Below are 54,802 nucleotides of genomic sequence, written 5' to 3'. Positions count from 1 at the left end.
TCACCCGCTCGCAGGCTGTGGAGCTATTGGCGGCGGAACGGGCGGACACAGACCGGGTTCTTGCCGACAACCGCAGATGCCTTGCTCGGATTACGGAACTAGAAGCCGATGCGGGAGGCTATCGCTCGGTCATCGAACATCTGACCCAACGAGCCGAGAAGGCCGAAGCCGACAACGCGGCGCAGGCAGCGCGGATTAAGGAACTTGAGACCGAGCGAGATGAAGCTCTGGACGACGCTAAGTTTGCTGAACGTATCGCAACCAAGCGTGAGATAGACGCAAACGCCAATGTCGAAGCCCTCGAAGCCAAGCTCGCGGCTGCAAAAGACCTTATTTCACGCGCTCAGGAAATCATTCCAGACAGTTATATCAATTGGCACGATTTTGCCCGCGCCGTGCTGGGAGGGAAGCCGTCATGAGCCACCCAGACGACTTTGACTTTTATCTCGAATGCGGATGCCAAGTAATGGATCACCTGCTTGGCAAGAAGAAAATGCCGGAAGGCTATCACCTGCTGATCGACAGCGACGAAATGTACTTTTTCTGGATGGAGAAATCCACCGGACGGGAAAGTTGCATTCATTGGGACAAATGGGCCGTTTATCGTGGCGCGCATGCAGATGCCAAGAAAGCGAGGGCAGCATGACCGACCTCCTTACGCGTCTCTCCAAGCTAGACGCGCCTGACAGGGAAGTGGATGCGCAAATCTACATCCTGTTTAATATCCCGGCAGAACGCGCAGGCAGGATTGATTATTCAAATGGAATGGTTGGCTGGTGGCCGAAGGATGGGCCTTACGTCTCTGCCGTCACTGTTCCAGCCTACACCGAAAGCATAGAGGTAGTTATCGCGCAGGCGCGCCGTCTGTGGTCTGATGTGATGTATCGCGTCGGCAACGATGGCGAAGGGCCAGACCCTAGCCTTTATCTGGGTGAGATATTCATACCCGGCGAACAGAAGGACAGCTATTTCACCGGCCTTTCGCCAGTTGATGCGGTGAGCCTCTGCATCGCCCTCTTGCGCGCAAAGGAGGCATCGGATGGCTGACGCTCGAACAACCCGCCAAATTGAAGCAAACATGCTAGACTTGGATATCTTCAATCTTGTTCGCAGAATTGAGCGATTTGCAGAGGACAATGCATTTCAAATGGAAAAACACTGCTTTCTGCAAGTGGCACGTGAACTATCGTCACAACGCTTCCATGTCCAAAAATACATGCACAAGGCGGATCGCCAAGCCCTGAAAGGCGGTGGAGAGTGAAACTAACGCGCGCGCAAAAGAAGCTGTTAAACTCTCTTCAACACAGGGCCGAATTCTTCAGCCGTGGAGAAGCAGTTCCCGAAGAATTGGTGAAACTACGACTGGCAAAGTGGACCGAAACCTATATGGGCCGGGGCCTTCTATCGATCACACCTTCAGGCCGCGCCGCACTGCGGGAAAGGGAGTGAGGATGAGACACACACCCAAAATCGATCAGCCCGTTGAGGCTCTGGATTTGGTCTGGGGCATCAAGGATATAGCAAAGTTCATCGGGCGAACTGAACGGCAAGCTTTTTACATGGCAACCGAAGGAAAAATCCCGGTTAAGCAGGTTGGCGGTCGTTGGGTCGCTTCCAAACAGAAGCTTATTGATTTCTTCATGGGAGATGCCGCTTAAAGCGGCTCCCCACTTTTCATAACAGGTGTGAATTTATGTCGATCCGCAAACGCGAGTGGACAACGCCAAAGGGCGAAAAGAAAGCGGCTTGGGTTGTTGATTATGTTGATGGACAGGGTAGGCGTCGTCTGAAGACCTTTGCCAAGAAGAAAGAAGCCGATCAATTCGAAGCCACAGCAAAGGTTGAAGTACGCGACGGGGTACATGTCGCGGACAGTGCCACAGTCACAATCGAGGAGGCAGGAAAATTCTGGCTTAAATCGGGTGATGATGCTGAACTAGAGCGAACAACTGTCGATCAACGCAAACAACACCTTAACCTACACATCGTGCCGTTCGTGGGCAACGTGAAACTATCGAAGATTACAGCCCCTTGGGTTCGCTCGTTCCAAGACACCTTAAGGGAAAACGGTCGATCGCCCGCGATGATAAAGCGGGTCACAGTCAGTCTGGGGAGCATTCTGGCGGACGCCCAAGGACGCGGCCTTGTCATTCGCAATGCAGTGCACGAGCTTTCAAAGGCTCGATCTGGCACCAAGGCGTCTGAGAAGCGGGCTAAGGTCAAACTTCGTGTAGGTGTAGATATCCCGACGAACGCGGAAACCAAAGCCATCATTGATGCTGCAACAGGGCGCTATCGCCCATTGTTGATGACCATGATTTTCACCGGCATCCGATCCAGTGAGGCGCGAGGCCTAAGGTGGGAGGATGTTGATTTGACCGCTGCAACGGTCACTGTTCGGCAGAGGGCTGACAAGTATGGCATTATCGGTATGCCAAAGTCTGAAGCTGGGCAGCGTACCATTCCATTGCCACCTATTGTGGTGAACACTCTCAAGGAATGGAAGCTTGCTTGTCCGAAAAGCCATCTAGGACTTGCTTTCCCTAATGCCGCGGGGAATATCGAAAATCATCAAAACACGCTCACGCGAGGACTTTGGATTGCTGAAATAGCAGCTGGCGTATCGGTTCAATCAGGGAAAATCGATGCTGACGGCAAACCGATACCAAAAGCGAAGTATACTGGTTTCCATGCGTTGAGGCATTGGTATGCCTCCTGGTGCATCAATCGAAAAGCTGACGGCGGCTTGGAATTGACGCCCAAAGCCGTACAATCCCGAATGGGCCACAGCTCTATTCAGGTGACGTTTGATACCTATGGGCATCTGTTCCCTTCGCTGGATGAGGGGGCCGAGTTAGCAGCGGCAGAAAAAGCACTGTTCTCAATCGATGCAACATAGACGCGACATGAGCCTAAATTCGACAATGAAAACAATGTCAGCTGAAACACTCTGACTCCGTTAGTCTTGGTTCGAATCCAGGTTCCCCAGCCATTTGATTTTCCTATATGATTTTCGAAAATAGCTGAAACGTTCCAGACTTTTTACATCTCATTTTATAATCTTTATTCTTGTTATCTTTCCCATCCAGAACAGCGTTATGTCTCATTCCGGCGAATGAAAAAATAATTTTCTTAAGCCCCTTTTCTTAATGAGATTATAGCCCAAGTAGTCCATCACTGCAGCGTCCATCACGCTCCAATACCGACATCATCTATAGTTACGATCAAGGTGCCAGCAGTACCCCGCCTATAATCTCTCTGGTTTACGGGCAAGGTAGATTGCTGTGACAAAGTTCCGGCGAACATGCCCATCGAACTCGTCATCCGCGATGCGTCCAATATCACTCAAGAAGCGAAAGCGTTCCGCTTCAGCTAAACGAGAGACCGGCGAAAATGTCGCCGTCAAGTCGATGACTTGTCGGGTCGTGAGCGTGGGGTTCCACCTGATTTCCTCATATTTTGCATCTTCGAAACCCGCTGTTTTTAACTCGGCCATCCGCACTTCTTTATCGAGCGCAAAAGGCCGACTGGAACCAGCTGCGTGAGAAGGACTGCGGCTTAACTGTCTGAAATGTTCCCGGGTCCGACGCTGGAATGGGTCCATATCATCTGGATCACCGAAAACCGTCCACCACATCGCCCACCAGCCACCCGGTCGTAAAAGCCGCAGGACCTTTGCGAGCGCGCTTTCCTGTTTAAGCCAGTGAAAAGCCGTGGCGGAGACGCCAAGATCAAATTTACCGGGATGTAGTACGCAATCTTCAAATGAGGATTGCATGATGGTCAGTGATGTATCGTCATGCCTCAGCCGTTCATCCAAAACAGCCGCTAGTCGAGCATCCGGTTCAATAGCGGTAATTGTACAGCCCAAGGCAAGTAATGGCGTTGTGGCTTGTCCTGAACCCGGACCCACCTCGAAAACACTGGCGGCTTGTGACGCACCATGCTGGCGCAAAATCTCGAATATACGAGGCGGATATTCGGGCCGGGCATTGTTATAGGCTTGGCTATTCAATCCAAACGCGTTCCGGCCCGCTTTAAGTGGAATGTTGTCTGACATTGGGTTCCTCGGAAGCTTGCCAAACCTTACCAGTGCAGCATCGTTTTCTCCACATTACTACATTTGATGCAACAGCCGACCTAAAATGGGGACAGAAACGCCCATTCCGTTAGCGCCGGGTAGCATTTTATATTTCGGAGCTAAATTATTGAAGCTACAGTCAGTTACGCGCTATAGCGGAAAATCCACGCGATCTGGAAAGCAACAGGCTTGACTCTTTCATAAGACGTGAACAAAATAAGAACATCAACGGCGAGAGCCAACAGATTCCGAGATGTTTAGGAATGATGATGTCTGCTTATAAGGAGCACGGCAAATGAACGCGCTTGTACAAACACAGGGCTATGAGGACGAGATCGACCTCGTTCTCGCCTACCACAACGGCGACGTGCGGGCCGCTATCGAAGCCTTGCTGAAAGACCGCGATTTTCTCATGAAGGAAATCGAATATGCCAGTCTTGCAATGTCGATGGGCTTCGCTCGCGGCTGGAAGCCGACAGTGTTTACAAAGTGAGATTGTGTCACGAGACGTCCGGAACGCTGATCCGCGTTTTGATACAACGGGTGATAGCTGGTATTGTTTAAGTGATCGCTTGGATTTGATCGCGATCAATGCCCATTCCAACCTGCTCTGCGAAGCTCAGCCTCAGTAAAGGAAGGAGACATCATGTCGAACACGCCCCACACGCTCGGAGAGGAATTCCCCGGCCAGATTGAAGCTATTCACGCCCTCAAGGCGAAGGATGCCCGTTTTGCGCGCGTTCTGGAGGAATATGACTCAATCAATGATTGTATTCATCTGGCTGAAACCAAGATCACGCCCTTGAGCCAGGAAGAAGAAACACTTCTGCGCAAGCAGCGTCTGGCGCTGAAAGATACAATCGCAGAAGCGCTCGCCTCCGTATAAACCACAGCGTTGATGCGCCTATGATAAAACCGGCGAGTGAGGAAGATATAGGTCTCCCTTACTCGCCGGACGCCCCCGCGTCGACTGGCCAACCGCGCAAAGATGAACCTCACTGCATCGGATCAAGCGCGCCGTCGCGACTCACCGAACAGTTGAGGCTTTAAACGATTATCCGCCGAAGGAGCTGCGGATGCCCGAGATGCCACGCCCATTCGAGCGAGTCGGTCCTGTCGCGACGATCGTCGCATTTGCGTCGGGTTTAGAGAGTGTTGCCTCAGCAGTTGCCTTGGTCATCACCGGCGCTGATGCCAGAGCCCCTGTCACGAAAGCAACTGATGCTGCCGCAGCAATGAGAATGCGCTTCATTTGATCCTCCAAACTGGCAGGCACGCATGCCCGACCAATAAACCTATGACGTGATGTCAGGAGGAAATTATCGCGTGCAGCTGGCGCGGAACAATACGGCAGATGTCGTATATCGTGACCGTTTCCCTGATCGGAGTATGATCGGTGGGCTTGAGAGCTTACACAAAAATTCAGCTGAACATCAGTCTTGCCTGACGCTAAAGCGTGTCGCGTTCAATCATATTCACGCGACATGCTTTGAGCTTTTATTTTTACGTATGTCTTTATCCGAAACCGGTTCCCACTTTTGGGAGACATGCTTTAGCCCTCGAATATCGAAGAGCCAGGCGGTTCTATCCACCCGTATTGCGGCATTGCTATCAATACTTTACGCGTCAAAATTCCTGATCGCTCCGGACTGCACACCTGCATCGATAATTCGGCAATCATAAGTTGTTTTATTATGCGAACTATCAAATGCAGTGCAGTTCATATTATTCATTACTTAACAATGCCGCCTTTTCGCCCCACAAATGGTATAGCTATTTGACAATCTGAAAAAAAATGAAAATAAAATACGTGAAGCGGCCGTCGACTCTTGACGAAACTCACCGGCAAGCGTCTACTATGCTATTGTTTTCATTCACTATAAGTCCAGGCCAAAGATCATAGGGGCGAATTTTGTCAAATCTGATAAAGTTCGAATATGTTCGCAGTATTCACGCTGATTTAGGTAATTTGCTTTATTGACCGGCTATCTCAGGGAGAAACGCAATGAACCTTAGTCGTCTTTTTGTCTGCCTGGTCGTGTTTGCGACCACCGTTTCCGGCGCATTCGCCGGCTCGCTGCCCAAGCCGCAGGACAAGCCTATCCTGACTATATCAGGCAACATCCAGAACAAGAATAATGGAGACACCGCGCAGTTCGACCGCGCAGGTCTGGAAGCTCTCGGTCTCAAGACCGTGGAAACCGCCAATCCGTGGTATGACGGAAAGGTTCGCTTCGAGGGCGTCTCTATCGATCAGCTGATGAAGCTGGTCGGCGCTGAAGGCAAAACCGTTACCGCCGTCGCGCTGAACGATTACGTGACCACCATTCCGCTCGAGGATTTCAAGAAATTTAACGTCATCCTTGCTTTAAAGCGGGACGGAAAGTACATGGCCGTACGGGACAAAGGACCGTTGTTTATTATCTACCCGTATGACAGCGACCCTCAACTCCAGAATCAAACTTATTACACGCGCTCCGCCTGGCAGGTTGCCAAGCTGATCGTCGAATAGAGGCCGAGCTTGAGACGCATACTGGGTGTCATTATCTGCTGCTTTGTGGTGGCGACGGGCTATATCGCCTATGTCATCGCAGAGCGTCAGACGGCTTTGCAAAAATTTTCCCGTTATAATGACTCCTGGTCCATCGGACAGACCGTGTCCGAATATTTGCGGCTTGAGCACCGGCTGAGTGCTCTGGCGCTTGGGCTACCCGATGTCGATCGCGATGAAGTCCGGCTGCGGCTGGACTTTATGGTCGGGCGCCTTGAAATGCTGCAACAGGGCAATCTGCGCGCGTTCATTCAGGACGATCCGGGACGCCGCCAGCTTTATATGAAGCTGAGCGACATCATCCACCAGCTGGATATCAATCTCGACTCGATGAGCCCGGAAGACATGAAATCCATGCTCGTCGCGATGAGCGAGCTGGATGGGCCCCTGACGTCGCTCGCTTCCACATCGGTGGAGCATGATGTCGACCTGATCGATGCCGCGCAAAGCGACGTCAAGCAGTTGCATTTCATTTATACGGCGCTGGCCGCGGGGCTTATCCTCTGCGGTGTCGTTCTGGTCATCCTGCTTATTCGTCACAACAATCTGCTGGATCGCGCCCATGGCCGCATGCAGCGCCTGACCGCTGACTTGCGCGAGGCCACGGCAGAACTGCAATCGCAGAATTTTCGTCTCGAACATGATGCGCATCACGACGCACTGACCGGCCTTCCGAACCGCGTCCTCTTCCGTCAGGATCTGGAAACACGGCTGACGGCAGCGCTCTCCGGCGGGCCTTCAGCCGTTATCCTTCTGCTCGACCTCGACGGTTTCAAGGATGTGAACGACACGCTTGGACACGATGTCGGCGATATATTGCTGCAAGCCGTTTCGCGGCGACTGACGCGGCTGAGCCGGAAGGGCGATATTGTCTGCCGTCTTGGCGGCGACGAATTCGCCGTGTTGTCGACCGGCATGACGGAGGAAGATTCGCTTGAATTCGCCGCTCGCCTGATGGACGAGATCAGCCGCCCTTACCGGGTCGGAGAGCTGGAAATCAAGATCGGAACCTGCGTCGGCGTGGCCATATCGGAAGGCGAGCCGGACACGGAAGAAATGTTCAAACATGCCGATCTGGCGCTCTATGAAGCCAAGGCCGTGGGCCATGGCCATGTCAGCGTCTTCAAATCGGACATGCTGACGCGGCTGCGCGAAAAGAAGTCGTTCGAAGCAGATTTGCAAACCGCGCTCCAGAACAACGAAATGGAAGTCTATTACCAGCCGCAGGCAACCACGGATACACGGGAAATCTGTGGCTATGAAGCGCTGCTGCGCTGGACGCACCCCGTGCGCGGCTCGGTTTCTCCGATGGAGTTCATTCCCGTGGGCGAGAAAATCGGCACCATCATGCCGCTGGGCGAATGGGTGCTGAAGACGGCCTGTCAGGAAGCGACGCGCTGGAACAAGCCGCTGAAGATTGCCGTCAACCTTTCTCCGGTACAGTTCCGCGACAAGGATCTTGTCCAGACCGTCATGGCGGCGCTTGACGAAACCGGCCTCGACCCACGCAGGCTGGAACTGGAAATCACCGAATCCGTCCTGCTCGACAAGAATGAGCAGACGCTGGAAACCCTGCGTGGCCTGAAAGCGCTCGGCATCCAGATCGCCATGGATGATTTCGGCACGGGTTATTCGTCGCTCGGCAGCCTGAGCGGCTTCCCCTTCGACAAGATCAAGATCGACCGCTCGTTTGTCCGCGATGTGACGACTCGCAGCGATGCGCTTGCCATTGTCGAGCTGGTCACCGGCGTTGGCCGCAGCCTGCGGATGATCACCATCGCCGAGGGCATCGAGACGGAAGAGCAATATGAATGCCTCAAGGGGCTCGGTTGTGATCAGGTGCAGGGTTACCTGATCGGCAGGCCAATGCCTGCAACAGAGCTCGCTTATCTGCATACCAAAAAAGGGCGAGGAAGGACTGTTTCCGGACGCAGCTAACTGCTACCACTAATTATGTGGCAGCAATTAATGTGGTGCGAAAGTGTTGAATGTACATGGGGTCGTTGTACCCATCGAGCCGGGCGAAGTTTCGCCCGTCATCTGGCAGGCGCTGAGCAGCGGCAGCTATGAAGCCAAGGAAGCCCGTACGATCAAAAAGGCCGTGAAGGCCAGCGACCGGGTTCTGGAGCTGGGATCCGGCATTGGCATCATCACCTCCCTGATAGCACGGATCGACGATGTGGCCGTCTGGGCCTTCGAGGCCAATCCGGCAACCGCCTCGCTTGCGCGGCGCGTGCTTGATGCCAACGGCCATGACAATGTGGTCCTGTCGCAAGGTATTTTGAGCGCCGGTGAAACCGGCACCTTCCGCTTTTACGTGCGCAAGGATCTCTGGATGTCGTCCATGGACGAAAATCAGGGGCCTTATGAAAGCACAATTTCCATCACCTCGACCAATATCGACCAGTTCATCGCCAGCCATGGCATCAATGTACTGGTGATGGATATCGAAGGCGCGGAGCGCGATTTGCTCAAACTGGCCGAACTGCCGGGCGTCGAGCGCATTTTTCTGGAGCTGCACGACCATCTTTACGGTCTGGCTGGCATTCGCGATATCACCCATGCGCTGGCCGAAAAAGGCTTTGCCTATGACCCGCGCGGCTCGCAAGGTCCTTGTGTGCTGTTCGCGAAAGATGACGGCGCGCGCGAATATGAACCGGAACCCGATGCGCCTTTGATGTAAGGCCCGTTCGTTTCAACGAAAACAGCCCCGGTTTGGATCGAACCGGGGCTGTTTTCATTTTATCGCTGCTGATTGCGATCAGAAATCGCGCAGCTTGCGTGCCGTGTCCTGCAACAGCGTGAACGCCTCGAAACGGCGATCATGCCATTTTACCCGGTCGGAATCGGGATGGTTGACCTCGCCCAGTTCGGACATGGCTTCCATCGCCGTCGCGAGGTCCGGATAGGCGCCGCCCGCAACTGCGCCAAGCATGGCTGATCCAAGCAGAACCGGTTCCGGCGAGGTGGAAGCCGCAATGACGAGACCCGTCGTATCGGCCAGCACCTGACGCACGAGAGGCGAACGCGCCGCGCCGCCGCTGACAACAATGGTATCCGTCGCAATACCCTTGGCCTTTTGCGCTTCGACGATCTGGCGCGCGCCATAGCCAAGCCCGCAAAGACCGGCCAGATAAAGCGCTGTCAGGCTGTCGATGCCCGCATCGAGATCAAGCCCGGCAATGACAGCACGGGCGTCCGGGTCCGCGAATGGTGCACGATTGCCGAGAAATTCCGGCACGACATGAATGTCGCCGATGATCTCAGCCGTCTTTGCAGCACCGCCGCGTGCTTCCACTTCGGAAGCAAGACGGTCTGCAAGACCTTTGCCTTCAGCCGCAGCCTGCTTTTCCGCCTCGGCTGCGAAGGGATGCATATGGATCAGATGATCGATAGCTGCACCTGCTGCCGACTGACCGCCCTCATTGAGCCAGAGTCCTGGCACCATGGCCGAATAATATGGCCCCCAGACACCATCCACGAAAACCGGCTGTTCGGTCGTGGTCATGGTGCAGGCCGATGTGCCGAACACATAGGCCATGCGCGACAATACCTTGCCCGCATCGCCGCGCGCGCCGACGGTGCCAATACCGCCCGCATGAGCGTCGATCAGACCGGCGGCAATCGCGATGCCCGGCTTGAGGCCAAGTTCCGCCGCGGCCTGTTCGCTCAGAACACCAAGCTTCTCCCCGCCAGCGCAAACTTCCGTGCCGATGCGCACAAAACCCTCATCCGCCAGTTCGCCAAGGCCCACTTCGCGGAAATAGGCATCGTCCCAGCGATTTTCATGGCTGAGATAGGTCCATTTGCAGGTGACCGTACAGGCCGAACGCGCAAGGCTGCCGCACGACTTCCAGGTGAGAAAATCGGTAAGGTCGAAAAACTGCCAGGCGGACGCAAAACTTTCCGGCTTGTTTTCCTTCAGCCAGAGGAGCTTTGGCGTTTCCATTTCCGGCGAAATGGTGCCGCCGACATAGTCGAGCACCTTGGCTTTGGTCGCATTGATGCGCTCGGCCTGTTCGACCGCGCGATGATCCATCCAGACAATGATGTCGCGGGCCGGATCATTCGACGGGCCAACGGCGAGCGGCTTGCCGCCCTCGCCCAGCACCACGAGAGAGCAGGTCGCGTCATAGCCGATACCGGCAACGCTGGCCGGATCGATCCCAGCGGTCTTCACCGCCTCGCGCACGCTTTCGCAGACGGCCTGCCAGATATTGGCGCTCGACTGTTCAACAATGCTGCCTGCCTCGCGCCACATCGTAATGTCGCGCTTGGCCGAAGCCAGCATTGTCCCCCTGGCGTCGAACACGCCAGCACGGGCGCTCCCGGTGCCGACATCGACGCCCAAATAATAATGAGTCATGGTCTCCGACCCGTTCTTGAGCATTTCCAGCAAAAATGCGAAGCGGCTTTGCGTAGGATAATGCGTAAAAACAACAAGATAGAGCGTTTCCCCGATTCCGTTTTAACCGGAACCGCTCTTGAAGAAATTACAGATCGAGGCTCTGCGGCACGATGACGAGATCGCGAATGGTGATGTTGCGCGGACGCGTCAACATAAACATGACCGATTCCGCCACTTCCTTCGGCTCCATCAGGCTGCCATTGGCCAGTGCTTCTTCAAGCTTTGCCTTCGGCCAGTCGCTGATCAGCGCGGTCACGACCGGGCCGGGCAGAACACCGCCGACGCGGATGCCATGCGGCGCAACCTGACGGCGAACCGTATGCACGAAAGCCTGCACGGCATGTTTGGAGGCCGTGTAGATCGGCTCCCAGATCACCGGCACAACACCGGCCACCGAGCTGGTCATGATGATATCGCCTGTCTTGCGCTCCATCATATGCGGCAGCACGGCATGAACCGTGCGGAACGCCGCATTGATGTTGAGGTTCAACATGCGATCCCAGGCATCCGGGTTACCTTCCCAGAGCGGGCCGCCGATATAAGCGCCCGCATTGGCATGGAACACATCGAGCTGACCAGCCTGTTCGAGAATCTGCGGCACCATGGTGGCAACCGATTCCGGGCTGAGCAGATCAATGACCAGCGGCTTTGCCTTATCGCCAAGCTCTGCGCATTTTTCCTTCAGCGCCTTCTCGTCACGATCAACGAGAAACACAGTCATGCCTGCTTCGACCATATGCTTTGCGCATTCAAAGCCGATGCCGGAAGCCGCGCCGGTCACCGCTGCAACTTGTCCTTTGAGATCCTGGGCCATTTGGAGAATCCTTCTATTTGTTAGGCGCGACCGTGCGACTGGCGCGAGCGGCGTGCAAGAGAATCGACAATCACAGCAATTGCCAGCACGGCACCGGTGATCATATAGCGAAGCGACGACGACAGATCGAGCAAGGTCAGACCGCTGGCAATCGACTGGATGACGATGATGCCGAGCAGGGCCGACCAGGCGCTGCCGCGACCGCCAAACAGGCTGGTGCCGCCAATAACCGCTGCCGCAATGGCGTTGAGGTTGACGTCGCCCGTACCGGCCTGCTGGCTGGATGATGCCAGACGCGATGCGGCCAGAATGCCGCCCGCCGCAGCCAATACCGAACAGGTGACGAAGGCAGAGATATAGATGAAGGTCACGTTGATACCGGCACGGCGCGCGGCTTCACGATTGCCGCCAACAGCCTGCATGGCGCGGCCCCAGCGGGTGCGGGTCAGCGCATAGTTCATGGCAACCACAAGTGCTACGAACAGACCGAACATCCACGGCACGCCACGCGACTGGTTGAGATAGAATACCGCGCCACCGACAATGAGTGTGATCACGATGGCCTTGAACGCGATACCGGCAACGGACGGCGCCGAAAGCCCCGCTTCACGACGGCGCTGCGCCGAGCGGAAACCAGTGAAGAAGATCGCGAGGCCTGCAATCAGCGCCAGCGCATAGGAGAGTGGGCGCGGCATCACCAGAAGCTGGCCGAAGCTGACGAGCCAGGAGCCGTAAGGCAGGTTGATCGAGCCAGTATTGCCTAGGAGATAGAGCTGCAAACCGAGTGCGGCGAGCAGGCCCGCCAGCGTCGATACGAAGCTTGGCATGCTGAAGCGGTTATAGAGGAATGCATAGAGCAGGCCGATCAGCGCGCCCGCGCAAAGGGCTGCGACAATCGCCAGCGCCACCGGCCAGCCATTATTGACCCACAACACGCCGACGATAGCCGACGCAAGACCGCTGACGGAACCAACAGACAGATCAATTTCGCCGAGCATCAGAATGCACACGATGCCGAGCGAAATGACGCCGATGGTCGAGCAATCGAACAGCAGGTTCACAAGGTTATTGCTCGACAGGAAAACCGGGTTCAGCGTCTGGAACACGGTCCAGATAATGACGAGGCCGACAATAACGGGAAGCGAGCCGAGATCGCCCGAGCGGACGCGGTCGAAGAAGCTGCGCAGCGCGCCCGAAACGCCTTCATCATGACGCACGCGGGCATCCTGCCGGTCGAGGGGGGTATTTCCGGTTGTCTGGTTCATTATGCTTCTCCCCGGTCATGGGCGTCATCGTGCTGTGCCTGACGTCGTTCGGCACGGCGGGAAACAGAATTGCTGGTTGCGCCGGTGATGGCGGCAACCAGTTCCTCGTTCGATGAATCCGGATAGAAAACACCGTTATTGCGACCGAGACGCAGCACCACGATGCGGTCTGCGACAGCGCGCACATCTTCCATATTATGGCTGATCATCAGCACGCCGAGACCGCGATCACGCACGCGCTCGATCAGATCAAGCACTTCCGCCGTCTGCGCAACACCAAGTGCGGCGGTCGGTTCGTCGAGCATGATCAGCTTTGGATCGAGCAGCAGCGAGCGCGAGATCGCGACGGTCTGCCGCTGGCCGCCCGAAAGCGAGGCGACCGGCTCGCGGACGCTCGGGATACGGGCAGAAAGCTCATTCAAAAGCTTCCAAGCCTTGATTTCCATCGACACTTCATCGAGACGGTAGGGGCTAAGCTCCCGGCCAAGAAAAATATTGGCCACGACATCGAGATTTTCGCACAGCGCCAGATCCTGAAAGACCGTCGCTATGCCAAGGTCGAGCGCAACGCCCGGCGAGGACAGCACAACCTTCTCGCCATTGAATTCGATCGTACCCGAACTCGGCTGGTGCACACCTGCGAGCGTCTTGATGAGCGTGGATTTTCCGGCGCCATTGTCGCCAACCAGCGCCACCACTTCACCCGGATAGACTTCCAGATCGATATCTGTCAGCGCAGAAACCGCGCCGAAATTCTTGGAAATGCCGCTGAGGCGCAGCACGGGCTGCGACGATGACGTCGCCGCTTTGTTTTCCTGGGACATTTTTCACTTTCCCCGACATATCGCACGATATGCCTTTGCGCACGAAACACAGCACATCCCGAAAAATGTGAAACGGCTTTCGGACAAGATGTGCGTAAAAAAGGACGCCCGACCGGAAAACCGGCCGGGCGGATCGTTGCTTAGTTCGTGATACCGAGCTTCTTGCAGCCATCGGCATAGCGATCAACGCACAGCGTTGCTGCTGGAACAACGTTCTTGTCGATGATTTCGGCCTTGAGGTTTTCAGCCGTCACAACCGCCGGGACGAAAAGCTTCGAAGGCGTGTTGTAGAGCGTCGTTTCAGCCTTCGGCGTTTCGCCGTTCAGCAACTGGGCGGCAATGCGCGCAGCTTCCGAAGCAACGATTTCAGACGGCTTGTTGATGGTGTTGAACTGGTCACCCGAAATGATCAGCTGAAGCGCCGCAATCGTCGCGTCATTGCCGGTGATCGGCGGCAGCGGATCGATGCCAGCAGCCTTCATGGCAGCAATCGCACCGCCTGCGGTGCCGTCATTGGCAGCCACAATGCCGACGATCTGGTCGTTGAAGCGGGTGATCTGGCCACTCGCCCACTGCTGAGCCTTGCTTGGCGCCCATTCCGGCGTGTCATACTCGGCCAGCGTCTTGTAACCGCTGTCCTTCAGACCGGCATGAATGCCTTTCTTGATGAGACCGGCAGCCGCATCGGTCGGCGAACCGTTGATCTGGAGAACACCGCCCTTGTCGGTCGGCACGTTCTTGGCCTTCAGGTCCTTGATGAGCGATTCAGCAATCGACTTGCCAATGGCTTCATTATCGAACGAGACGTAGAAATCCGACGTCGCATCCGGGATCGGACGGTCATAGGCGATGACCTTGATATCCTGCGACTGGGCCAGCTTCACGAGCGAAGCGGCTGCTGCCGTGTCGACAGCATCAAGAACGATCACCTTGGCACCCTGCGAAATGACCGAATTGAACTGCTGCTGCTGCTTGGTCGCATCGCCATCGGCGTTGAGATAAAGCACCTTGCAGCTTTCGCAGAGCTTCTTCATTTCTGCTGCAAAACCTGGGAAATCGCGCTCTTCATAGCGCGTGGATGCCTGATCCGGCATCAAAAAGCCGACCACCGCGTCCTTGACTTCCGCATGAGCCGTCGTAGCGGCCATCATCAGCACGCCAGCCAGCGCGCCTGTCATCTTCGATACCTTCATGACTCTCCTCCTAGTGATTGTCTGTTTTTCTGGCATCCGACCGGGAATTTCGCCTGCAAGAGACGGCTTTACATGCGCTGAAGCCAACGGCTCGCTCGCCGGACATCCTCGAAAATTCAATCCGTTTTCGAAAGGATGTGCGTGAGCACGGATATCTAGAGCGCCGATCCGATTCAAACAGATCGAAACGCGCTCCAAGCAGCCGTTTTCAGAAATTCACGCGCTTCGCATTGCCTCCACCTGCCAGCACCGCCATCTCCCGTCAGGCGGCGGCATCTCGTCCCCGGCCTCTTCCCGGTTGGAGATGCTGTAACTTTGCACAACAATTTGCACAATCGATTGTGCAAGCTGATAATGCGCCAGCCCCCAAAATCTGTCAACACGATTCAGCGGTGTATGCGATGACGATGTCGGAGTGCTTGTAACAAAACGAGCTTGGAAAAATGCAGCGCGGTTCCGTTCAGAGCTGCGCCAGCAGCATGTATTTATTTGATATCTTTCAGACTATCCACCGGCAGCGCGATAGCCGAACGCGGCGCAATTAATCTGGGCATAACCAGATGCAGCTCCGGTTCCGTGACGTGCTTTTCCATCAGATCGAAGGCTTTGGCGATCATGCCTTCAACGTCCTGCTGGATTGAAATCACCGGAAACGACAGGAAAGATGCAAAGGGATCATAGTCGTAACAACCGACCACGAGATCGTTGAGCTGCTCATGCGGATGCTCGACCATATAGCGCAGCAGACCCTCAAGATTGATTGAGGAATTGACGAACAGACCACGCGGCAACCGACCATGATGCTTGCGATAGTCATCGAGCGCTCGCAGCGTATTCGACGGCGAATAGCCGGTGTGGAAAACGCAATTTTCCGGATCGGAACCCAGCACGGCCTGCTTGGTATGATGAAAACCGCGAATACGCTGGCGGGTGGATTCGTCGTTGCGTCCGCCGAACAGACAAAGCTCCATCGGCTGCAAAGGTTCGCGATCTGCAAAATGCGCGATGATCGCTTCCGTCAGCATGCTGCCACCGGCAAAATTGTCGGTGGTCACCGATGGAGCCTTCGCTCCCGGCAGATCGATATTCACATGCGGGATCGCCGCCTGCTCGCATAATTCATGCAGGCTGTCCGGGTCCGTTGCGCCACAGATAAACAATTCATCGATGGAATAGGAAATCAGCGTTTCCGCCGTTTCGCGTTCTTCGTCCGGGTCGCGCCCCGCGCTGACCACGACTGGGCAGAGGCCCCGCGCGCGGACATGCGCTTCGAATGTCTGCGCCATGGAAGAGAAAAAGCGGTTGTCGTGCAAAGGCAGCAGCAGCCCGACAAGGCCGGAGCGGGAATGACGCAACCCCTGTGCCTGACGATTGGCGGTGTATTGGTGCTGCTCGGCAAGATTGAGGATAGACTCCGCCGTCGCCTGACTGATCCTGCGCTTGCGCCACGTACCATTGAGCACGGCACTGACCGTGGAAGGCGAGCTTCCCGACAGAACAGAAAGGTCGTAAATCGTCGCCTTCTTCTTGTCGCGGCGCATTCTGTCTCCCTCATTTCGCAATATAGAAATATCGATGATCAGCGGAAACTGGAACAGGTTTCTCTGCTTGCTGATACTGGACCCACAGAGTTGACGTTCAGCGGTTCATCCGGCTTTACCCGATGCGACAGCAATCATGTTTCGCGATAACCCGGTCAATCGCGTCGATAAACTTCACGCATGGCGCAGTTTTTAGCATCGCATTCCTTAAGCGAGCAATCTGGTCAGCTACAATATTCCCTGAACACATTGCGCTGCTCCAAGCGTCCGGTTGCGCAGATCGGGCGCCGGGTTGCCATGCCAAACACTGGAAGAAGGGTCTCTCATGTCCACCAATGGAAAGCCGCTCGATTTTCTCTGGTTCATCCCGTCTTCGGGTGACGGCACCTATCTGGGGACCGACGCGCTGAGCCGCCCTTCCGACCCCGCCTATTTCAAGGAGATCGCGCAGGCAGCGGACCGTCTCGGCTATTCCGGCGTTCTCATCCCGACAGGGGTCGCTTGTGAAGAATCCTTCGTTCTGGCCGCTAATCTTGCCGCCTATACGGAAAAACTGAAGTTTCTCGTAGCGATCCGTCCCGGCGTCGCCTCGCCTGCTTATTATGCCCGCCTCGCCTCAACACTCGATCGCGTGTCTCACGGCAGGCTTCTTCTCAATATCGTCGTTGGCGGCAGCCAGCAGGAACTGGCTGGCGACGGCATTTTTCTGCCGCATGACGAGCGTTACGACCATGCCGACGAATTCTTTCAGGTCTTCAACGATCTGATCGAAACCGGCCACGGCAATCTCGACGGCAAATACATCAAAGCCCACGATGCAGCTCTTGGCCTGCCGCCGGTGCAAGCCCGCCCGCCTATCTATTTCGGCGGTTCTTCACAGGCCGGTATCGATTTTTCCGTTGGTCTCGTCGACAAATATCTGACCTGGGGCGAACCCCCGGCACAGGTCGGCGAAAAGATCGCCGCCGTTCGCAAAGCGGCCCAGGCAAAAGGTCGTGACGACCAGATATCCTTCGGCATTCGTCTTCACTTCATCGTTCGCGAAACGGATGATGAAGCGTGGGAAGCCGCCGACCGTCTCATTTCGCATCTCGACGATGAAACCATCGCCGCAGCCCAGCAGGTCTTCCTGAAAAACTCCGATTCTGTCGGTCAGGCCCGCATGGTCGCGTTGCACAATGGCCGCCGCGACAAGCTGGAAGTATCGCCCAATCTCTGGGCGGGCATCGGCCTCGTCCGCTCCGGCGCCGGGACCGCACTGGTCGGGTCGCCGCAAACCGTCGCCGCCCGCCTGCGCGAATATCAGGCACTGGGCATCGATACGGTGATCGCCTCCGGCTATCCGCATCTGGAAGAAGCCTATCGCGTTTCTGAACTCCTGTTTCCTGAACTGGGACTGGAAGGACCGCGCAACCAGATCCGCTCGTCCTTCGGCAAAAAACAGGTCTTTGGCGGCGGCGGACATGGGGGTAATGTAAAGGTCGCTTCCGGCTCGTGAGATCTGAAATGCTGACGAAAGCCCATACCGGCACCGTCGCCATTATCGGCGGCGGTTTTACAGGCGCAGCAGTCGCGCTGCATCTGGCGCGACATCCGCACGTCGCTGGCTGGCGGATCGTGGTTATTGAACCACGCGAGAAGCTTGGGCGTGGCCTGGCCTATGATACGTTGGAACCCGTGCATCGCATCAACGTGCCTGCCGACCGGATGTCCATCCTGCCTGACGAGCCGCAAGATTTCAGCAACTGGCTCGCAGAAACCGGGATACTGGAAAGCGATCCGGATGCTTTCAGTCTGGACGGCGCGCCCTTCCCGGCCCGTACAGTCTTCGGGCTTTATGCATCGTCGAGACTGGAGCCTCTGATTGAGGCCGGCCGCGTGGAACATCGCCGCACCCGCGCCGTACATGCGACCAAGGATAACGGCTTCTGGACAATCGAAACCGAAGATGGCGAGCCTGTTGTTGCTGATGTCGTTGTATTGGCGGTTAGCCATCCAGCTCCATCCCTGCCGGCTGTGCTGGAGCCGGTCAAGGAGCATTCGGGGCTGATTGCCGACGCAACGCGCCCCGGCGCGCTGGATAATGTCCAGTCAGACGACCGCGTGCTGGTGGTGGGCAACGGGCTGACGGCAGCCGACGTCATCGCCACGCTGAAAGCACATGGCCATAAGGGGCAGATCGTTTCGATTTCCCGGCGCGGCCTCCGTTCTCGCGGCCATCCCCGCACCACCCATGATCCTTATGGCGACTTCATCGCCCAACCGTCGCTCAGCGCTTCAAAATTGTTGCATCGGGTCCGCAAAACCATTGAGGCTGCTCAAGCCGAAGGGTTGAGCTGGCATCCGGTTCTCGATGCGGTTCGCCTTCAGGGACAGGACATTTGGCAGGCTTTGCCCGTTTCAGAACGCCGACGCATCGCGCGGCATGTTCGCCCGTTCTGGGACGTGCATCGCTTCCGCATTGCCCCACAGGTGGAAAACGCTCTGGATCACGCTATCGCCGATAGCAGCCTGTCTATCCGTGCGGCCTCGGTACGCAGCGCGGCTGCCGATGGCGACATTTTGCGTATCGGCCTCAAGGACCGTCGCACAAGCGAACTCGATATTCGCGACGTGGACAAGGTCGTCGTCACCACCGGCCCCGGCCATGGTGGCATTCTCGGATCGCAGCCGTTGCTTTCAACGCTTGCCGAAGCAGGACATCTGGCTCTTTGCCCGACCGGACTCGGTCTGCTCTGTGACCGGCAGAGTCATGCAATCTCTCCATCGGGCTTCGCCGATGAAACACTGCTGATCGCTGGACCACTGGCACGAGGAACCTTCGGCGAGCTGATGGGGTTGCCGCAGGTCAGTGAACATGCCGTTCTCGTTGCCGGGATCATTGTCACGTTGATTGCTGAACGCGACCGTGCCCTTGAAAAGGCCGCGGTCTGATCTTTCAGGATTTGGCTGGCTGTATGCGGGCCAGGTGATCGTGAATATGCTGGTGCAGGTTGGAAGCCGACATGGGGTCATGCCCCGGCACCTGTTTCAGCTCGCGCAAATCCTGCGGCGAAACATCATAGCGATCCTTGAACAACCGGGTGAACTGCGCCCGGTCCGAGAAACCACATTTATAAGCGATTTCTTTCAGTGTTTCCGCCTTGCCTTTGCTATGGATGAGGTAGCGGTAAGCCAGGTCCAGACGCTTTTGGCGGATCAATTTGGTAATGCCGTCATCCTGCTCGAATTGCCGGTACAGATGCGAGTGTGAGAGTTTGAAATGCGCCATGATGGTCTTGGGGCTCAAACGCTGGTCGCGAATATTCAGATCGATATAGTCCATCACTCTTTGCCGCATTGATTGATCAATGGCGCTCGATTGCGCGGGAGACAGCGCCACGCCATTCACGGCCGCCACCAGCAACAGGACAAGCGCTTCCTTGATCCCCGGGATTTCATTTTCCTGAATGAAGTCGAGTGCACCATCCAGACTCAAAATGAAGTCGAACAGCACCTGATTGATGTTCAAGTTCCGCGGCAGAATCAGTCCATGAAGATCCTTTGACGGAAACCATTTATTCAGTTCAAAACGCGGTATGGCCAGTGTTACCCGCGAACCAGCTTCCTTTCGACTATCCAGCACTTTGGTAAGGTCCATGAAAAACATGTCACCGGGCTGAACATAAACATTCGTACCGTCGAAATCGCCGGTATATTCCCCTGACAGGACAAGCTGGAGCAGGCAGATATCCAGATCGGTGCGCGCAATCATCTCCGGCGTCCGTCGGCAAATCTGCTCATTGAACGTCGTGTCGCCCAGAACCATGCTGTCGAAAAGCCGCGAGCGGATTGTCCCGATCAGTTCAGTCCCGACATTCTCGTCCGCAGGAGAAACTTCATATATGAGTTTCGATACTTCCTGCCAGAAAGCATTGCGAGATCTTTCATCCACCATATCGGTTGATAGAAAAAATTCCGGCACAGTTTACCAGCCATTCTTCGAGCCACTCACAAATATTGAGGGCAATTATTACTTCATAAAAACGGCCGGAGAGCGCCAGGCAATCGTTCCAAATGACAGGCTCCAACCGTATTCATGAATTTCTCACGAAAAAACCAATCAGAATAAAGCAAAGAGAACCAGCAACAGGAACCTCCGCTTTTATAGTTCTATATAAATACAAAAATTTTTCGATTTCGATTTCCAAATAAAATCTAATATCTTTCGGCGTGTATTAGATGAAGATAATTTTTAATATAATATGGGACAAATACGTATTGCCGTCCCTCAGTTTTTACATATAGCTCATAGTTGAGGAGAATATATATACATGTTTCATTATGAAACAGGTAGAACCTTACAGATATGTAGAGACTAATTTCTTCCAAAGGCGGCTTCTTAACAATCGGAAAAGCTCACACTTTTCGGAATCTGGATTCCTGCCACTCTCATGCTGGCCACCCAATCCTTTCAGATACAGGATCTCGCGAATGGACCACGATCAGTCAAGCCGGTTTAGCTTTTCACGGCGTTCGTTCTTAAAGGCGGCAGGGGCTTCTGCAGCTGCCGCCATTGTTCCGGAAATGGCCTTTGCAGAGGGCAAAACTTTTCCAGCCGGTATCAAGTGGGGCGCCGCATCTGCGGCAGCGCAAGTGGAAAGCCGGGCAGGTCGTGGCCGCAGTAACTGGGACGTTTTCGCGGATATCTCCGGAAGAATTCGTGACGGCTCCTCCAATGTAACGAACACGCAATTCGAAACGCTCTATGCAGAGGAACTCAACCTGTTGTCAAAAGCGGGGTTGAATGCCTTTCGCTTTTCCTTCCACTGGTCGCGCATCCAGCCTGAAGGACCGGGAGCCCCGAGCATCGCAGCACTGGATATGTATGATCGTATGGTTGACGAAATGCTGAGGCTCGGCCTCGATCCTATGGTGACCATTGTGAATTTTGAGAACCCTCTGTGGGCAGGTGATTTTCGCAATCGTGACATCATACAATATGCAGCCGATTACACGGAAATCATCACGCGCAAATTTGGTGACCGCATCAAGCTCTGGATCGCCATGAACGAGCCCGGCACCGTTTCCACCTTTGGCTACGGATCGGGGCGGTTCGCGCCGGGCTACATATCCTTGAGAGCGATGGGGGATGCAATCCACCATCAAAATGTTGCGCAGGGCCATATTATCTCCACCGCCCGTGCAAACCTGCCGAAAGACGCCAAAGTCGGCACCACGCTCAATCTCCAGACCGTCCGCTCAAAGTCGAACTTCCCAGAGGACGAAAAGATCGTCCGTACCATGGATGCCTACTGGAACACAGCCTATCTCGATCCGCTGTTCGGCCAGGAATATCCGCAAGAGGTACGTGCGCTGGTCGCCCCAGTCATCCGACCAGGGGACATGGAAATCATTGCCGCCAAGCCGGATTTCCTTGGTGTAAATTATTACTCACGCTTTTTTGTCAAAGCCGAGCCGCACACGCCACTTGGTTTCGTGCAGGACACTCCTCCGGATAATCTCAAACTCACCAAATATCTGCCCTACGAGCCAGATGGCTTTTCAGAAACGCTGCTACGTGTCCACAACGGTTACGGTGCCCCTGACATTTACGTCACCGAATTTGGTTTCCCTGTCGACGAACCTAATACTGCCGTTAACGGCGTTGTCGAAGACACAACGCGGATAGAATTCATCAAGGGCTATGTCGAAGAAGCCTATAAGGCGATGCAGAAGGGTGTCAATCTGAAGGGACTGGTCTACTGGTCTTCGACGGACAACTGGGAATGGAACGAAGGATTTGCAAAGAACTTCGGCCTGATAAAAGTTGACCCCAAAACACAGAAGAGGTGGCCGAAGCGCAGCCTCGAATATCTCGGAAAATGCAGCAAAACAAACAGCATCGTTTGAACGCACTACCGATCGGTTTTCTCTGAAAGCAAATTATTGGGTTCTCATCCATCATACCGGTGCTTGACACGCTGATACAGACTTCAAAGTCAACGTGTGGGCACCGGTGTTGATGTTCTGACGTGCAGAGATTTTGGGGGAAGCGAATGGCTCGTGGGTGGTATTTTCTCGTTGCCGGAACAATTCTTGCTACATTTTTGACTGTCGAAGCACGGGCCGAAAACGTCAGCGACAGGATTGAGTTGCAGCATGGATGGCGTCTTATCCAGGATGAGGACGCCAAGGCAGCGCAGGTGGATGTTCCGAATACGCCGCTGGGCGATAAGGGCTATGCCATTCAGACCATGCCATCCACAGTTCTGAATACACTCAGCAAGGCCGGTGTCTATAAGGACATCTACTATGGCGACAATCTTGCCAAGGTGGACAATACGCTCTGGAAGCACCAGTGGTGGTACCAGACCAAGCTAAATATTCCAGAAGGCCATGACCATTATACGCTGATTTTCAACGGACTGAATTATCGCGGTGAAATCTGGTTGAATGGCCAGAAAATTGCGGGGTCTGACGCGGTTGTCGGTATGAGCCGCAAGTACGAATTTGACGTCACGCGATATGTTCATCCGGGCATGGATAATCTGTTAGCGGTCAAGATTACGCCCGAGCAACGTACGCCCAGTCTTACTTTGGGTGATACGCCGGGATCGGGTAAGCATGAAGGCGTCGACCTGACCGATACCTGGATGGATTGGATCAATCTCAAGTATTTTGGTGATCCTTCAACCAAGACCTCCTTCGTTCCCGATAAGGGTGCTGGGATCTGGCGCAAGGTCTATCTGACCTATGGCGGTGACGTTGCTCTGCGTGCCCCCTATGTCAAAGCCGACTTGAAGGTGCCGGATCTTCAAACAGCCAAGCTCGATGTCTATGCCAATCTCGTCAATCGCTCTTCCAAACCCGTCGCAGGCGTGCTGAGCGGCGAAATCACCCGCGAAGGCAAACCCAGCATTCGTCTTGAAAAGACTGTTACCCTCAACGGAAACGAAACCCGAGAAGAAAGCTTCACGCCTGAGCAAATAAAGGCTTTGACAATCGACAAGCCCGATGTCTGGTGGCCATATATATGGGGCAAGCCAAACCTTTACAATTTGAAGCTCACCTTTCGCATCGGTGACAAGGTTTCCGGCGCCACGACGACCGATTTCGGCATACGCAAGATTACGCAGCACCGCGACAAAACTCAGCTATTTCCGAAGTTCAAAAGCTCCGGTAGTTTCTACATCAAGGTCAACGGTCGCGATTATCTGATCCGCGGCGCGGCCTACACCCCCGACCTGTTGTTCGACAACAATCCGCAGCGGGATCGCGACATCATCCGCTATGCGAAAGACCTTGGCATCAACATGCTGCGCTGGGAAGGCAAGTTCGCCGATGATGATATGCTCGAACTGGCCGATAAGGAAGGCATTCCCGTCATGCGCGGCCTCATGTGTTGTGGGGCATGGGAGCTATGGAGTCATTGGGATAAGGAAGACTATGCCGTTGCTTCCGCCACCGTCCGGGACATGATCCTGGACTACCGTTCGCATGCTTCGGCGTTTATCTGGGCGAACGGCAGCGACGGTCTTCCGCCGGTGGATGTCCTTGGAAAGTACCAAAGCATCTTGAACGAATTGCACTGGCAGAACGCCGTTGTCGATACCGTATCCGCACGTAATGCTCACTGGAGTGGTATCCACATGGCGGCCCCCTATTCCTGGCGCTCGCCCGCCTTCTGGTTCAAGGGTAGTATTGTTGGCGCGATGGGCTCTATCGCCGAAGCCGGCAATGACGAGACTGTGCTGCCTCTGGAGAGCCTGAAGAAATTCCTGCCAGCAGACAAGCTCTGGCCGATCAATGATTTCTGGTATATGCGCGCCGGTTCCGCGCCCGGCAATAGAACGCTGGATAGCGCCAAGGCCGCCGTTGAAAATCGATATGGTCCGTCGAACAGTGTCGAAGATTTTGCACGCAAGGCGCAGCTCACCATCTATGAAAATGTCCGTGCGCAGAATGAAGCCTATGGCGCACTTGGTGGCGACACCCACAAGATGACGATCTTCTGGATGCTGAATAGCCACTGGCCATCCTTCTTTGGTCATCTCTTCGACTATTATATGAAGCAAGGTGGCGGATATTTCGGCGCCAAAAAAGCCCTGCAACCGCTAAGCGTGGTTTTTGACGGCTATGCAACGGGCGACCACTCCAAAGCCAACATCTACCTCGTCAATCAGACACTGGAAGATCAGAAAAACCTGATCGTCTCAGCGCGCCTATATGACATCAACGGTAAGCTCCAACACGAAAAGAACGTGACCGTCAAAGAGGCCAGACCCACAACGTCCACAATCGCTATGACGCTGCCCCGTTATGAAGACATGGGCACGGTCTATTTCGTCCGGCTGCAAATCCGCAATGACAAGAATGACGTGTTCGCAGAGAACACGTATTGGCAGTCGGCTAAGGACGACATTCCCGAGGACATGGATCCGAACAACATGATGGATGCCATGATCCTGAAGCAGAAACAGTGGGCCGACCTTACCCCGCTCAACACAATGCCGAAGGTGGAGCTCCAGACAGAACTCAGGGAAATCGAGCCGCAAGGGGACTTGCGACGGTTCCGGATTTCGCTGACCAATCCAACCGATCACGTCGCTTTCTTTGTGCGAGCCCAGCTACAGAAGGACAGTAATTCCGGTGAGATTCTGCCGATCACCTATGACGATAATTACGTCACGATCTATCCCCGAGAGACCCACGAAATCATCGCAGAAGTCACCAAGACACAGATTGAAGGGCTGAACCCGATGGTCGCAATCGAAGGCTACAACCTCCACTGATTGCCGCTGAGACAAACATACCGCCAAACATCTAGACTGGAGCAGGCTCATGAAATCAGTGATCGGACACATCAAGCCCCTTCTTTGTTTCATTCCAATGGTGTTGCTCTGTTTCAGTGCGCAAGCAGCCGAAAACGGGCTCGGCTTCTATCTGTTGGGGTCGAAAGGCCCTCTCGCGGCAATCCTGCCTGCACCGGGCGTCTATCTGCAGAATGACACATATTTTTACCGAGCAAGTGCTGGTGCGTCCGCACCTCTGCCGCTTGGCGGGGTCGTTGGCTTCGGTGTCAATGCCAAAGCCGTGGTCGATCTCCCGACCTTCATATGGTCCACGCCCTACGAGTTATTGGGAAGTCGGCTGGCCTTCGGTCTGACCACCCCCTTCGGTCATCAAAATGTCGATGCCGATCTGGTGTATGGTCCCTATTCCGGCGACATCGATAATGGCGTCACCAAGATCGGTGATCCTATTGTCACCACAACAATTGGCTGGAGTGATGGTGACTTCCATTGGAGTCTCAATGGAATGGTCAATATCCCTATTGGCGACTATGAGAGAAACTCGCTCGCCAACATTGCCTTCCATCGTTGGGCTGGAGATATGTCTGCCGCTGGTACATGGTTCGATCCGGCGCGCGGCCTCGATATATCGGGCGTTGTAGGCTTTACCCTCAATGGAGAAAATCCCGAAACAGATTACCGCACGGGGACTGAATTCCACATCGAAGGCGCTATCTCGCAATATCTCTCGAAACAATTTTCGTTGGGCGCCATCGGTTACTATTACCAACAGATCAGCGATGACAGTGGCAGCGGCGCGATACTCGGCGGCTATCGCGGACGTGTTGCGGCGCTCGGTGTAACCGCCAGCTACAACTTCGAACTCGACAAGACGCCTGTGCAGGCACGCGTGAAGCTCTTACGTGAGTTCCATACTGAAAACCGGGTCGAAGGTACTTCAGCATTCCTGACGCTGTCGGTCCCACTTTATGTCAGTAAATGATGGACACCTTTATTCCATGGTTAAGTGTGGCGAACTGAAAGAAGCAGACCGGCACGGTTGATCGCCGTTTTCAGTACAGCGGCCCCCACGGAAGTATACGCGGAACTGCCTTTATGAACCCGCTTCAAAGAACAGCGACTCATTCAGATAAAATTTAATATTAGTAAATTTTAATTTTGATAATACTTAATTATACAAAGTACTACGATGATAATTTTTGATATTACAAATATCATTCATATGGATTACCTTTATAAGAGATTCTATTCGCAAAGAAAGAGCCGCCATGTTAACGCGCTCCAAAGTACAATTTAAAATTGCGCTCTCGTGGCGACCCCAAACGGGCAGCTCTGCCTAAGATGTACCCTCCGACACTATTCTGACCCCATGGGGTCAACGCCGAATCGTTCAACAATGATGCGAGCCTTCTGAAAACAACCCGATCAGTCCCAAACAGGCGGCAAGCACTCCGGGTGGAGATGCGCGACCTAAAGACAATTGGCCTGATCGCTCCTTGAAATATGCAGGATAATTTGATGCGCACATACCGATTGCACAAGCTGGCAGCTTTTCTTTCTGCGAGCACGGCGCTGCTCGGACTAACCCATACAGCAAACGCGGCAGACATCTATTATACCGGTCCAGCAACAGGTGGTCTCTGGGGAACAGTATCCAACTGGAGTAGCGGCACTCTGCCAACAGCTACTGACACCGTCGTCATAAAGCCAGGCACACAAAGCATAACAGTAAACTCTGGACAGAATTATTCTATTGGTAAGATAAGCGTCCCCGATGGCGCCGTCCTGAACGTCAACGGCATCGGTGGAACTGGTAATGTGGGGAGCCTGACGATTTATGGCGTCAATGGCGTTGGCTTTCAATATTCTAGCAGCAGTGTGGCGGCTGGTGGGCCGAGAGCGTTCCAGTTGGCAAATGATGTTGAATTTATTGTCGATAATCCCAACGGCAGCACAGTAACCATCGCCAATTTGGGTTCTATTGGCCTCAATGACAAAACACTCACTTTCAATACGGTCAACGCAAACAATACGATGAGTGTAGGGGGGGCGGTGTCAGGGAGTGGTGGCATCGTAAAAACTGGTGACGGCCTGCTTTGGACGGCTGTGAGCAGCCATACTTACACGGGAAAAACCGACATTCAATCAGGCACGTTGGCCCTCCGTTCATCAGCAAGCCTGAACACATCCAGTCTCATCAATGTAGATGGAACATTTGATATTAGTGGACTGGGCGCCACTACTACATCCACATCGATCCAAACCCTGACCGGCGCAGGCGGGGTCTGGCTTGGCGCTAAGACGCTCAATTTCACAAACGCAAGAACGATTTTCGCTGGTAGTATCAGCGGTACGGGCGGCATTACGGTGAGCGCTGGCAATCTCGCGCTGTCGGGCACAAACAGCTATAGCGGCGCCACGACGATTGCAGCGGGCGCTCGACTTCAGCTTGGCGCGGGCGGCGCGACGGGCAGTCTGGCCAGTCAGCAAATCATCAATGGTGGTGAACTGGCATTCAATCGAAACGATGCACTCAATTTCAGCACCGATATTTCAGGAAACGGCGGCTTATCGCAGATTGGCACGGGTACCACCACTCTATCGGGCACCAATACCTATAGCGGCAACACCAATATCGATGCTGGAACCCTGAAAGCCGGTTCGGCAAAAGTATTCAGCACGACATCGGCATTTGCGATATCGTCGGCAGCAACGCTCGACCTCAATAGTATGGATCAAACGCTGGCCGCCCTTACCAATGCAGGCAACGTCAACTTCGGTACATCGACGGACAATATTCTCCACATCGCCGGCAATTATACCGGCAACAACGGTATGCTGACGATCAATGCAGTGCTCGGAGACGATACATCGGAAACCAACAAGATCGTTATCGATGGCGATACGTCGGGTACCACTCTCCTTCACGTCAATAATCGCGGTGGAACAGGTGACGCGACCACGTCCGGCATTGAGGTGATAACAGTCGGCGGCAGCTCCGACGGCGACTTCATACTGGATGCGCAATATCGCACGGGTGGCAAGCCAGTCATCGTGATCGGCGCGTATGAATACGGCCTGTATAAAGGTAACGCCCAGGGTCAGGACACCAATGACTGGTATCTGATCTCCAAGAAAACCCCAGACGACCCCAAGCCAGAACCAACCCCCACCCCAAATCCAAATCCAAATCCAAATCCGGAAAACCCCAATACAGACCCCGAACCAAAACCGGAGGCCAAGTTGCAAGCTGGCGCGCCGGTCTATGAGGCCTATACGCAGCATCTGCTCGGCATGAACGAGGTCTCTACGCTGCGCCAGCGCACCGGCAATCGTGTATGGGTGGGACAGACGGCAGAGCCTGGCAAAGCAACCTCAATGGGTAATGGTGTCTGGGGCCGCATCGAAGGCGTGCACAATCGCCTCGAACCAGATCGCACGACGACCGGCACACAAACTCACCAGAACATCTTCAAGATGCAGGCCGGTATCGATGGCGAATTTCTGGAGAATGAACAGGGCAGCCTGATCGGCGGCATCTTTGGTCAGTATATGCATGGCAAGACCAGAACATCGTCACGCGACTTTGTATCCGGCGACATTTCGACCGACGGTTACGGTCTCGGCGGGACGCTGACATGGTATGGCGAAAACGGCTTCTATGCCGACGCACTGACACAGGCCACCTGGTACGACAGCGACCTGACCACATCAGCCGAAGGTGCCGCCGCACTCGCCACGGGAAGCCGCGCTTTTGGCTATGCGGTCTCTCTGGAAAGCGGCCAACAGTTGTCCATCAACGACCGCTGGTCCGTCGCGCCGCAAGGGCAACTGGTCTATTCGTCAGTGGATGCCGACAACTTCATCGACGGTTTCGGCAGCGCCGTCCGGTTTGATCGCGGCGAAAGCCTGCAAGGCCGTCTCGGCCTCAATCTCGATTACGCATCCTCCTGGCAAAACGCCAAGGGGACAACCGACCGCGCCAATCTCTATGGCATCGCTAACCTTTATTACGAATTCCGCGACGGAACCCGTGCCGATCTGGCAGGTGTCCGTCTGGCGAGCCGTCAGGACCGTCTGTGGGGTGGGCTCGGCGTCGGCGGCACCTATAGCTTCGACAATGAACGCTATTCCCTGTTCGGCGAGGGGCTGATCAACACCAGCCTGAACAATTTCGGCAACGGCTACGCGCTGAAAGGCAATGTCGGCTTCCGCGTCCACTGGTAACCGCATAACAGAGCGGCTTCGCGATCACGAGGCCACTCTCAATTTTGTTACAGTCCGGATTGAACCAAATCGCCAGAGCCGCGTTTATTAAGCATTCGTTAACCATAACGGAGGCTGTCATGCTCTGGTACTACAGACTGGAAAGCAGTTTTGCCGCCGCATTCGTGATCGCTGCGGCAGTCACACTCTGGTTGATGTGAGGCGGAGGCCTTTACCGTCCACTTTATCCATCATCACAACAACGGAGGACCACCCTATGCAGTGGCTCCATTGGATTGCGTTTGGAATGATTGCCGCCATGCCTGTTGTCGTGTTCGGCATTACCTATCTTGAAGTCGGTCGCAAATGATCTTTGTTAAGCTGGCAAGGCAAAATCTGTCTTCGGGCAGGTGATGCCTTGCATGCATAATGTCGTTCTCTTTCATGAGACGCAGAACCACAATTTCGGATGACTTCTGTGTATGCAGCCCTTATGCACAGGAGAACGATTTTTGCTGGTTTTGCTGCATGAAAGGACATCACGATGAGCGACGCCATCCTGATTACGGTCGATGAACTGTTCGAACTCGTGAAGGACACCCTCCGCAACGCCAAATTCAGCGACGCCCATGCAAGCGCGATCGCGCGCACCATCGTGGCGGCAGAGCGCGACGGCTGCAAATCGCATGGCATTTACCGCATCGAAGGCTGCCTGCGCACCGTCAAAAGCGGCAAGGTAGTCACCGACGCCGTGCCGGTGCTGACCGTGGACGACAGCGCAGTTGTGCGCGTCGAAGCCCATGGCGGCTTTGCCAATCTCGCTTTCGAAACCGGCAAACCCGCGCTGATTGAACGGGCGCGCAAGCTCGGTTTGGCCGCTCTCGTCATCAATGATTGCACCCATTTCGCCGCCCTGTGGCCGGAAGTGGAAGCGCTGGCCGATGAAGGCCTCGCCGCCATGGCCATGTGCCCGAGCTATGCGACCGTTGCGCCTGCGGGTGGCACCAAGCCGCTTCTCGGGACCAACCCGTTTGCTTTCGGCTGGCCGCGCCCGGGCGAAAACCCCTATGTGTTCGATTTTGCAACCAGCGTTGCCGCGCGCGGCGAACTGGAGCTTTACCGCCGCGCTGGCAAGCAATTGCCGGAAGGCTGGGCTGTCGATGCCGACGGCAAACCGACCACCGATCCGGAAGCCGCCCTTGCAGGCGCGATGCTGCCCTTCGGCCAGCACAAGGGTTCTGCCATCTCGACCATGATCGAACTGCTGGCTGGTTCCATGATCGGCGACTTCAGCAGCCCGGAGGCTCTCGCCTATCTTGGCACCACGACGATTGCGCCGCGCCATGGCGAGCTAGTCCTCGCATTCGACCCGACGCGCATGGCTGGCGGACGCCTCAATCCAATCCAGCACGGCGAAATTCTGCTTGAAGCCATCGCCGGTCAGGGCGCCCGTCTTCCGTCGCAGCGCCGTTTCGCCGCCCGCCGTGAATCGCTCTCAAAGGGCATTTCACTCACCCAGTCGGAAATGGATCACCTCGAAATGCTGCGTCAGAAAGGCCTCGACGCCATCGCCTAATTTCGAATTTCAGCCAAACAAAAACCCCGCCATTTGGCGGGGTTTTTTATTTGCGGATCTACAACATTCAGGCTGCGTATTTCGCGACAACGCCGCCCTGCTTGATCCAGGCTGCATACCAGGTCTGGAACAGTTTCAGCTGTGCTTCGCAATAACCGCGCTGGGCATCGGAAAGCTTGTCCGTTTCATTGAAATGCAGTTCGTATTCCGGGTTTCCGGTGACGACCATCATATGCTTGTAGAACAGAACAAGGTCTGGGCCTTCATCGAAGGATGACAGCACGCCGAGCGCGGCTTCCAGTTCAAGCGCAGCGACGCGGGCTTCAACATCGCCGGCAGCGGCAGCCTTCGACAGCGAAACCAGATGCTGAACTTCCTTCGGCAGCACATTGCCGATACCGGTGATCGCACCCTTGGCGCCGCAATTGACGAAGCCGTGGAACACGCCGGTGTCGACGCCAACCATCAGGGTCACATCATCATCGGCGCTGGTGATGTTTTCAGCAGCATAGCGCATGGCTTCCGCACCACCGAATTCCTTGAAACCGATCAGGTTCGGATGCTCGGCGCGCAGCGCGAAGAAAAGATCGGCGCGGGTTGCAAAGCCATAATAAGGGCTGTTGTAAATCACAGCCGGAAGATCGGGCGCAGCCGCCAGAATGGCCTTGAAATGCGCCTTCTGAGCCGAGATCGACGAGCCGCGCGACAGAACACGCGGGATAACCATCAGGCCCTTCGCGCCAACTTTCTGGGCGTGGGCAGCATGAGCGGCAGCCGAGGCGGTGTTGACGGCGCCGGTGCCGACGACCACAGGCACACCAGCCTTCGCAAGCGCCTCAACGCCAACCATGCGCTGTTCGTCGGTGAGAAGCGGCCAGTCACCCATCGAGCCGCAATAAACGACAGCAGACATGCCAGCGGCGATCAGTTCCTTGCCCTTGCGCACCAGCGCATCGAAATCCGGCGAGCGGTCTGGCTTGCATGGCGTCATGAGTGCGGGGATGCAGCCGGAAAAAATATCAGAAGTCATGGTCCTGTCCTTGAATCTCTTCAACGCGTTTTTCAATCAACCAGTGTCTACAACCGGCTTCAGCAAGCCTTGTATGAAAACAAATATACACAATGTATTTTTCTTGTCGACTAAAATTTCAATTGCAACTACGATCTAATCACCATCACAAAGGATAGCGCGCGCGAAAGCATGCCTCCCCGCTCTTCCCGCCCTGCCCCTTTCAATAAAAGGACACGCCATGAGCAAAGCACCATCCAGCCAATCGGCGAACCAATCAGCCGACCGCAAGAAGGGCTCGGGCGTCAAGATGGTCTATGATGTGCTGCGCGATGAAATCATCGATCTTTCGCTCGCGCCTGGCAGCCCCATTGACGAGAACCAGCTGGCGGAACGCTTTGCCATGTCCCGCACGCCAATCCGCGAAGCGCTGGTCAGGCTTGCCAGCGACGGCTTTGTGACGACACTGCCCAACCGCTCGACGGTGGTATCCAATATCGACTTTTTAAGCCTGCCCGCCTTTTTCGACGCGATCACGCTGATGTATCGCGTCACGACGCGGCTTGCTGCGCGTCACCGCACCAAAGCCGACCTCAAGATCATTCGCGCCCATCAGGAAGATTTTGCCAAGGCCGTACGCGCCCAGAATGCACTGGACATGATCTCGACCAATCGCGATTTTCACGCGGCGATTGCCGAAGCCGGGCGCAACCCGTTCTATACGAGTTTTTTCGCGCGCCTTCTCGATGAAGGTCGCCGCCTGCTGCGCCTTTATTATTCGTCCTTCTCGGACCAGTTGCCGGAACAATATGTGACGGAACACGAGGACATGATCCGCGCCATCGAGGAGCAGGATGTCGAAACCGCCGACCTGCTGGGCAAGGCCCATGGTGACCAGATCGTGCAACAGATACGCAAGCTGATCGCCGAGGATCGGCGTGACATCATGGATCTCTGATTAACCGCCATTCACCAGCGCGAGCACAAGCTGCTGCACATTGCCGCCATTGCCCATCTCGACACGGTCGAAATCACGGCCATGCGCGCGCTGCACGGCAACCAGATCGGTGATTTCCTTGATCAGCACCTTGCGGATTTTCTGACATTTCGGGTCATTGGGCACAGAAAGCCCGACCGTTCGGCGCACGATTTCGCGCGTCATGTCCTTGGCGCTGTCGCCATGCACCAGCTCATGCTTGCGAATGCCTTCAATGAAAACGTCCCAGTTTTCGCGCACCGGCGACGGCAGCTTTTCCGACGGTTTCGGCAGCGTGTAGGTGATTTTCAGCTTCGGTTTTGCAGCCAGGATCGTGCAGGCATTGTTGCTGTGATCGAATTTGCGATCCCAGGTCAGCACATAGGTCGTATGGGCGATCACCCGTCCGATCCCGATCTTCGGTCCGCGCTGGCCGATGGATCGATAGAGATCAATGCCGGTCTGTCCTGTAATGGCGTAAGGCTTGACCTCTTCAATCGCCTTCCAGTCGTCCTCTGCATGGGCAGGAAAGGCCGCGAGAAATGCAAGAATTGCCAGTCCAACGATTTTCTTCACGACCACTCCGTCACTAAAACACAGGCTGCAACTTACAGGACCCAATTGCATTCCAGAAGCCATGCATTTCGTTTCAGGAACCTATTGTCCACAGTGACGCAAATCGAAGGAGATTGACTCCCGCCAGCCGTCATCGTTTGATCGCACCATGCATGGGGGTTCTGCGGGGTGGCATTTTGCCAGAGCAAGGAAAAACCATCTCATTGAACATAGAAACTGGAGTTGCGTTGTGCTCAAATCCACCAGACGGGGAATAATTCATCTTGCCTTTGCTCTTGCCGCCACGACGGCCATGGGCACTTTCGCCACGGCGGCGGAAGCCAAGGACAAGATCCTGCTCATCATCAATGGCGCGCTCGGCGACAAATCGTTCTTTGATTCCGCCGCCAAGGGCATGAAGATGATCAAGGATAAATATGGCGACGATGTCGAGACCAAGATCCTCGAAATCGGCGACGATCCGACCAAGTGGGAGCCGGTCTTCCTCGACGCTTCCGAACAGGATTGGGATCTGATCATCGGCGGCACCTACCAGATGTCGGAAACCGTCGGCTCGGTTGCAAAGCAGTATCCGGACAAGAAATACGTTCTCTACGATGCCAGCGTTCCTTACGAGGAAGGCGGCTATGACAACGTCTATTCGATCCAGTACAAGCAGAATGAAGGCTCCTATCTCGGCGGCATGCTGGCAGCCTCGCTGCTGAAAGACGGCAAGCTCGGCGATACGGGCAAGAATCTGGGCTTCCTCGGCGGCATGGACATCCCCGTCATCAACGACTTCCTCGCCGGTTATATCGCCGGTGCGCAGTCGGTCACGCCGGATGTGAAGATCGCCATTTCCTATGCCGGTTCCTTCATGGATGCCGCCAAGGGCAAGGAACTCGGCCTCGCACAATATCGCTCCAATGTGGCGCTCGGCTTTGTGGTTGCGTCGCAGACCGGCCTCGGCCAGCTTTCGGCGGCCAAGGAAACCGGCAAATATGTTCTCGGCGTCGATTCCGATCAGGAAGCGATCTTCAAGGACAGCGACCCGGCCATTGCCAAGCAGGTTGTCAGCTCCGTTCTCAAGAATGTCGATGTCAGCCTTTTGCAGGCCTATGACCGCTTCAAGGCGGGCGACCTGCCTTTCGGCAAGGCGGAAGCGCTCGGCCTGAAGGAAGGCGCGGTCGGCATCGTGACAGACGACAACATGGCCAGCATGGCCAGCCAGGAAACCAAGGATGCCATCAAGAAGGCTTCCGACGAGATTTCCGAAGGCAAGATCACGGTTCCGACCGGTTTTGGCCTCAGCACCGAAGATCTCAATGCGATGCGCAACAAGGTTCGTCCCTGATCGTGTCAAATCCAGCTGAAAAACATGAAGGCGGCGATGCAATCGTCGCCTTCCACGATGTGAGCAAGGTCTATCCGAACGGCACCGTCGCGCTGCGCGACGTGTCGTTTTCGATCCGCGCCGGATCGATCCATGCCATTTGCGGTGAAAACGGCGCGGGAAAATCGACGCTCATGAAAATCCTGTTCGGCATCGAGAATGCCACGGCGGGAGAAATCGTCATCGATGGCCAGCATATTGCGTCCTGGTCGCCGGAAGATGCCGCGGCACAAGGCATCGGCATGGTGCATCAGCATTTCTCGCTGGTGCCGACGCTGACCGTGACGGAAAACATCATTCTCGGTCATGAGCCGGTGAAGGCCGGACTGATCGACCGTGTTGCCGCGCGCAAAATGGTCGATGACCTGATGCAGCAATATGATCTGCATGCCGACCCGGATGCGATCACGGGCGCGCTGTCCGTGGCTGCACAGCAGAAGGTCGAAATTTTGAAGGCGCTGGCGCGCCGCACCCGATTGCTGATCCTCGACGAGCCAACTGCCGTTCTCTCTCCGCCGGAGATTGAGGAATTGATGCGACGGCTGAAAAGCCTGCGCGACGACGGCATCACCATTCTTTTCATTTCGCACAAGCTGAACGAAGTGCGCGAGCTGGCGGAAAGCGTCACCGTGCTGCGCGCTGGCGCCGTTAGCGGCACGGAAAAGCTTGCCGATGTGCCGGACGACGCCATCATGCAGATGGTCATGGGCCATGCGGTCGACATTCCAAAACGCGCCCACAAGACCGGCCCGACCAGAACGGTCCTCGCCATGAATGGCGTGACGACCAAAGCGCCCGATCCTGCCGACCGCATCAACGATATCAACCTCACCATTGGCGCAGGCGAAATCGTCGGTGTTGCAGGTGTGGACGGCAGCGGCCAGCGCGGCCTCGTCTCCGTCCTGTCTGGTCTTGCCGAGGCTGCGACCGGCAGCATCAGCCTCAACGACGCGAATATGCTGCGCGCCGACACGGCGAGCTGGCGCAAAAAGGGCCTCGCCTATCTTCCCGCCGACCGCTTTTCGCAAGGCGGCGCGCCCGGCCTGTCGCTGGCGGAAAATGCAATCGCCGGAACCGATCACAATCCCGATACAGATAGAGGTCCTTTCCTGCGCTGGAACGCGATCAAGACGCGCGTGCAGGATATGATCAAGCGCTATTCGGTGCGGGCAGGCGCGATTACGGAGCGGCTCGATTCGCTTTCCGGCGGCAATGCGCAAAAACTGATTGCCGCACGTGAACTGGCAACCAATCCGAAATTTCTCATCGCCGATCAGCCAACACGCGGCATCGACGTTTCGGCGGCGGCTTTCCTGCATCGCCGCATTGACGAAGTGGCGCAAGGCGGCTGCGCGGTGCTGCTGGTCAGCGCCGATCTCGACGAATTGCTGCGCCTCAGCGACCGGGTTGTCGTGCTCTTCAACGGGCGCATCGTCGCTCATCTGGAAAACGGGCCCGACATCACGCCTGCGACGCTCGGCCCCTACATGCTCGGAACCAAGGTGGCTGCCTGATGCATAGAATTCTGGCTTCCCTCGTTCCCTTCTTCCTGACCGTGCTGGTCATCGCCGTCATCATGGCCGTGCTGCTGGTGCCGCTGGCGCTGATGCAGGACGACCCGGCGGCGATCCTGAAGACGTTTTTCCTCGGCCCCTTCGGCAGTATCCGCCACATGGGCAATATGGTGGAAGCAGCGACGCCGATCATGCTGACCGGCCTTGCCATCACCATCATGTTCCGCTCCGGCCTGTTCAATCTCGGTGCAGAAAGCGGCTTCTTTCTGGGCGCGCTCGGCGCGGTGACCGGCGCTGTGCTGATCCCGTCGCTCGGCTGGTTCTCGCTGCCTGTCGCCATTCTGTGCGGCGCGGTTGCGGGCAGCTTTGCCTGCACCATTCCGGCGGCACTGCGCTTGCGCTTTGGCGCATCGGAAATGGTGACGTCGCTGGTGCTGAACTACGCCTTTCTGTTTCTCGGCTTGTTCGTGCTCAATTACGTCATTCGCGACCCGGCTGCGGGCGGCATGATGTCGTTGAAAATTCCGCCCGAGGCGAAGCTTGACCGGCTGCTGGCGGGCACACGCCTCAACAGCGGCTCGATCATCGCCATTCTCGCCTGTATCGCAGGCGGTATCTGGCTCTACTGGACGCGTTCCGGCCTCAACATCCGCATTGCAGGCTCCAGCCCCGGCTTCGCCAATCATCTCGGCCTGCCGCTCAAGGGCATCATCATGCGGGCGCAGATCGTCGGCGGTCTGGTTGCGGGCATGGCAGGTGCGCTGGAAGTGCTGGGCCTGCATGCGCGCTTTTCTTGGCTCGATCTGCCGGGTTATGGCTGGACCGGTCTGGTCGTCGCCATTCTGGCGCGCGAAAATCCGTTCCTTCTGGTCCCGGCAGCCTTGTTCCTCGGTTTCGTTCAGGTCGGCGGCGATCTTCTCGCCCGCAACATGAATATCCCGACCGAAGTGGTGGGGCTGGTAACGGCGGCCATCATGGTGGGTTCGACGGCAAGCGTCATCCATAATCACCCGACCGTGCTGCGCGTGATCCGCAACTTGCGTAACCGCAAAGACGAACAGGCCCAGGAACGACAGATTGGAGAACACGCATGAGCACCGTTCTCGCCCAAATTCTCGATCCGTCCTTCATCGGCACGATCCTGCGCGTTTCGACGCCGCTTCTGCTGGCGGCGCTCGGCGTAATGATTTCCGACCGCGCCGGTGTTCTGAATATCGGCATGGAAGGCATGATGCTTGTGGCGGCGCTCATCGCCGTTCTGGCCAGTGCGGCAACAGGAAGTCCGGCCATCGGCCTTTTGGCCGCGTTGATTGCAGGCGCGCTTCTCGGATGGATCATGTCGGTTTCGGTCAACCGTCTCGGCACAGATCTCATCATGACCGGCATTGCGCTTAACATCGCGGCGGCAGCGGCAACAACACTCGGCCTTTATCTTGCCACTGGCGACAAAGGCATGTCGGGCGCGCTGAAAAGCGGCGCGCTGCCTAGCCTGCCAGTGCCTTTCATCGGCAATATCCATGTGCTGACCTTTGCTGCCCTTCTGGCCGTCCCGGCGGTCAGCCTGCTGATGATGCGCACCCGCTTCGGCCTGCATCTGCGCGCCACCGGTGTTGATCCCAAATCGGCACGGGCGGCGGGCATTCATGTCGGGCGTGTGCAGATGCAGGCACTGGTGCTTTCCGGCATTTTCGGTGGTGCGGCGGGTGCCTATCTCTCGCTTGGCTATGTGACCTGGTTTGCCCAGAACATGACCGCCGGTCGCGGCTTCATCGCGATTGCAGCCGAAGTGATGGGACAGGGAACTGCCTGGGGCACGCTTGCAGCAAGCCTTGTGCTGGCTGCTGCGGAATCGCTCGCCATCACGCTGCAAAGTCTCGGACTGCCATTCGAACTGATGCAGATGATCCCCTATCTCGTTCCGGTGGTCGTGCTGACGATCCATGCCGCCCGCAAGCAGCGGCGCGCACGGCAATTGAAGAACTCCTGAAATGCATGAAAATGAGAAGAACATGAAGGCTTGGGAACTGACCCGCGACCTGCTGCGCGACACCAAACCCGTGGTGCGCACCGCGGAAGAACAGACATGGGATGCGAGCGCCGTCATGAAGGCGCAGGACGATCTCATGGCCATGTTCTGGAAAAGCAATGTGCCCGGTTCGGCTGCACCTGAATGCCTGATGGCAGGCGCGCTGCAGTCACTCGAAAACAAGGGCTATGTGCTGGAGCCTTATGCAGAACTTCTGCGCGACGGGCTGACGGCGCTTGAGCGCGGCGATTTCGAAACGCTTTACCGCATCGACATGCGCCTGCGCGTGCTGATGCGGGCGGCACAGCCTGACCCGAACCATATCTCGCAGAAGACAGTGCGATACACCGCATGGGAGCAGTTCGACGCAGCCGTTCAATGGCCGGAGGATGTACTCTATGCTGTGCAATCCGACGATTTCCGCGACCGCACCGCAGCCGCATGGATGGCGCAGCTTGTGGGCGCGGCAGCTGGAACCGCACTCGAAGGCTACACGGCTGAAAACATCATGGAAGTGTTCGGCCCGATCCGCGATTATGTGCGCGAACCGAACACCTATAATGACGACATCACGTTTGAAATCGCCTTTCTGGAAGCCTTTGGCGATAAGGGTTCCGCCGTCACCAGCCGCGATATTGCCGAACGCTGGACTTCACTGATCCCGCTTGGCTGGTCGGCGGAAGCCATAGCGCTTTCCAATATGCGCCGTGGCATGACGCCGCCGGAAACCGGCACGTCCGACAATCCGTTTGATGAATGGATCGGCGCGCAGATGCGCGGCACTATTTGCGGCATGGTTGTGCCCGGTCGCGCCCGCGAAGCCGCACGGCTTGCCTGGATGGACGCGGAGATTTCCCATGCCGGTAACGGCATTCTGGGTGAGGTGTTCAACGCCGTCATGGCGGCCCGCGCTTTTGCCGTAAAAGACACACGCGAACTGCTTGTCTCGACGATAAAGCTGTTCTCAACCGAAACGGAATATGGCGCGGTTCTGGCCTTCGCGCTCGATGCCTGCCATTCCGCAGCCAGTTGGCAGGATGCATGGGCGAAATGCGATGCAGAATATGCCGAGTATAACTGGATTCACGTCTATCCGAATGCGGCGGCACAGGTCATCGCATTGTGGTTCGGCGAAGGCGATTTCGACCGCACGCTCGAAATCGTGTGCGGCATTGGTCATGACGTCGACTGCAACGCTGCGCAGATCCTGAGCATGATCGCCATCCAGCACGGCCCTCGTATCATCGCAGAGCGTTGGTCGAAGCCGCTGCTGGCCGACGACATCGTCACCTATATGCGCCGCCCGGCGAAAATCTCTTTCGAAGCGCTTGTCGACCAGACGGTCGATGCAGCGCGCAACGCAGTTTAAATCTTTTCACGCTTTTCCGAACGCAAAACCGCTTCACACTTTTGCTGGAAAAGCTTTAACGCAGGAAACCTATCATGGCCCGTAAAATCATTATCGATACCGATCCCGGTCAGGACGATGCCGTCGCCATTCTGCTGGCCTTGGCAAGCCCGGAACTGGACATTCTCGGCATTACCGCCGTCGCAGGTAACGGGCCGCTGGCCCGCACGGAAATCAACGCGCGCACCATCTGCGAAGTGGCAAAGAAGCCGGATACCAAGGTGTTTGCAGGCTCCATCCGCCCGCTGGTGCGCCCGCTTGTGACCGCCGAAAACGTGCATGGCAAAACCGGCCTCGACGGTTATGACCTGCCCAAGCCGACCATGCCGCTGCAAGCGCAGCACGGCGTTGACTTCATCATCGAAACGCTGATGAAGGAAGAACCGGGCACCGTCACGCTTTGCCCGCTTGGACCGCTCACCAACATTGCCTCCGCGCTGATCCGCGAACCGAAGATCGCCGAGCGCGTCAAGGAAATCGTGCTGATGGGCGGCGGCTATTTCGAAGGCGGCAACATCACGCCTTCGGCTGAGTTCAACATCTATGTCGATCCGCATGCCGCAGCGGTTGTGTTCAAATCCGGCATCCAGATCACCATGTTGCCGCTCGATGTCACCCACAAGGTGCTGACCACTGAGAAGCGCATTGCCGCCATTCGCGGTCTCGGCACCCATGTCGGCGAAGTAGTCGCAGCATGGCTCGAATTCTTCGAGCGCTATGACGAAGCGAAATACGGCACCGATGGCGGCCCGCTGCATGATCCGAATGTCATCGCCTATCTGCTGAAGCCGGAGCTTTATTCCGGTCGTCATTGCAATGTGGAAATCGAGATCAATTCGGAACTGACCATCGGCGAAACGGTTGTCGACTGGTGGGAAGTGACCGACCGCCCGAAGAACGCATTCTTCATCAAGGATGTCGATGCGGATGGTTTCTTCGCCCTTCTGACGGAACGTCTGGCGACGCTCTGATCCCTCGTTAAAATGAAATAAGCCGCGCTGGTACAGCCAGCGCGGCTTATTTATTTGCAACGAAAACTTAGGCGCTGGCGATCAGTGCGTCCACTTCGCTTGCAGTCGGCGCAGCCGCGCCTGCACCTGCCCGTGTGACCGCAATCGCACCCGAGGCGGACGCAAAGCGCACGCAGTCATGCAGCGATTTTCCTGCCGCATAAGCGACCGCGAAACCGCCATTGAAACTGTCGCCTGCCGCGACCGTATCTACGACCTTGACCTTGAACGGCTCGAAATGCCTGACCTCGTCTGCGGTTACCAGCAGCCCCCCGCGACTGCCAAGTTTGAGGATGACGGTTTTGGGGCCGCGTTCCAGAAGGTTGCGGGCTGCCGCTTCTGCCGAGGCCAGATCGGTCGGCTCAATACCGGTGATTTCTGCGGCCTCGGTCTCGTTCGGCGAGATGATGTCGCAAAGCGCAATCAGATCCGCCATGCGGCTGGCATCGCCAACCGGAGCCGGGTCGAACAGCACCTGACCGCCTGAAGCACGCACGGCTTTCGCAACCGCCAGATTGGCCTCGTGCGGCACTTCGCGCTGCAACAACGTGATCTTCGCTTTGGCAATGTCAGCGGCATGGGCGTCGATATCGGTTGCCGACCAATGCGCATTGGCCCCCGCGCAAACGGCAATCGTGTTCTGGCCCGCCTCATCGACCTGAATGATCGCCATGCCTGTCTCGACACCGCTGGTCACGCGCACGCCGTTGGTGTTGAGACCGAATTCCTGCATCTGCTTGACGGCAAGATCGCCGAAGGCGTCATTGCCGACTGCGCCGACGAAGCGCACATCGCCGCCGAGCTTGGCGACAGCCACAGCCTGATTGGCACCCTTACCACCGAGACCGATCCCGTAGCCCGATGCATTCACCGTCTGCCCCGGACGCGGCAACGCCGCCATTCGCGCACTGACATCCACATTCACACTGCCGAAAATGAAAATCCTCAACGGCTTCCTCCATAGAAGTTTTGCTGCACCATAGTGCATTTCCAACAAAAGTGCGAAGCGGTTTTGTGTCGGATAACACGCAAAAACAAAGAGATAGAGCCGTTTCAGCAAAAACTGCCGCCCCAGCAATCGAACCATCCACAGTCACGCACCTGTCATCGCCCAGGGGTAGCCTTCGCGGGCCCCAAGACACGAGCCAATTCTGGCAGGAGACTGACATGATAACCCGTCGTAATGTTCTGATGGCGAGTGCCGTCGGCACGCTGGCTATACCATTTGCCGGCTTCGCCATCACCAGCGCAAGCGCCCAATCGGGCCCGCTGTTTCGCTTCGGCGTCGTTGCTGACCCACAATACGCGCCAGTCGTGCCAAACTTGCAGATGAACCGCTATTATTCCAACAGCCTATGGAAGCTTTCAGAGGCTATCGAAGCCTTCAACAAGGAAGACCTGCAATTTGTGGTGACACTGGGCGATATTATTGATCGTCACTGGGAGAGCTTCAACCATGTCCTGCCGCTTTACGACAAGCTTGATCACGACCATTTCTTTCTGCTTGGAAACCACGATTTTGGTGTTGCGTCCGAATATCTGACTTCCGTTATCCGCACCGTCGGCATGCAGGACGCTTATTACGATTTTACCGGCGGCGGCTATCGCTTCATCGTTCTGGATGGCAACGATGTCAGCCTTTTCGCTCCGCCAAAAAACGATCCGCGTCGCGAAATCGCAGCCCAGCGGCTGGAAGCTCTAAAGGCTAAAAATGCGCCCAACGCCCAGAGCTGGAACGGCTCACTCAGTGACCAACAATTTGCATGGCTGGGCGACACCATGAAAAAGGCGCAGACCGCCGGTGAGAAAGTGATCGTTATGGGACACTATCCGGTCTTTCCGGCCAACGAGCACAATATGTGGGACTCCGAACGGGTCGTGGAGCTTCTCACCGGCTTCGACAATTTCGTTGCCTATTTCAATGGTCATAACCATGCCGGCAATTACGGTGAGGTGAACGGCAAGCACTTCCTCAACTTCAAGGGCATGGTCGATACCCCTGCGGAAACGGCCTATTCCGTGGTGGAAGTCCATGCGGACCCTTAAAATCTGACCATCCGTTGATGTACCCCCCCCAAAAAAAAGCCGCGAGATTATCTCGCGGCTTTTCTTCAATCACGGATCAACCGACTTATTCGGCTTTCAGGAATTCGCCGACTTCCAGCAGCACGAACTCATTGTCATCGACCTTGTCGAGCGAACGGCCTGCCGAGAACGGCAGATTATTGTCGTTGCCGACGATGATATGGGTATCGTCCACGCGGTCGACATTCTCGATCGTCACGAACGGCATGTCGTAAATAGCGTCATGGCCACCCTGACGGCGCTTGTTGTCCGGGTCTGCAATCGTCAGCAGATCGATATAGCCGATCTTGCGCACTTCCTTGCCGACATTGCTGTCATCGAAAGAAATCTTGTAGATGCGCTTGACCTTGGACGGCACATCGAAGCAATCCGGCTGCGGCTTCTTCGGATCGGCGCAGGCCTTTTCAGCAACGCCTGCACCATTATCACGCTCGATGACAAGCCCCGTGCTGGCGTCCAGCATGTTGAAGTCGCCAATCGCTTCGCCACCATCGGCAAGAGGATAGAGCCACGAACGGCCCGTCCACTTCTTGTCGGCGATGCTGAACTCGATGATGCGCAGACCAGTCTTGCCGCTTTCGGTCTTTTCCGGTGCGCCATCGACGAAAAGCGGACCTTCGAGAAGACCGTAGAGCTTCGAGCCGTCTTTCGACATGGCAAGGCCTTCAAAGCCGCCAGAACGCTTCAGATTGTAAACCGGAAGCTTGAGGCTCGGATTGGCAGGCAAAGCGAGCTTTGGATTATCCGGCGAGACGACTTGCGTTTCACCGACCTGCGTTGAAAACACGTCGGTCAGCTTACCGTCAGTATCAAACTTCAGCAGGAACGGACCGAATTCCTCGCCCACCCAGAAGCCATCCGCCACGGGCTGGATCGATTCCACGTCGAAATCCGCGCCAGTCAGGTATCGTTTTTCCGCGCCTTCCATGACAATCGGGAATGGTGCTTTCTTGTCCGGGTCGCTGAGGAACAGAGTCTTCAAGCGCTCGACCTTACCGTTGTCCCAGTCGAACTTGACATTGTGCAGCATCAGCATGGCGTCGGGCGAATTGAACTTCGTGCCGAAACCATTGTCCGACAGCGTCCAGAAGCTGCCGTCTTCCATGGTCTTGATGCCCGAAAAGCCCTGCACAGGCTGGCCGTCGAATGGCAGTGAAAGACCGGTCTTGCGCACGCCATCCTTGCCTTCAATCGTACCGATGCCTTCCGCGCGCTTGCGGTCCGCGGTCGTGAACTTGCCGGAAGTCTTCAAATGCTCTGCCGCATCGTCCGGTGCTGCAATGACCGTGTTGGCTGGCAGGATTGCATGGGCCTTCAGCGTGGCCGGAAATGCTTTTTCCTCCGCAGACGCCGGAACAATGGTGAAAGCCAGAAGGCTGGCGAGAATGGTTGACGTGCCGAAATACCGATGCATGGAATGTCCCCGTTCCGAGTTAGAGCACGTCCCGAAAAGTGCGAAGCGGCTTTCGGATGAGGCGTGCTAAAAAGTAAAAAGCGAGAGCGGTTAAGTCGATTTTACCCTCACGGAAACCGCTTAAGCCTGCGGCATAGGTAAGCACGCTTCGTGACACGTGCTTGACTGTCCAATGAAGCTTTGAAGACTGCCACTGACAAAGCGCGGGAAAACCGAACTTCGGTGATTTGGAATATTTTTCCTCTATTCTGCGGACAACTATGACGCTAGTTTCCTTTGTGGTTGTGTGAGGGAAAAAATGACCGACAATTCGTCCGTTCGTCGCAATATTCTTATCCTGACGATGGCGCAGGCGCTCGGCGCGTCCAGTCCGCCTATCGTCATCTCGCTCGGCGGCCTTGTCGGGCAGAAATTGTCGTCCGATCCGGCCCTCGTCACTCTGCCCGTCAGCCTGTTCAATCTGGGACTGGCACTCGGCACTTTGCCCGCCGCGTTCCTGATGCGGCAGCTCGGACGGCGCAATGCCTATATGATTGGCGCGCTTGTCGGCGCGACGGCGGGGCTTGTCGCAGCCGTTGGCATCTTCTCCGCATCATTCCTGATCTTCTGCCTTGGCACGCTGACAGCAGGTCTCTATGCCGCCTATGTGCAGAGCTATCGCTTCGCCGCCGCAGACACCGCCAGCGGCGGTATGAAGGCCAAGGCAATTTCCTATGTGATGGTTGGCGGACTCATCGCCGCAATCGTCGGACCGCAGCTGGTGATCTGGACCCGCGACACGATTCCCGACGCCATGTTCGCTGGCAGTTTCCTCAGCCAGGCGGTGCTGGGCCTCATCGCATTGCCGGTACTGTCCCTGCTGCGCGCGCCCAAGACTGTCAAAGCGGCCAATGCCAGCAATGACACCGGAAGACCTCTGATCGAAATTCTAAAAATGCCGCGCTTCATCCTGTCGGTGGCGGCAGGCGTCTGCTCCTATGCCCTGATGACATTCGTGATGACGGCGGCACCTATCGCCATGGTCGGCCACGGTCATTCGGTCGATCACGCAGCGCTTGGCATTCAATGGCATGTGCTCGCCATGTTCGGACCAAGCTTTTTCACCGGCAAGCTGATTGCCCGCTACAGCAAGGAAAAGATCACAGCACTCGGTCTGGTCCTGATCGCCGGGGCAGCTGCCGTTGCACTCGGCGGCTTCGATGTCGGTCATTTCTGGATGGCGCTGATCCTGCTTGGCATCGGCTGGAATTTCGGCTTCATCGGCGCCACGGCGATGGTCACCGACTGCCACACGCCAGCCGAGCGCGGCAAGGCGCAGGGCGCCAATGATTTCATCATGTTCGGCACGGTTGCCTGTGCATCGTTCTTTGCAGGATCGCTGCTGCATGCTTCCGGATGGGAAACCATCAACTGGCTGGTTTTCCCAACTGTTGCACTGGTGCTCGTGCCGCTTATCCTGCGCCTGAAGCCGAAGGTCGTGACACAATAGCCAGCTTTACAAATAAGCACGCTATCGTGACTTGGACTTAGTTTCGCCAGAAGCTATCTGTTTTACTGAAGAGCACCGATCCGATTCCGTTGGGTCGGTGCTCTGTCTTTCTTTTCTGAAGCTATGATGCAACGCCGTATATTCAGGTTCTTGAGTGCCGGACGAACCGCTGGAACGAGACAATGATCAACGATCTGACCGACGAAATGTTCTGGCTGTTCACCATCGGTGTCTGCATTCTGTTCATTATCCGCCTGCTGTCGCCGCCACCGGCGATGCGCAGCAAAACATCCGGTCAGCCGCTGCCGCGCCCACGCTGGCGCTCGCGTCGCCGCGCTTTCCGTGAGCGCTGGATGGCGCGCAGCAAAGCCGAACGGCCTTAAAAGGCGGAAGACGTCTCAACGCATAAAGATGAGCGCCATGCCGACGACGGCAAAAGCCGCGCCAAGCCACGCGCCCGCGGCTGGGCGCTCGCCCGTCCTGAGCCAGAGCAGCGGCAAGATGATGACAGGGGTTGTGGCCGATATGGTCGAGACAATGCCCGCTTTGCCGCCCGACAAGGCGAAAAGCAGCAAAGTCATGCCGATGCCGAGCGACAGAAAACCGGTCAGCGCCGTCATCGCCCCAACCCGCCAGTTGAGCGGATTACGCGGCTTCACGGCAGCGAAGGGCAACTGCATCAGAATAGACAGACATATCGCGGCAGTGCCAACGCGCAACATGGACCCGACAAACGGGTCAATGCCCGTTTCCATCACCGGACGCGCAATGATCGAGCCGATTGCCTGACCGAGCGCGGACAACAAGCCAAGGCCGATGCCCGCCCATAGCGATCCCTTGATCGTTTCCCATGGATGCAGCTGCGTTGCGCGCTTGCCGAAGAAAATCGCCAGCGACACCCCGAAAACTGTGATGACAATGCCGAGCACAGCGGTCAGCGACAGGGTTTCGCCCAGCACCAGCCAGCCGAGCAGTGCCGTCATTGGCGCATTCATGGCGAAGAGAATGCCGGAGCGTCGCGGCCCAAGCCTGTTCAGCGTAATGAAGAGCAGAGTATCGCCCAGGAAAATGCCGATGAAACCGGAAAGCATCAGGGGCAAGACAACATCGCCGCTTAGCTGCTGCCATTTTCCAGTCGCGATGACATAGATGGCAAGCAGGCTCGTGACAAACACCTGCCGCACGCGATTGAAGGCAAGCGCCCCCAGATGACCGGCTGGCCAGGCGGAGATGAGGCCCGTCAGTGCCCAGCACGTTGCTGCGCCAGCGGCAGCCAGCTCATAGATCGGCATGTTATTCCTGCAATTTTCCCAAATCCGGCATTTGATGCGCCACTCCTCCGGCGCGCCAAACACTATGCCGCTTTCTATCGGGGCAGGAAAATGCCGTCTATTTCATTCTCGTGAACTGGCTATCACGGAAATCGAACGGTCCGTCACTGGTTAGAACCGGTAGGTCACGCCCAGAACAGGACCGTTGAGGCGTGAATCGAACACATAGCCGTCACGGTCGTAATCGACATGCAGCGCCTTATAACCTGCCGAAACCGACAGGTGATCTGTGAGCACATAATTGACCGTTCCAAGCACCGACCAGGTCAATTCAGAACCTGCGCCAAATCCGCCAATATCCGCCTGCGCCTGCAAGGAAAGCTTGTCCGTCAGACGCAAAAGCGCCCGCGTGCCCACCAACGGATCGACCCAGTTGAAGCTTTCGCCATAGCTGCGCGACAGGCCGAGTGCGCTGACCGTCACATCGTTGGAAATGTGCCAGAAGCGGATGCCGCCCAGCGCATCAAGGGTGAATTTCGGTGTGTCGACAACGCGATAGCCGGCTTGCAGCGTGGCCATGAACTGCTTGCTGTCCACATCGCCCTTGACGACAGTGCCCGATGGAATGGCGATCGGCAGCGGCGGCAGGTTGCCATAGGCATGGCTTTCTGTGGTATCGACATACATCATGTCGCCCGAGACGACGAAACGGTCGTAGCGGCCCCAGACATTGACGAAGCCGCTGAAATTGAGATCGCTCAACACATCGGAAAAGGACTTTTCGACGCCGATGGTCGGTGCGCGCTGGAAGGGCGAAATGTCTCCCTTGAGACCGGCTGCCCAGACATAGGGCGTGATTTGCAAGGCCCAGCGCTGGCTCTCCACGACAGAAGGCGCTTCCGGCGGAACGACAACCGCGTCGGCAGCACTTGCGGCCTGCGCGCCGCAAAGGGACATGACAACGGCAACAGCATACGTGTTCAGTCTATTCAAAATGCGTCCCTCAAGCTGAAAGCGTGTTCTTGTGAATGCGCCCATCCTTCATGATGAGCTTCATGGTGCGGTCCGGATCGGCAATCAATGAAATATCTTCAAGCGGATTGCCATCCAGCACGAGAATATCGGCATAGGCCCCGGCTTCAATACGACCGAGCTTTGCCGGGTAAGGATTGCGCGGCCCCGACAGCGCGACCAGATCGGCATTGCCGCTGGTCAGCATGCGCAGCACTTCCGCATTGTCATACCAGCGCGCAAATTTCGCGAGTTGCTTGCCCTGCGTCGCCGTGCCCTTCGGGCTGAACAGAATATCGGTTCCGAGCGCCATCTTGACCTTGTACTGACGGCCAAGCTCGATGGCCCGCACAGTACCGTCGGAGATCTGCTGCTGTTGCTGGCGCTGCACCGGATCGGACTTCGGATTGGCATCCTCGTCAGCGAGAAATGGCTGGATGCTCCACCAGGCATCGGCATCGGCCATGCGCTTGACGGTTTCCTCATCGGCAAGCTGGCCGTGCTCGATGGATTTCACACCGCAATCCAGCGCACGTTGAATACCGGCAGATGTGTAGGTGTGGATGCAGACATAGGTGCCCCAGTCGGAGGCAGCGGCAACAGCCGCCTTCGTCTCGGCCTCGGTGAACTGGATGCCGTCAATCGGGTCGTAGGACGAAGAAACGCCGCCGCCGCCCATGATCTTGATCTGGCTTGCACCGAGCATCAGCTGCTCGCGCACGCGGCGCAGCACTTCCGCCTCGCCATCGGCAATGGCCGAAATGCCTGCCCGTTCTGCAACGCTCAGATCGCTCTGCGCGCTTCGCGGCAGATCGGTGCGCATGCGAAAATCACCATGACCGGAGGTTTGCGAAATCATCGCGCCCGATGGGTAAATGCGCGGGCCAACCACGCCGCCCTCGTCAATGACCCGCTTGAGCGCGAAAGACGGCCCGCCGACATCGCGGACCGTTGTGAAGCCGCGCAACACCGTGCGCTCCGCTTCCTGCGCAGCGACCAGATGCACATAGGGAATATCGGCCGTCATGGCCGCCAACTGCGAAATTCCGGCCAGAATGGAGTGCCAGTGCGCTTCGATCATGCCCGGCATCAGCGTGCGCCCGCCGCAATCGATAACGTCCGCGTCTGCGACCGTTTCCTGCACGCCGACCAGCGCCTTGATGAAATTTCCTTCCACCAGAACGTTCTGCCCCTCAATCAGCTTTGCGTCTGTGCCGTCGAAAATCTTCACATTGGTCAGGAGAACCGGCTTTGCCGGTGTTTTGGTCTGCGCCATCGCCGTGCCGCTCAGGCCGAGGGCCGAGACGGTGAGTGTGGCCGCGGCGGCCTTGAGCAAATTGCGACGCGACAGCTTCTTTTCCATCCGCGCCATCAGCTGCAAAGCCTGCGGGCTGTGGCAAGCGCAGCTCCATCCGTGAATGAGGTGTCCGTATTTTTGGCCAATCCGTATCGACAAGACACACCCCTTCTTTTCATTTGCGAACTATAGCACGCAGAAAGCTTCAGGAAGCCGAAGCGATAACTTTCATGTTAGAGGATTCTTCAATAAAAACATCCGGAATTTGCCGGTTTCATCCATTCGATGTATATATTTTCCATCCTGTGCATCGCGAAAAAATGTCGAACGAACCTCCCCGCCTTACCGCCGATTTGACTATTGAATTTGGAGTAAAAATTGCGCCGTGAACAAACTGTCCTTCAAGTCTCGATAGGCGTTACTCTCCTTGTCGCCGGTTTCGGCGTCGTATTCGGTCTTTTGTCCGGTTCATTCTCTATTGTATTCGACGGCGTCTACATGCTGGCCGACGCGGCCATGAGCGGGCTGGCGCTCATCGTATCGCGGCTGATTGCGCTTTCCGCCTTGCCGGAGCGGACCAACCGCAAATTGCGCGAACGTTTCACCATGGGTTTCTGGCATCTGGAACCGATGGTACTCGGCCTCAACGGCATCATGCTGACCGGCGTTGCAATCTATGCCCTCATCAATGCGATCGCCATAATCATGCAAGGCGGTCGCCATCTCGAATTCACCTATGCCATTTTCTATGCCGTGGTGGCATTGATTGCCTGCCTCGGCATGGCCTGGTTTGAAATGCGCGCCAATCGCAACATCAAATCGGATTTCGTGGCGCTGGACGCCAAGGCATGGATCATGTCTGGCGGCATTACCGCCGCGCTGTTGATCGCCTTCCTGATCGGCTATCTCGTCGAAGGAACGGAGCTTGGTTGGATAGCGCCCTATATCGATCCGACCGCGCTGGCCGTGGTCTGTCTCGTCATCATCCCCATGCCCATCGGCACGATCAAACAGGCGCTGGCCGACATTTTTCTGGTCACGCCTGCGGATCTCAAACAGCATGTCGACAGCGTGGCGCAGGACATTGTGAAGCGCCATGGCTTCGTGTCCTATCGCGCTTATGTTGCGAAAGTCGGTCGCGGCAAGCAGATCGAACTTTACTTCATCGTCCCACCCAATCTGCCACCCCGGCGGCTGGAAGAATGGGACGCCTTGCGCGATGAAGTCGGTAATGCGCTGGGTGAAGAAAGCCCGGACCGTTGGCTGACCATCGCCTTCACCACCGATGTGGAATGGGCGGTGTAACAACTGCCTTATCCAGACAGCTTCTTCGCCTGAATTTTCTGCGATGAAGCCTCGACCGTCACATCATAGTGGTCGCCCTGCACAACATCGAGAATGCGGCTGGGACGAAAGGCGGCGATGTTGATGCCGCCCTCATGGCGCAGGCTGTCAAACAGGATGCCGTCTTCTCCAGCGGCGCGCATTGCCTCCCCGAATTGCTGCGATGCGCCGTAATCGCCGGACGCATAGACGTCCGGCCTTGCCGTCTGCTCGCCGCATATATCGACGAAATCGCCTTCTAGACGCGCGCTATAGACACGGAATGTCCGGGAAAGTGTCGCCCGCCCCGTGGCGACCGCTTCGCGGCGCATATGATGCGCGACTTCCACGACGGAGGTGGTGAGGCTTGCAGCGGCATACCACGCGCCAAGCTCTGGCCCGTTGAACCGCATGCCGCCGGGCGCAACATGCAGGAATGTCGCCATGACGATGCTGGAATTCGGCCTGCCGAACACCCATTCCTCCTGCGGCAGCCTTTGCAGTCGCTCGACCAGAAGCCGGTCATTGGTCCAGCCCGCCAGTTCCATGACGGCTTCCAGATCGGCAGCGGTTGCCACCGTGTCGAAAAGTCCGACAGGAGGAAAACGCGACGGAATAAGTCGGTAGCCTGGATGCGGGGCCGGGTTGCGCCTCACGAGAACACCACGTCGGAATCGCGATAAGGGGTGAAGGCGCTGTCGATTTCATTCGGCTCCATGAAGTGGCCGCCACGCGCCGCATCGAGAAACCGCCGCACAGTCAGCAATCCATCCTGCGTACCGCCTGTGACCAGCCTCAGCGGCGCAAGACCGCCAAACACCGTTGCGCGATTGGGCGTCGTCAGCCAGCGCACGCCCGCCATCTCATCGGAATAGAGAACACCCAGCGCCTGATGAATGCCGAGCACGGCGGACAGGCGCGTCAGCACATCAACATCCAGCGTGATATCGCGATGCTCGCGCACGGCTTTGACCCAGTTGTAATAGGTTGAGCGGGATGGAAGACCCAGCACCAGCAGACGCTGCTGCTCGTCCAGCCCCCAGAGATCGGCAATGGCGAGAAAGGTGCGCAGACCGGGAGCGCTCAGCCGCTTGCGCGACAATGGCTTGAAACGGCCCGGATCGAGAACATCGGGTCCTTTTTCAATCCCTGTCTTTAACATCGCCGCGTTCCGAGCCATGACCTTCTCCATTCGTCCAGAATGGAATATAGTCCAAATTTGGACTTTTACAACCCGGTATGAGAGCGCATCCCGAAAAGTGTGAAACGGTTTTCGGACAAGGTGCGCGTTGAAACAGAGGATTAGAGCGCCGATCTGATGCAATCAGATCGGCGCTCTAAAGAAAGCGATTATTCAGCCGCGATGAGCGGGGCGTTGGCAGCGCCCGGAAGATCGAAATGGACCGGACGCAGCGAGACATAGCCATTGCGGATATCCAGCACATGCGAATAGACCTGCGCGCCGCTTTCCAGCACCGGAAGCTTTTCCTCATGCATGATGCTGATGACGATGGCGTCGGGGCAGCGGGTCTTCAGGGATGCATGGAAGCGCGCCTTTGAAGCTGGGTCGAGAGCGCCCGTGGCTTCGTCGAGGAAAATGATCGACGGCTTGTGCAGGAGAATGCGCGCCAGCACGATCTTCTGCTTCTGCCCGCCGGACAGAACCATATCCCAAGGCGCGCCACCGGCATCGCTATCGTTCATCCGCTCGATGAATTCACCAAGACCCGCTTCATGCAGGACGGCAGCAACGGCAAGATCGCTGAAGCTTCCGGCATCGCCCGGCAGACTGACAAGCTGCTTCAGCGACACGGACGGGAATTTTGCATCCTGCGTCGCATAGAGCGAGGTCGCATTCTGCGGATAGATGATATCGCCAGTGCCATAAGGCCAAAGACCATTCAGCGCCTTCACGAAGGAGGTTTTGCCCGAGCCGGATTCACCGCGCATATAGACCCAGTCGCCAGCGCGGATATTGATCACGCCGGAGCGCAGGAACGGCGCCTCGCTGTCCGGCCCCTGCATCAGTGTGAGGTTACGGACAGACAGGCCAAAGCGCGGATGCTGACGGGCGAAGGCAAAGCGGTTGACGCCCGAACGCGCATAGAATCCCGACGGGTCCTGCACATTTTCCATGGCCTGCGCCAGCCCGGTCACGCGGTTTGCATTGGCGCGCAGATTGGCGATTGCAGGCATAACCTGAATGAACCACGAGCAATCATTGATCATGGCGGCAACCAGTTCCGCACCCGTGACATAATTACGGAAGCTCACCGACCCGCTCATATAGGGCAGAAGGCCCGGAATATAGGCGACGATGCGGTTGGACAGGAAGCCATAGGCCTGCGAGAAGGCGAGATAAGCCGCGTCAAAACGATTGAGCTTGTTCCAGGTGCCGTCGACATCCTTGTAGAGACGTTCATTCACCGAACGCTGGACGGCCTCGCCATTGGAGGCGGAAATCTGGAAGCTGCGACGCAGAAGGGTTGTCCATTCGCCACGATAGGAACCTTCCGCCTGCTGAATGCCGAGATTGAGGCGCTCCAGACGGCGACCAATCTTGATGGCGACGAACGTACCAAGCGGCACGTAAATCAGGATGGCGGCAAAGGCGAGAACCGCGCTGCCATAAGAGCCAAAGACTTCCAGCCCTTCCACATCCGTGGACATTTCAATGAGCTTCTGCCCAATGAAGAAGGCCGACAGAACCACGCCGACAATGCCCATCACGAGGCCAATGGCGCCGCCGGTCATGCCCTTGATCGATTCCTGCAAGCGCTGATCGACATTGTCTATCTGGTCCGTGCCGCGACCCTGCTGCAAATGGAAATGCGTGTGCTTGCTATTGAGAAGCGCTGCGGAGAACTGGTCGTTCAGCCACTTGCGCCACTTGCGATGCAAGGTGGTGGAGAGGAAATGGCGCGAGCCGACCAGCATCACATCCTTGGCCAGCATCAGCAGGATCAGGAGACCGGCATTGGTTGAAATGGCAATCAGCGGGCTTTGAACCGGCGCGGTATTCACATTGACGATGGAGTTCATCAGATGGCCGGAGGCTTCCGCCACCCAGACCGTCATCTTGCTGACGAAAGCCGTCAGAAGAAAAATGGCGGCGGTGAGCGCCCAAGCTTCTCTCCAGCGGTCGGACACCCAATAGGCGCGCATCAGGCCCCAGAACGAGGTCATGCTGGCCACGGCAGACTTGTCCCCTTGGTGCAGGCTTGCCTGCCGGGACTGTCGTTCTATCTGCCGTACTCCTTTCAATCCGCACCTCGCTTCCAGTTCACCAATTGTAACTCTGTGTAACACATTGCAACAAACTGTGGTTAACGCAATGTTAACAGTCAATACAAAACGCGAGCACAGAATCTTGAAAAGCGGGATGCGCCCTTTCAAGAACCTGAAATCGTTCAGCTATTGGATGTACTAAATTTTATGGGAAAGCGCCGTTTTATGCGGAAAACGGACGCTTAGAAGCAAATATGCAACATGATTCGGCGTGATCGGTCTGTTACAAGGCGAGAAATGCCTGCAATCGCGGCACAGCGAAATCGAGGAAGACCTTCACGCGCTGGGGCAATCTGGCCCCACCGAGGAACACGGCATTCACCTCTTCCTCATCACTTTCGATGACATCCGCCAGCACCTCCACCAGGCGTCCGGCAGCTATGTCGTCGCGCGCATGATAATGCGCGATGCGGGCCAGCCCCACCCCGGCTAGGGCCATGCGGCGCACCGTTTCACCATTATTGGCGAGCAATGATCCA

The 54,802-nt window shown here is 56.4% G+C and carries 49 protein-coding genes (1 of these 49 running past the window's edge); 29 read left to right on the top strand and 20 right to left on the bottom strand.

The window, feature by feature from the left end; translation table 11 throughout:
• The 6 genes from ACTJKP_RS05765 to ACTJKP_RS05740 form a co-directional block, all read left to right on the top strand.
• Positions 1-419 (top strand): hypothetical protein (locus ACTJKP_RS05765; protein ID WP_440629997.1); only part of this gene is annotated, 419 nt, incomplete at its 5' end.
• A complete protein-coding gene (locus tag ACTJKP_RS05760) occupies positions 416-646 on the top strand; it encodes a hypothetical protein (protein WP_440629996.1) in 231 nt (76 codons plus the stop codon). The genes ACTJKP_RS05765 and ACTJKP_RS05760, both read left to right, overlap by 4 nt.
• A complete protein-coding gene (locus ACTJKP_RS05755) occupies positions 643-1,047 on the top strand; it encodes a hypothetical protein (protein WP_440629995.1) in 405 nt (134 codons plus the stop codon). The genes ACTJKP_RS05760 and ACTJKP_RS05755 overlap by 4 nt, the downstream gene beginning before the upstream one ends.
• Positions 1,040-1,261 (top strand): hypothetical protein, encoded by a 222-nt coding sequence (locus ACTJKP_RS05750; RefSeq protein ID WP_440629994.1) that lies wholly within the window; start codon positions 1,040-1,042, stop codon positions 1,259-1,261. Before ACTJKP_RS05755 ends, ACTJKP_RS05750 begins: the two co-directional genes overlap by 8 nt.
• Positions 1,262-1,451: 190 nt before the next feature.
• On the top strand, positions 1,452-1,658 hold the full coding sequence (locus ACTJKP_RS05745; RefSeq protein WP_440629993.1) for a DNA-binding protein: 207 nt from the start codon (positions 1,452-1,454) through the stop codon (positions 1,656-1,658).
• 35 nt (positions 1,659-1,693) lie between these two features.
• Positions 1,694-2,899 carry a tyrosine-type recombinase/integrase gene (locus ACTJKP_RS05740; RefSeq protein WP_440629992.1) on the top strand — a complete coding sequence of 402 codons (1,206 nt, stop codon included), beginning with the start codon at positions 1,694-1,696 and terminating at the stop codon, positions 2,897-2,899.
• Between the two features lie 348 nt (positions 2,900-3,247).
• Here ACTJKP_RS05740 and ACTJKP_RS05735 read toward each other — a convergent pair whose 3' ends face one another.
• Positions 3,248-4,060 carry a class I SAM-dependent methyltransferase gene (locus tag ACTJKP_RS05735; RefSeq protein WP_440629991.1) on the bottom strand — a complete coding sequence of 271 codons (813 nt, stop codon included), beginning with the start codon at positions 4,058-4,060 and terminating at the stop codon, positions 3,248-3,250.
• Between the two features lie 316 nt (positions 4,061-4,376).
• Here ACTJKP_RS05735 and ACTJKP_RS05730 point away from each other — a divergent pair, with 316 nt between their 5' ends.
• A complete protein-coding gene (locus tag ACTJKP_RS05730) occupies positions 4,377-4,574 on the top strand; it encodes a CUE domain-containing protein (protein ID WP_440629990.1) in 198 nt (65 codons plus the stop codon).
• 153 nt (positions 4,575-4,727) lie between these two features.
• Positions 4,728-4,967: a YdcH family protein gene (locus ACTJKP_RS05725; protein WP_440629989.1), complete on the top strand. Its 240-nt coding sequence runs from the start codon at positions 4,728-4,730 to the stop codon at positions 4,965-4,967.
• 168 nt (positions 4,968-5,135) lie between these two features.
• Here ACTJKP_RS05725 and ACTJKP_RS05720 read toward each other — a convergent pair whose 3' ends face one another.
• The gene (locus tag ACTJKP_RS05720; protein ID WP_440629988.1) at positions 5,136-5,333 is read right to left on the bottom strand and encodes a hypothetical protein; all 198 of its coding nucleotides are present in this window, start codon (positions 5,331-5,333) and stop codon (positions 5,136-5,138) included.
• A 753-nt stretch (positions 5,334-6,086) separates the two neighbouring features.
• Between ACTJKP_RS05720 and ACTJKP_RS05715 the strand changes: the two genes are divergently transcribed.
• From ACTJKP_RS05715 to ACTJKP_RS05705, 3 genes are read left to right on the top strand one after another with little or no spacing between them, the layout of a single operon-like run.
• A complete protein-coding gene (locus ACTJKP_RS05715; protein WP_113533897.1) occupies positions 6,087-6,593 on the top strand; it encodes an oxidoreductase in 507 nt (168 codons plus the stop codon).
• A 9-nt stretch (positions 6,594-6,602) separates the two neighbouring features.
• Positions 6,603-8,570 (top strand): putative bifunctional diguanylate cyclase/phosphodiesterase, encoded by a 1,968-nt coding sequence (locus ACTJKP_RS05710; RefSeq protein WP_440629987.1) that lies wholly within the window; start codon positions 6,603-6,605, stop codon positions 8,568-8,570.
• A 43-nt stretch (positions 8,571-8,613) separates the two neighbouring features.
• The gene (locus ACTJKP_RS05705) at positions 8,614-9,315 is read left to right on the top strand and encodes an FkbM family methyltransferase (RefSeq protein WP_440629986.1); all 702 of its coding nucleotides are present in this window, start codon (positions 8,614-8,616) and stop codon (positions 9,313-9,315) included.
• A gap of 78 nt (positions 9,316-9,393) precedes the next feature.
• Here ACTJKP_RS05705 and ACTJKP_RS05700 read toward each other — a convergent pair whose 3' ends face one another.
• The 6 genes from ACTJKP_RS05700 to ACTJKP_RS05675 form a co-directional block, all read right to left on the bottom strand.
• A complete protein-coding gene (locus ACTJKP_RS05700) occupies positions 9,394-10,998 on the bottom strand; it encodes an FGGY-family carbohydrate kinase (RefSeq protein WP_440629985.1) in 1,605 nt (534 codons plus the stop codon).
• 127 nt (positions 10,999-11,125) lie between these two features.
• Positions 11,126-11,854 carry an SDR family oxidoreductase gene (locus ACTJKP_RS05695; protein ID WP_440629984.1) on the bottom strand — a complete coding sequence of 243 codons (729 nt, stop codon included), beginning with the start codon at positions 11,852-11,854 and terminating at the stop codon, positions 11,126-11,128.
• A gap of 20 nt (positions 11,855-11,874) precedes the next feature.
• Complete coding sequence (locus ACTJKP_RS05690) at positions 11,875-13,119, bottom strand: sugar ABC transporter permease (protein WP_078338991.1); 1,245 nt, start codon at positions 13,117-13,119, stop codon at positions 11,875-11,877.
• Complete coding sequence (locus ACTJKP_RS05685) at positions 13,119-13,943, bottom strand: ATP-binding cassette domain-containing protein (RefSeq protein WP_138783453.1); 825 nt, start codon at positions 13,941-13,943, stop codon at positions 13,119-13,121. The genes ACTJKP_RS05690 and ACTJKP_RS05685 overlap by 1 nt, the downstream gene beginning before the upstream one ends.
• 140 nt (positions 13,944-14,083) lie before the next feature.
• Positions 14,084-15,136 (bottom strand): ABC transporter substrate-binding protein, encoded by a 1,053-nt coding sequence (locus tag ACTJKP_RS05680; RefSeq protein ID WP_078338993.1) that lies wholly within the window; start codon positions 15,134-15,136, stop codon positions 14,084-14,086.
• Between the two features lie 485 nt (positions 15,137-15,621).
• Positions 15,622-16,677 (bottom strand): LacI family DNA-binding transcriptional regulator, encoded by a 1,056-nt coding sequence (locus ACTJKP_RS05675; RefSeq protein WP_440629983.1) that lies wholly within the window; start codon positions 16,675-16,677, stop codon positions 15,622-15,624.
• Between the two features lie 325 nt (positions 16,678-17,002).
• Here ACTJKP_RS05675 and ssuD point away from each other — a divergent pair, with 325 nt between their 5' ends.
• Together ssuD and ACTJKP_RS05665 are read left to right on the top strand one after the other, a co-directional pair.
• Positions 17,003-18,175 (top strand): FMNH2-dependent alkanesulfonate monooxygenase, encoded by a 1,173-nt coding sequence (ssuD, locus tag ACTJKP_RS05670; protein ID WP_440629982.1) that lies wholly within the window; start codon positions 17,003-17,005, stop codon positions 18,173-18,175.
• 8 nt (positions 18,176-18,183) lie between these two features.
• The gene (locus ACTJKP_RS05665; RefSeq protein ID WP_440629981.1) at positions 18,184-19,611 is read left to right on the top strand and encodes an FAD/NAD(P)-binding protein; all 1,428 of its coding nucleotides are present in this window, start codon (positions 18,184-18,186) and stop codon (positions 19,609-19,611) included.
• Positions 19,612-19,615: 4 nt separating this feature from the next.
• Here the strand turns inward: ACTJKP_RS05665 and ACTJKP_RS05660 are convergent, their stop codons facing one another.
• Entirely contained in the window at positions 19,616-20,614 is a 999-nt protein-coding gene (locus ACTJKP_RS05660; protein ID WP_440629980.1) for a helix-turn-helix domain-containing protein, read from the bottom strand.
• Positions 20,615-21,000: 386 nt separating this feature from the next.
• On the opposite strand from ACTJKP_RS05660, the gene ACTJKP_RS05655 reads away from it, so the two are divergent.
• From ACTJKP_RS05655 to ACTJKP_RS05635, 5 genes are all read left to right on the top strand, one after another.
• Positions 21,001-22,569, top strand: coding sequence for a glycoside hydrolase family 1 protein (locus ACTJKP_RS05655; protein ID WP_440629979.1), 1,569 nt, complete (start codon positions 21,001-21,003; stop codon positions 22,567-22,569).
• A gap of 146 nt (positions 22,570-22,715) precedes the next feature.
• Positions 22,716-25,451 (top strand): glycosyl hydrolase 2 galactose-binding domain-containing protein, encoded by a 2,736-nt coding sequence (locus ACTJKP_RS05650; protein WP_440629978.1) that lies wholly within the window; start codon positions 22,716-22,718, stop codon positions 25,449-25,451.
• A gap of 49 nt (positions 25,452-25,500) precedes the next feature.
• Entirely contained in the window at positions 25,501-26,454 is a 954-nt protein-coding gene (locus ACTJKP_RS05645) for a SphA family protein (protein WP_440629977.1), read from the top strand.
• Positions 26,455-26,990: 536 nt separating this feature from the next.
• Entirely contained in the window at positions 26,991-29,699 is a 2,709-nt protein-coding gene (locus ACTJKP_RS05640) for an autotransporter family protein (RefSeq protein ID WP_440629976.1), read from the top strand.
• A 523-nt stretch (positions 29,700-30,222) separates the two neighbouring features.
• A complete protein-coding gene (locus tag ACTJKP_RS05635) occupies positions 30,223-31,254 on the top strand; it encodes an Ldh family oxidoreductase (RefSeq protein ID WP_138783443.1) in 1,032 nt (343 codons plus the stop codon).
• Between the two features lie 67 nt (positions 31,255-31,321).
• Here the strand turns inward: ACTJKP_RS05635 and ACTJKP_RS05630 are convergent, their stop codons facing one another.
• The gene (locus tag ACTJKP_RS05630) at positions 31,322-32,284 is read right to left on the bottom strand and encodes a dihydrodipicolinate synthase family protein (RefSeq protein WP_440629975.1); all 963 of its coding nucleotides are present in this window, start codon (positions 32,282-32,284) and stop codon (positions 31,322-31,324) included.
• Between the two features lie 220 nt (positions 32,285-32,504).
• On the opposite strand from ACTJKP_RS05630, the gene ACTJKP_RS05625 reads away from it, so the two are divergent.
• Positions 32,505-33,221 carry a GntR family transcriptional regulator gene (locus ACTJKP_RS05625; RefSeq protein ID WP_440629974.1) on the top strand — a complete coding sequence of 239 codons (717 nt, stop codon included), beginning with the start codon at positions 32,505-32,507 and terminating at the stop codon, positions 33,219-33,221.
• Here the strand turns inward: ACTJKP_RS05625 and ACTJKP_RS05620 are convergent, their stop codons facing one another.
• Positions 33,222-33,815, bottom strand: coding sequence for a DUF922 domain-containing Zn-dependent protease (locus tag ACTJKP_RS05620; RefSeq protein WP_440629973.1), 594 nt, complete (start codon positions 33,813-33,815; stop codon positions 33,222-33,224).
• Positions 33,816-34,044: 229 nt separating this feature from the next.
• Between ACTJKP_RS05620 and ACTJKP_RS05615 the strand changes: the two genes are divergently transcribed.
• The 6 genes from ACTJKP_RS05615 (at position 34,045) to ACTJKP_RS05590 (ending at position 41,106) form a co-directional block, all read left to right on the top strand.
• Entirely contained in the window at positions 34,045-35,148 is a 1,104-nt protein-coding gene (locus tag ACTJKP_RS05615; RefSeq protein ID WP_440629972.1) for a BMP family ABC transporter substrate-binding protein, read from the top strand.
• A 2-nt stretch (positions 35,149-35,150) separates the two neighbouring features.
• The gene (locus ACTJKP_RS05610; RefSeq protein WP_440629971.1) at positions 35,151-36,701 is read left to right on the top strand and encodes an ABC transporter ATP-binding protein; all 1,551 of its coding nucleotides are present in this window, start codon (positions 35,151-35,153) and stop codon (positions 36,699-36,701) included.
• Positions 36,701-37,795, top strand: coding sequence for an ABC transporter permease (locus ACTJKP_RS05605; RefSeq protein WP_440629970.1), 1,095 nt, complete (start codon positions 36,701-36,703; stop codon positions 37,793-37,795). The genes ACTJKP_RS05610 and ACTJKP_RS05605 overlap by 1 nt, the downstream gene beginning before the upstream one ends.
• Positions 37,792-38,688 carry an ABC transporter permease gene (locus tag ACTJKP_RS05600; RefSeq protein ID WP_151588842.1) on the top strand — a complete coding sequence of 299 codons (897 nt, stop codon included), beginning with the start codon at positions 37,792-37,794 and terminating at the stop codon, positions 38,686-38,688. The genes ACTJKP_RS05605 and ACTJKP_RS05600 overlap by 4 nt, the downstream gene beginning before the upstream one ends.
• Before the next feature lie 22 nt (positions 38,689-38,710).
• Complete coding sequence (locus ACTJKP_RS05595) at positions 38,711-40,096, top strand: ADP-ribosylglycohydrolase family protein (RefSeq protein ID WP_440629969.1); 1,386 nt, start codon at positions 38,711-38,713, stop codon at positions 40,094-40,096.
• A gap of 74 nt (positions 40,097-40,170) precedes the next feature.
• The gene (locus ACTJKP_RS05590) at positions 40,171-41,106 is read left to right on the top strand and encodes a nucleoside hydrolase (RefSeq protein WP_440629968.1); all 936 of its coding nucleotides are present in this window, start codon (positions 40,171-40,173) and stop codon (positions 41,104-41,106) included.
• Positions 41,107-41,173: 67 nt separating this feature from the next.
• Here the strand turns inward: ACTJKP_RS05590 and rbsK are convergent, their stop codons facing one another.
• A complete protein-coding gene (gene rbsK / locus ACTJKP_RS05585) occupies positions 41,174-42,133 on the bottom strand; it encodes a ribokinase (protein WP_440630132.1) in 960 nt (319 codons plus the stop codon).
• A 203-nt stretch (positions 42,134-42,336) separates the two neighbouring features.
• Between rbsK and ACTJKP_RS05580 the strand changes: the two genes are divergently transcribed.
• Positions 42,337-43,191 carry a metallophosphoesterase gene (locus ACTJKP_RS05580; RefSeq protein WP_440630131.1) on the top strand — a complete coding sequence of 285 codons (855 nt, stop codon included), beginning with the start codon at positions 42,337-42,339 and terminating at the stop codon, positions 43,189-43,191.
• Positions 43,192-43,276: 85 nt separating this feature from the next.
• Here the strand turns inward: ACTJKP_RS05580 and ACTJKP_RS05575 are convergent, their stop codons facing one another.
• Entirely contained in the window at positions 43,277-44,644 is a 1,368-nt protein-coding gene (locus tag ACTJKP_RS05575; RefSeq protein WP_440629967.1) for an esterase-like activity of phytase family protein, read from the bottom strand.
• Positions 44,645-44,942: 298 nt separating this feature from the next.
• Between ACTJKP_RS05575 and ACTJKP_RS05570 the strand changes: the two genes are divergently transcribed.
• Together ACTJKP_RS05570 and ACTJKP_RS05565 are read left to right on the top strand one after the other, a co-directional pair.
• The gene (locus ACTJKP_RS05570; protein WP_440629966.1) at positions 44,943-46,133 is read left to right on the top strand and encodes an MFS transporter; all 1,191 of its coding nucleotides are present in this window, start codon (positions 44,943-44,945) and stop codon (positions 46,131-46,133) included.
• A 182-nt stretch (positions 46,134-46,315) separates the two neighbouring features.
• Positions 46,316-46,516 carry a hypothetical protein gene (locus tag ACTJKP_RS05565; protein WP_078339015.1) on the top strand — a complete coding sequence of 67 codons (201 nt, stop codon included), beginning with the start codon at positions 46,316-46,318 and terminating at the stop codon, positions 46,514-46,516.
• 15 nt (positions 46,517-46,531) lie between these two features.
• Here the strand turns inward: ACTJKP_RS05565 and ACTJKP_RS05560 are convergent, their stop codons facing one another.
• The 3 genes from ACTJKP_RS05560 to ACTJKP_RS05550 form a co-directional block, all read right to left on the bottom strand.
• Positions 46,532-47,425 (bottom strand): DMT family transporter, encoded by an 894-nt coding sequence (locus ACTJKP_RS05560; protein WP_138783431.1) that lies wholly within the window; start codon positions 47,423-47,425, stop codon positions 46,532-46,534.
• A gap of 150 nt (positions 47,426-47,575) precedes the next feature.
• Positions 47,576-48,361 (bottom strand): hypothetical protein, encoded by a 786-nt coding sequence (locus ACTJKP_RS05555; protein ID WP_440630130.1) that lies wholly within the window; start codon positions 48,359-48,361, stop codon positions 47,576-47,578.
• A 46-nt stretch (positions 48,362-48,407) separates the two neighbouring features.
• Positions 48,408-49,871, bottom strand: a complete 1,464-nt coding sequence (locus ACTJKP_RS05550) for an amidohydrolase family protein (RefSeq protein WP_440629965.1) — start codon at positions 49,869-49,871, stop codon at positions 48,408-48,410.
• Positions 49,872-50,090: 219 nt separating this feature from the next.
• On the opposite strand from ACTJKP_RS05550, the gene ACTJKP_RS05545 reads away from it, so the two are divergent.
• On the top strand, positions 50,091-51,017 hold the full coding sequence (locus ACTJKP_RS05545; RefSeq protein WP_078339017.1) for a cation diffusion facilitator family transporter: 927 nt from the start codon (positions 50,091-50,093) through the stop codon (positions 51,015-51,017).
• A gap of 8 nt (positions 51,018-51,025) precedes the next feature.
• On the opposite strand, the gene ACTJKP_RS05540 is transcribed toward ACTJKP_RS05545, so the two are convergent.
• From ACTJKP_RS05540 to ACTJKP_RS05525, 4 genes are all read right to left on the bottom strand, one after another.
• Entirely contained in the window at positions 51,026-51,691 is a 666-nt protein-coding gene (locus ACTJKP_RS05540) for an RES family NAD+ phosphorylase (RefSeq protein ID WP_440629964.1), read from the bottom strand.
• Positions 51,688-52,215 carry an MbcA/ParS/Xre antitoxin family protein gene (locus tag ACTJKP_RS05535; protein ID WP_440629963.1) on the bottom strand — a complete coding sequence of 176 codons (528 nt, stop codon included), beginning with the start codon at positions 52,213-52,215 and terminating at the stop codon, positions 51,688-51,690. Before ACTJKP_RS05535 ends, ACTJKP_RS05540 begins: the two co-directional genes overlap by 4 nt.
• 170 nt (positions 52,216-52,385) lie before the next feature.
• The gene (locus ACTJKP_RS05530) at positions 52,386-54,230 is read right to left on the bottom strand and encodes an ABC transporter ATP-binding protein/permease (protein WP_440629962.1); all 1,845 of its coding nucleotides are present in this window, start codon (positions 54,228-54,230) and stop codon (positions 52,386-52,388) included.
• A gap of 316 nt (positions 54,231-54,546) precedes the next feature.
• A protein-coding gene (locus tag ACTJKP_RS05525) for a LysR family transcriptional regulator (RefSeq protein WP_440629961.1) crosses the window boundary here: on the bottom strand, positions 54,547-54,802 show its 3' end. Its footprint extends 647 nt past the window's final position; only the last 256 of its 903 coding nucleotides appear in the window; its start codon lies beyond the right edge, outside the window; it ends in the stop codon at positions 54,547-54,549.

The organism is Brucella sp. 22210 (assembly GCF_052045675.1).
GTDB lineage: Bacteria > Pseudomonadota > Alphaproteobacteria > Rhizobiales > Rhizobiaceae > Brucella.
The sequence above is the reverse complement of the archived record's forward strand: the minus strand, read 5'-3'. Positions and strand labels throughout refer to the sequence as shown.

Excerpts from the sequence above, each read along its gene's own strand:
- ACTJKP_RS05650 (WP_440629978.1), top strand. The coding sequence starts at position 22,716 with ATGGCTCGTGGGTGGTATTTTCTCGTTGCCGGAACAATTCTTGCTACA.
- ACTJKP_RS05720 (WP_440629988.1), bottom strand. The coding sequence starts at position 5,333 with ATGAAGCGCATTCTCATTGCTGCGGCAGCATCAGTTGCTTTCGTGACA.
- ACTJKP_RS05760 (WP_440629996.1), top strand. The coding sequence starts at position 416 with ATGAGCCACCCAGACGACTTTGACTTTTATCTCGAATGCGGATGCCAA.
- ACTJKP_RS05660 (WP_440629980.1), bottom strand. The coding sequence starts at position 20,614 with ATGGTGGATGAAAGATCTCGCAATGCTTTCTGGCAGGAAGTATCGAAA.
- ACTJKP_RS05565 (WP_078339015.1), top strand. The coding sequence starts at position 46,316 with ATGATCAACGATCTGACCGACGAAATGTTCTGGCTGTTCACCATCGGT.
- ACTJKP_RS05725 (WP_440629989.1), top strand. The coding sequence starts at position 4,728 with ATGTCGAACACGCCCCACACGCTCGGAGAGGAATTCCCCGGCCAGATT.
- ACTJKP_RS05640 (WP_440629976.1), top strand. The coding sequence starts at position 26,991 with ATGCGCACATACCGATTGCACAAGCTGGCAGCTTTTCTTTCTGCGAGC.
- ACTJKP_RS05595 (WP_440629969.1), top strand. The coding sequence starts at position 38,711 with ATGAAGGCTTGGGAACTGACCCGCGACCTGCTGCGCGACACCAAACCC.
- ACTJKP_RS05740 (WP_440629992.1), top strand. The coding sequence starts at position 1,694 with ATGTCGATCCGCAAACGCGAGTGGACAACGCCAAAGGGCGAAAAGAAA.
- ACTJKP_RS05590 (WP_440629968.1), top strand. The coding sequence starts at position 40,171 with ATGGCCCGTAAAATCATTATCGATACCGATCCCGGTCAGGACGATGCC.
- ACTJKP_RS05575 (WP_440629967.1), bottom strand. The coding sequence starts at position 44,644 with ATGCATCGGTATTTCGGCACGTCAACCATTCTCGCCAGCCTTCTGGCT.
- rbsK (WP_440630132.1), bottom strand. The coding sequence starts at position 42,133 with ATGCACTATGGTGCAGCAAAACTTCTATGGAGGAAGCCGTTGAGGATT.
- ACTJKP_RS05555 (WP_440630130.1), bottom strand. The coding sequence starts at position 48,361 with ATGTCCCTTTGCGGCGCGCAGGCCGCAAGTGCTGCCGACGCGGTTGTC.
- ACTJKP_RS05635 (WP_138783443.1), top strand. The coding sequence starts at position 30,223 with ATGAGCGACGCCATCCTGATTACGGTCGATGAACTGTTCGAACTCGTG.
- ACTJKP_RS05715 (WP_113533897.1), top strand. The coding sequence starts at position 6,087 with ATGAACCTTAGTCGTCTTTTTGTCTGCCTGGTCGTGTTTGCGACCACC.
- ACTJKP_RS05690 (WP_078338991.1), bottom strand. The coding sequence starts at position 13,119 with ATGAACCAGACAACCGGAAATACCCCCCTCGACCGGCAGGATGCCCGC.
- ACTJKP_RS05665 (WP_440629981.1), top strand. The coding sequence starts at position 18,184 with ATGCTGACGAAAGCCCATACCGGCACCGTCGCCATTATCGGCGGCGGT.
- ACTJKP_RS05730 (WP_440629990.1), top strand. The coding sequence starts at position 4,377 with ATGAACGCGCTTGTACAAACACAGGGCTATGAGGACGAGATCGACCTC.
- ACTJKP_RS05675 (WP_440629983.1), bottom strand. The coding sequence starts at position 16,677 with ATGCGCCGCGACAAGAAGAAGGCGACGATTTACGACCTTTCTGTTCTG.
- ACTJKP_RS05625 (WP_440629974.1), top strand. The coding sequence starts at position 32,505 with ATGAGCAAAGCACCATCCAGCCAATCGGCGAACCAATCAGCCGACCGC.
- ACTJKP_RS05655 (WP_440629979.1), top strand. The coding sequence starts at position 21,001 with ATGAAACAGGTAGAACCTTACAGATATGTAGAGACTAATTTCTTCCAA.
- ACTJKP_RS05570 (WP_440629966.1), top strand. The coding sequence starts at position 44,943 with ATGACCGACAATTCGTCCGTTCGTCGCAATATTCTTATCCTGACGATG.
- ACTJKP_RS05600 (WP_151588842.1), top strand. The coding sequence starts at position 37,792 with ATGAGCACCGTTCTCGCCCAAATTCTCGATCCGTCCTTCATCGGCACG.
- ACTJKP_RS05680 (WP_078338993.1), bottom strand. The coding sequence starts at position 15,136 with ATGAAGGTATCGAAGATGACAGGCGCGCTGGCTGGCGTGCTGATGATG.
- ACTJKP_RS05745 (WP_440629993.1), top strand. The coding sequence starts at position 1,452 with ATGAGACACACACCCAAAATCGATCAGCCCGTTGAGGCTCTGGATTTG.
- ACTJKP_RS05560 (WP_138783431.1), bottom strand. The coding sequence starts at position 47,425 with ATGCCGATCTATGAGCTGGCTGCCGCTGGCGCAGCAACGTGCTGGGCA.
- ACTJKP_RS05685 (WP_138783453.1), bottom strand. The coding sequence starts at position 13,943 with ATGTCCCAGGAAAACAAAGCGGCGACGTCATCGTCGCAGCCCGTGCTG.
- ACTJKP_RS05755 (WP_440629995.1), top strand. The coding sequence starts at position 643 with ATGACCGACCTCCTTACGCGTCTCTCCAAGCTAGACGCGCCTGACAGG.
- ACTJKP_RS05580 (WP_440630131.1), top strand. The coding sequence starts at position 42,337 with ATGGCGAGTGCCGTCGGCACGCTGGCTATACCATTTGCCGGCTTCGCC.
- ACTJKP_RS05630 (WP_440629975.1), bottom strand. The coding sequence starts at position 32,284 with ATGACTTCTGATATTTTTTCCGGCTGCATCCCCGCACTCATGACGCCA.
- ACTJKP_RS05735 (WP_440629991.1), bottom strand. The coding sequence starts at position 4,060 with ATGTCAGACAACATTCCACTTAAAGCGGGCCGGAACGCGTTTGGATTG.
- ACTJKP_RS05605 (WP_440629970.1), top strand. The coding sequence starts at position 36,701 with ATGCATAGAATTCTGGCTTCCCTCGTTCCCTTCTTCCTGACCGTGCTG.
- ACTJKP_RS05535 (WP_440629963.1), bottom strand. The coding sequence starts at position 52,215 with ATGGCTCGGAACGCGGCGATGTTAAAGACAGGGATTGAAAAAGGACCC.
- ACTJKP_RS05750 (WP_440629994.1), top strand. The coding sequence starts at position 1,040 with ATGGCTGACGCTCGAACAACCCGCCAAATTGAAGCAAACATGCTAGAC.
- ACTJKP_RS05645 (WP_440629977.1), top strand. The coding sequence starts at position 25,501 with ATGAAATCAGTGATCGGACACATCAAGCCCCTTCTTTGTTTCATTCCA.
- ACTJKP_RS05695 (WP_440629984.1), bottom strand. The coding sequence starts at position 11,854 with ATGGCCCAGGATCTCAAAGGACAAGTTGCAGCGGTGACCGGCGCGGCT.
- ACTJKP_RS05700 (WP_440629985.1), bottom strand. The coding sequence starts at position 10,998 with ATGACTCATTATTATTTGGGCGTCGATGTCGGCACCGGGAGCGCCCGT.
- ssuD (WP_440629982.1), top strand. The coding sequence starts at position 17,003 with ATGTCCACCAATGGAAAGCCGCTCGATTTTCTCTGGTTCATCCCGTCT.